At 56.4% G+C, this 57671-nt stretch carries 50 protein-coding genes and 1 other RNA gene (1 of these 51 running past the window's edge); 13 read left to right on the top strand and 38 right to left on the bottom strand.

Going from position 1 to position 57671, the window contains the following annotated elements; genetic code table 11:
• A protein-coding gene (locus WFL93_RS19945) for an Ig-like domain-containing protein (RefSeq protein WP_336778876.1) crosses the window boundary here: on the top strand, positions 1-2081 show its 3' portion. The gene continues 448 nt to the left of window position 1, outside the view; 2081 of the gene's 2529 nt are visible here — the last part of the coding sequence; its start codon lies off the left edge, out of view; it ends in the stop codon at positions 2079-2081.
• A 587-nt stretch (positions 2082-2668) separates the two neighbouring features.
• Here the strand turns inward: WFL93_RS19945 and WFL93_RS19940 are convergent.
• Both WFL93_RS19940 and WFL93_RS19935 read right to left on the bottom strand, forming a co-directional pair.
• On the bottom strand, positions 2669-4399 hold the full coding sequence (locus WFL93_RS19940; RefSeq protein ID WP_336778875.1) for a penicillin-binding transpeptidase domain-containing protein: 1731 nt from the start codon (positions 4397-4399) through the stop codon (positions 2669-2671).
• A 256-nt stretch (positions 4400-4655) separates the two neighbouring features.
• A complete protein-coding gene (locus WFL93_RS19935) occupies positions 4656-6929 on the bottom strand; it encodes a molybdopterin-dependent oxidoreductase (RefSeq protein ID WP_336778874.1) in 2274 nt (757 codons plus the stop codon).
• A 196-nt stretch (positions 6930-7125) separates the two neighbouring features.
• Between WFL93_RS19935 and galR the strand changes: the two genes are divergently transcribed.
• Complete coding sequence (gene galR / locus WFL93_RS19930; protein ID WP_036622264.1) at positions 7126-8127, top strand: HTH-type transcriptional regulator GalR; 1002 nt, start codon at positions 7126-7128, stop codon at positions 8125-8127.
• 83 nt (positions 8128-8210) lie between these two features.
• On the opposite strand, the gene WFL93_RS19925 is transcribed toward galR, so the two are convergent.
• Positions 8211-8660, bottom strand: a complete 450-nt coding sequence (locus WFL93_RS19925; RefSeq protein WP_336778873.1) for a GNAT family N-acetyltransferase — start codon at positions 8658-8660, stop codon at positions 8211-8213.
• A complete protein-coding gene (lysA, locus tag WFL93_RS19920) occupies positions 8660-9913 on the bottom strand; it encodes a diaminopimelate decarboxylase (RefSeq protein ID WP_336778872.1) in 1254 nt (417 codons plus the stop codon). Before lysA ends, WFL93_RS19925 begins: the two co-directional genes overlap by 1 nt.
• Positions 9914-10023: 110 nt before the next feature.
• Between lysA and WFL93_RS19915 the strand changes: the two genes are divergently transcribed.
• The gene (locus WFL93_RS19915; protein ID WP_336778871.1) at positions 10024-10944 is read left to right on the top strand and encodes a LysR family transcriptional regulator; all 921 of its coding nucleotides are present in this window, start codon (positions 10024-10026) and stop codon (positions 10942-10944) included.
• On the opposite strand, the gene WFL93_RS19910 is transcribed toward WFL93_RS19915, so the two are convergent.
• Complete coding sequence (locus tag WFL93_RS19910) at positions 10941-12104, bottom strand: MFS transporter (protein WP_049852609.1); 1164 nt, start codon at positions 12102-12104, stop codon at positions 10941-10943. The two genes, WFL93_RS19915 and WFL93_RS19910, sit on opposite strands and share 4 nt — an antisense overlap.
• A gap of 363 nt (positions 12105-12467) precedes the next feature.
• Here WFL93_RS19910 and WFL93_RS19905 point away from each other — a divergent pair, with 363 nt between their 5' ends.
• On the top strand, positions 12468-13094 hold the full coding sequence (locus tag WFL93_RS19905; RefSeq protein WP_007894153.1) for a hypothetical protein: 627 nt from the start codon (positions 12468-12470) through the stop codon (positions 13092-13094).
• Between the two features lie 191 nt (positions 13095-13285).
• Here WFL93_RS19905 and WFL93_RS19900 read toward each other — a convergent pair whose 3' ends face one another.
• The 9 genes from WFL93_RS19900 to prfB all read right to left on the bottom strand — a co-directional run bounded on the left by WFL93_RS19900 (position 13286) and on the right by prfB (position 21409).
• Entirely contained in the window at positions 13286-13957 is a 672-nt protein-coding gene (locus tag WFL93_RS19900) for a DUF1989 domain-containing protein (RefSeq protein WP_007890262.1), read from the bottom strand.
• Between the two features lie 13 nt (positions 13958-13970).
• Entirely contained in the window at positions 13971-14636 is a 666-nt protein-coding gene (locus WFL93_RS19895; protein WP_049852608.1) for an amino acid ABC transporter permease, read from the bottom strand.
• Positions 14636-15286, bottom strand: a complete 651-nt coding sequence (locus WFL93_RS19890; RefSeq protein WP_336778870.1) for an amino acid ABC transporter permease — start codon at positions 15284-15286, stop codon at positions 14636-14638. The genes WFL93_RS19895 and WFL93_RS19890 overlap by 1 nt, the downstream gene beginning before the upstream one ends.
• 3 nt (positions 15287-15289) lie before the next feature.
• On the bottom strand, positions 15290-15937 hold the full coding sequence (locus WFL93_RS19885; protein ID WP_336778869.1) for an urea carboxylase-associated family protein: 648 nt from the start codon (positions 15935-15937) through the stop codon (positions 15290-15292).
• Complete coding sequence (locus tag WFL93_RS19880; protein ID WP_007890266.1) at positions 15921-16553, bottom strand: DUF1989 domain-containing protein; 633 nt, start codon at positions 16551-16553, stop codon at positions 15921-15923. The genes WFL93_RS19885 and WFL93_RS19880 overlap by 17 nt, the downstream gene beginning before the upstream one ends.
• Before the next feature lie 2 nt (positions 16554-16555).
• Entirely contained in the window at positions 16556-17392 is an 837-nt protein-coding gene (locus WFL93_RS19875) for a transporter substrate-binding domain-containing protein (protein WP_336778868.1), read from the bottom strand.
• Between the two features lie 262 nt (positions 17393-17654).
• On the bottom strand, positions 17655-18506 hold the full coding sequence (locus tag WFL93_RS19870; RefSeq protein ID WP_007890268.1) for a MurR/RpiR family transcriptional regulator: 852 nt from the start codon (positions 18504-18506) through the stop codon (positions 17655-17657).
• A gap of 274 nt (positions 18507-18780) precedes the next feature.
• On the bottom strand, positions 18781-20301 hold the full coding sequence (lysS, locus tag WFL93_RS19865; RefSeq protein ID WP_007890269.1) for a lysine--tRNA ligase: 1521 nt from the start codon (positions 20299-20301) through the stop codon (positions 18781-18783).
• A 9-nt stretch (positions 20302-20310) separates the two neighbouring features.
• Positions 20311-21409, bottom strand: a protein-coding gene (gene prfB / locus WFL93_RS19860) for a peptide chain release factor 2 (RefSeq protein ID WP_152929142.1) whose coding sequence is annotated in 2 segments (ribosomal slippage) — positions 20311-21333 and positions 21335-21409 — 1098 coding nt in all. Because the reading frame shifts where the segments join, the coding sequence is not laid out codon by codon here.
• Positions 21410-21961: 552 nt separating this feature from the next.
• Between prfB and WFL93_RS19855 the strand changes: the two genes are divergently transcribed.
• Entirely contained in the window at positions 21962-24706 is a 2745-nt protein-coding gene (locus WFL93_RS19855) for an autotransporter domain-containing protein (protein WP_336778867.1), read from the top strand.
• A 101-nt stretch (positions 24707-24807) separates the two neighbouring features.
• Here WFL93_RS19855 and recJ read toward each other — a convergent pair whose 3' ends face one another.
• The 3 genes from recJ to xerD are packed head-to-tail and all read right to left on the bottom strand — an operon-like array spanning position 24808 to position 28171.
• Positions 24808-26532, bottom strand: coding sequence for a single-stranded-DNA-specific exonuclease RecJ (recJ, locus tag WFL93_RS19850; protein WP_336778904.1), 1725 nt, complete (start codon positions 26530-26532; stop codon positions 24808-24810).
• A 9-nt stretch (positions 26533-26541) separates the two neighbouring features.
• Positions 26542-27255: a bifunctional protein-disulfide isomerase/oxidoreductase DsbC gene (dsbC, locus tag WFL93_RS19845; protein WP_336778866.1), complete on the bottom strand. Its 714-nt coding sequence runs from the start codon at positions 27253-27255 to the stop codon at positions 26542-26544.
• Between the two features lie 22 nt (positions 27256-27277).
• Entirely contained in the window at positions 27278-28171 is an 894-nt protein-coding gene (gene xerD / locus WFL93_RS19840) for a site-specific tyrosine recombinase XerD (RefSeq protein WP_007890274.1), read from the bottom strand.
• Positions 28172-28270: 99 nt separating this feature from the next.
• Between xerD and fldB the strand changes: the two genes are divergently transcribed.
• Positions 28271-28789, top strand: a complete 519-nt coding sequence (fldB, locus tag WFL93_RS19835) for a flavodoxin FldB (RefSeq protein WP_007890275.1) — start codon at positions 28271-28273, stop codon at positions 28787-28789.
• Here fldB and WFL93_RS19830 read toward each other — a convergent pair.
• Together WFL93_RS19830 and sdhE are read right to left on the bottom strand one after the other, a co-directional pair.
• Positions 28786-29178 carry a protein YgfX gene (locus tag WFL93_RS19830; RefSeq protein WP_336778865.1) on the bottom strand — a complete coding sequence of 131 codons (393 nt, stop codon included), beginning with the start codon at positions 29176-29178 and terminating at the stop codon, positions 28786-28788. The genes fldB and WFL93_RS19830 overlap by 4 nt on opposite strands.
• Position 29179: 1 nt before the next feature.
• Positions 29180-29446, bottom strand: a complete 267-nt coding sequence (gene sdhE, locus WFL93_RS19825) for an FAD assembly factor SdhE (protein ID WP_007890277.1) — start codon at positions 29444-29446, stop codon at positions 29180-29182.
• Between the two features lie 218 nt (positions 29447-29664).
• Here sdhE and ygfZ point away from each other — a divergent pair, with 218 nt between their 5' ends.
• Positions 29665-30648: a tRNA-modifying protein YgfZ gene (gene ygfZ, locus WFL93_RS19820; RefSeq protein WP_180822406.1), complete on the top strand. Its 984-nt coding sequence runs from the start codon at positions 29665-29667 to the stop codon at positions 30646-30648.
• Positions 30649-30746: 98 nt separating this feature from the next.
• On the opposite strand, the gene trhA is transcribed toward ygfZ, so the two are convergent.
• From trhA to WFL93_RS19775, 9 genes are all read right to left on the bottom strand, one after another.
• A complete protein-coding gene (gene trhA, locus WFL93_RS19815; protein ID WP_007890279.1) occupies positions 30747-31400 on the bottom strand; it encodes a PAQR family membrane homeostasis protein TrhA in 654 nt (217 codons plus the stop codon).
• 255 nt (positions 31401-31655) lie between these two features.
• Positions 31656-32399 carry an SDR family oxidoreductase gene (locus WFL93_RS19810; protein WP_336778864.1) on the bottom strand — a complete coding sequence of 248 codons (744 nt, stop codon included), beginning with the start codon at positions 32397-32399 and terminating at the stop codon, positions 31656-31658.
• A gap of 186 nt (positions 32400-32585) precedes the next feature.
• Positions 32586-35459, bottom strand: a complete 2874-nt coding sequence (gene gcvP / locus WFL93_RS19805) for an aminomethyl-transferring glycine dehydrogenase (RefSeq protein WP_336778863.1) — start codon at positions 35457-35459, stop codon at positions 32586-32588.
• A 99-nt stretch (positions 35460-35558) separates the two neighbouring features.
• The gene (gcvH, locus tag WFL93_RS19800; protein WP_007890282.1) at positions 35559-35945 is read right to left on the bottom strand and encodes a glycine cleavage system protein GcvH; all 387 of its coding nucleotides are present in this window, start codon (positions 35943-35945) and stop codon (positions 35559-35561) included.
• A gap of 22 nt (positions 35946-35967) precedes the next feature.
• Entirely contained in the window at positions 35968-37065 is a 1098-nt protein-coding gene (gene gcvT / locus WFL93_RS19795; RefSeq protein ID WP_336778862.1) for a glycine cleavage system aminomethyltransferase GcvT, read from the bottom strand.
• Positions 37066-37487: 422 nt separating this feature from the next.
• Positions 37488-38690 (bottom strand): FAD-dependent 2-octaprenylphenol hydroxylase, encoded by a 1203-nt coding sequence (ubiI, locus tag WFL93_RS19790; RefSeq protein WP_336778861.1) that lies wholly within the window; start codon positions 38688-38690, stop codon positions 37488-37490.
• A gap of 20 nt (positions 38691-38710) precedes the next feature.
• On the bottom strand, positions 38711-39889 hold the full coding sequence (gene ubiH, locus WFL93_RS19785; protein ID WP_336778860.1) for a 2-octaprenyl-6-methoxyphenyl hydroxylase: 1179 nt from the start codon (positions 39887-39889) through the stop codon (positions 38711-38713).
• Positions 39886-41208 carry a Xaa-Pro aminopeptidase gene (gene pepP, locus WFL93_RS19780; RefSeq protein WP_007890286.1) on the bottom strand — a complete coding sequence of 441 codons (1323 nt, stop codon included), beginning with the start codon at positions 41206-41208 and terminating at the stop codon, positions 39886-39888. The genes ubiH and pepP overlap by 4 nt, the downstream gene beginning before the upstream one ends.
• A 50-nt stretch (positions 41209-41258) precedes the next feature.
• Positions 41259-41840 carry a YecA/YgfB family protein gene (locus WFL93_RS19775; protein ID WP_008108255.1) on the bottom strand — a complete coding sequence of 194 codons (582 nt, stop codon included), beginning with the start codon at positions 41838-41840 and terminating at the stop codon, positions 41259-41261.
• A 170-nt stretch (positions 41841-42010) separates the two neighbouring features.
• On the opposite strand from WFL93_RS19775, the gene zapA reads away from it, so the two are divergent.
• The 3 genes from zapA (at position 42011) to WFL93_RS19760 (ending at position 43350) form a co-directional block, all read left to right on the top strand.
• Positions 42011-42340 carry a cell division protein ZapA gene (gene zapA, locus WFL93_RS19770; protein WP_007890288.1) on the top strand — a complete coding sequence of 110 codons (330 nt, stop codon included), beginning with the start codon at positions 42011-42013 and terminating at the stop codon, positions 42338-42340.
• 39 nt (positions 42341-42379) lie between these two features.
• A non-coding RNA gene (ssrS, locus tag WFL93_RS19765) (6S RNA) lies at positions 42380-42563 on the top strand.
• A gap of 190 nt (positions 42564-42753) precedes the next feature.
• On the top strand, positions 42754-43350 hold the full coding sequence (locus WFL93_RS19760; RefSeq protein WP_336778859.1) for a 5-formyltetrahydrofolate cyclo-ligase: 597 nt from the start codon (positions 42754-42756) through the stop codon (positions 43348-43350).
• A gap of 34 nt (positions 43351-43384) precedes the next feature.
• On the opposite strand, the gene serA is transcribed toward WFL93_RS19760, so the two are convergent.
• Together serA and rpiA are read right to left on the bottom strand one after the other, a co-directional pair.
• Positions 43385-44623: a phosphoglycerate dehydrogenase gene (serA, locus tag WFL93_RS19755; RefSeq protein WP_007890290.1), complete on the bottom strand. Its 1239-nt coding sequence runs from the start codon at positions 44621-44623 to the stop codon at positions 43385-43387.
• 279 nt (positions 44624-44902) lie between these two features.
• Positions 44903-45562, bottom strand: a complete 660-nt coding sequence (gene rpiA, locus WFL93_RS19750) for a ribose-5-phosphate isomerase RpiA (protein WP_007890291.1) — start codon at positions 45560-45562, stop codon at positions 44903-44905.
• A gap of 181 nt (positions 45563-45743) precedes the next feature.
• Between rpiA and WFL93_RS19745 the strand changes: the two genes are divergently transcribed.
• A complete protein-coding gene (locus WFL93_RS19745) occupies positions 45744-46649 on the top strand; it encodes a LysR family transcriptional regulator ArgP (protein ID WP_007890292.1) in 906 nt (301 codons plus the stop codon).
• A gap of 38 nt (positions 46650-46687) precedes the next feature.
• On the opposite strand, the gene WFL93_RS19740 is transcribed toward WFL93_RS19745, so the two are convergent.
• The gene (locus WFL93_RS19740; RefSeq protein WP_007890293.1) at positions 46688-47416 is read right to left on the bottom strand and encodes an oxidative stress defense protein; all 729 of its coding nucleotides are present in this window, start codon (positions 47414-47416) and stop codon (positions 46688-46690) included.
• Between the two features lie 219 nt (positions 47417-47635).
• On the opposite strand from WFL93_RS19740, the gene WFL93_RS19735 reads away from it, so the two are divergent.
• Positions 47636-48943 (top strand): MFS transporter, encoded by a 1308-nt coding sequence (locus WFL93_RS19735; RefSeq protein WP_336778858.1) that lies wholly within the window; start codon positions 47636-47638, stop codon positions 48941-48943.
• Here the strand turns inward: WFL93_RS19735 and WFL93_RS19730 are convergent.
• Complete coding sequence (locus WFL93_RS19730) at positions 48930-49628, bottom strand: IclR family transcriptional regulator domain-containing protein (protein ID WP_007890295.1); 699 nt, start codon at positions 49626-49628, stop codon at positions 48930-48932. The two genes, WFL93_RS19735 and WFL93_RS19730, sit on opposite strands and share 14 nt — an antisense overlap.
• Positions 49629-49685: 57 nt before the next feature.
• On the opposite strand from WFL93_RS19730, the gene WFL93_RS19725 reads away from it, so the two are divergent.
• On the top strand, positions 49686-51944 hold the full coding sequence (locus tag WFL93_RS19725; protein WP_442955898.1) for an FAD-dependent oxidoreductase: 2259 nt from the start codon (positions 49686-49688) through the stop codon (positions 51942-51944).
• On the opposite strand, the gene argO is transcribed toward WFL93_RS19725, so the two are convergent.
• The 6 genes from argO to WFL93_RS19695 all read right to left on the bottom strand — a co-directional run.
• On the bottom strand, positions 51941-52564 hold the full coding sequence (argO, locus tag WFL93_RS19720; RefSeq protein ID WP_007890297.1) for an arginine exporter ArgO: 624 nt from the start codon (positions 52562-52564) through the stop codon (positions 51941-51943). The genes WFL93_RS19725 and argO overlap by 4 nt on opposite strands.
• A 128-nt stretch (positions 52565-52692) precedes the next feature.
• Positions 52693-53568 carry a small-conductance mechanosensitive channel MscS gene (gene mscS / locus WFL93_RS19715; protein WP_007890298.1) on the bottom strand — a complete coding sequence of 292 codons (876 nt, stop codon included), beginning with the start codon at positions 53566-53568 and terminating at the stop codon, positions 52693-52695.
• Positions 53569-53756: 188 nt separating this feature from the next.
• A complete protein-coding gene (gene fbaA, locus WFL93_RS19710; RefSeq protein ID WP_007890299.1) occupies positions 53757-54836 on the bottom strand; it encodes a class II fructose-bisphosphate aldolase in 1080 nt (359 codons plus the stop codon).
• 104 nt (positions 54837-54940) lie between these two features.
• Positions 54941-56104 (bottom strand): phosphoglycerate kinase, encoded by a 1164-nt coding sequence (gene pgk, locus WFL93_RS19705; RefSeq protein WP_007890300.1) that lies wholly within the window; start codon positions 56102-56104, stop codon positions 54941-54943.
• A 51-nt stretch (positions 56105-56155) separates the two neighbouring features.
• Complete coding sequence (gene epd / locus WFL93_RS19700; protein WP_007890301.1) at positions 56156-57175, bottom strand: erythrose-4-phosphate dehydrogenase; 1020 nt, start codon at positions 57173-57175, stop codon at positions 56156-56158.
• Positions 57176-57507: 332 nt separating this feature from the next.
• A partial coding sequence (locus tag WFL93_RS19695; protein ID WP_336778903.1) for a transketolase-like TK C-terminal-containing protein occupies positions 57508-57671 on the bottom strand: 164 nt, incomplete at its 5' end.

Here is a 57671-nt window from a genome sequence, read left to right as displayed (position 1 = left end):
AAACCATCGGCACGGCAAAAGCCGATGCGGTGACCGGTAAATGGACCATCGAGCCGTCAACCGACCTGAAAGAAGGCACCAACACGCTGCGCCTGCGCGCCGACGAAATCTTCGCCGGCGACCTGCGTGAAGGTGTGGTTTCTGATGCGTTTGTGATCAACGTCGAGGGCGGCACGCCACAACCGGTGACCGTTGAGATTACCGGCGCAGAGGACAACTTCGGCACCGCAACCGGTGACCTGAAAAACGGCGCCATCACCGATGACCAGACGCCAATTCTTAAAGGCACTGTTACCGGCGGCGATGCCGTCACGGTTTACTACCGCCTTACAGGCACGTCCGGCGCGTGGATCCCCGGCGGCGCGGCCACCGTGACTGGCTCAAGCTGGAGCTGGGAAGCGGGCAGCAATATTGCCGCCGGCAAGTACGATTTCGAGGCGCGCAACGGCGACGTCAGCTCGGCGCAGTTTGTGCTGGAGCTGGTCGAAACCAGCAATGTCGGCACTAAAACCACCATCGTTGACGCCTGGGATGACGTGGGCACCACCGGCAAGCTGACGAACGGCGCGATCACTGACGACTTTACACCGACCCTGCGCGGCCGCGGTGAAGCCAACAGCATTGTCTATATAGATGCGGCCCATCCACTGCTGGCAACCCCCAATAAATACTCGGCAAAGGTTGATGCATTCGGCAACTGGAACTTTACGCCAGATGCTAACCTGACCACCGGCAGCTGGTCATTCCAGGTTAAGAAAGATGCCAGCGCAACACCGGGCACTGCATTTAAGCTGATCCTGGAAGGCGCGGGGGCTGCGGGGCCAGAGATTGATTATGCCCGTGATAACTTCGGTATTGATAAAGGAAAGGTATATGACGGTGAGACTACCGACGATCTTACCCCAACGCTGAACGGTACCGGTACGGCGAACACCACCATTCAGATACGTGCAACGGGTGACAATTCAAAAACCTATGACGTGAACGTCAATGCGCAAGGTACATGGTTATGGACGCCGCCTAAAAAGCTGACAGAAGGTGACTGGACCTTTGAGGTTAAAAAAGAAGGCGGAACCCGCTGGGAAAGTGCGTTTGATTTGACGCTAAAAAGTGAAACTTCTGGGGGAAATTATTCGAAAATGATTGATTTTGAAACCCTCCATGAAGGTGGAAGTATTGACGGAACTCTTCACTTTGATAATCATAATGTTGAAATATGGGCTAACAAATATGGCTTCGAATATGTTGACGCAGCTAATGGACCAGCATCGTTTAATAGAACAGCATTGAGCGCAAAAGTTGATATAAACAGGCCGACTACTGCCATGATATTGCAATTTATCAAAACACCTCCGACTAATTTAAGTGTCGATTTGTACAATCCTAACAACGAGAAAATAACGATAAAGCTTGGCCTAACTTTTTATCTATCTAATGGTTCAGGTGAAACAACCGTATATAAAGATGTAACCTTAAATGCAAAAGCAGTGTTAACCGTTAATAACGGTAGCTTCACTGAGCTTGATGGAAATACATATATACACAAATTATCTTTTGTTGGTCCAGCACAACCTTTCTGGATGGATAACATTAAATATGGATATCCTGACTCTAAAACCTCAAGCATTATTTTTACAGACGACACCATCCACACAGTGGATGCCATCGACGATCTCACCTCGTCCGCCATTATCGGCCACGAAGGTCAGACCGATGAACTGTATCTGACCGGTCATGATCAGCTGCTCGATCTCAGCGCGCACAGCGCCGACATCCAGTCGATTGAAGTGTTCGATATCAGCGGCGACGGCGATAACACCCTGGTGGTGGATATCAACAGCCTGCTGCAGCACGGCGAGAAAAACCTGTTTATCGACGACGGCAAAACCCAGCTGCTGGTGCGCGGCGATGCAGGCGATACCGTGCAGCTGAAAGACATCCTGCCGGAAGGCTACGACGTCAGCGAGTGGGTGCATCAGGACGGCACCGTCACCGTTGCCGGTGTTGAGTACAACGTTTATAGCCACGGCGATGACGCCGAGCTCCTTATCCAGCAAGGCGTGAAAACCGAACTGGTGTAACAAAGCAGTACCCTTAACTTCGTCTATGTATTCAGACGCACACAGCAATAACCCAAAGCCACACTTCGGTGTGGCTTTTTTTGTTTTGAGATGTGTACTGGCTGTCCCCCCTCGATCCGTGCTCGCTGTCCCCCTCCTCGGTACGTGCTTGCTGTCCCCCTCCTCGGTCCTCCCCCGCGAGCGGGGGAGGAAGATGTGCCATATGTTAGTTCTGAAGCGGCATGTGGCAGCATCTCCTTCCCCCGCTTGCGGGGGAAGGCCGGGATGGGGGGCAGCAAGCACATTCTAACTACAGCGAGCAAACTGTTACCTATCAGCCCGGTTTATAACTGCATGGCGACCCACTCACATATCCCAACCCACAACACCCACCGAATTACAGGCAAAAAAAACCCACGCATCTGCGTGGGTTGGTGTAATAACAGGGGTGCTGCACGGCAGCGTTGTTTTCACACCCATCAATACCTCTGGGATGACCATATTGGCACCGATCAGCCGCTGAAAGACAGGTGCAAAAAGCAACGGTGTTCGGCGAAGTGAAACGAGGTGTGAATATTCTCCACAGCGCAATTACACTTTTGATTTAACTAAGATTTATCCGAGGTCGGTTTGCTGTAAATCGCATCCGGCGCCACGTTCATGTGTTTCAGCACCGGCCCCATAATATTGCCGAAAATCGGCGCCGCCACCGAACCACCGAAGTGATCGCCCGCCGTAGGATGGTTAATCATCACCACCAGCGCCACTTCCGGATGGCTGGCCGGTGCGATGCCGGCGGTGTAGTTGATATAGCCGCCATCGTACTTGCCGCTGCTGCCCATCTTCTCGGCGGTACCGGTTTTGGTCGCCAGTCGATAACCCGGCACCGCCGCGCGCACCCCGGTGCCGCCTGGCAGCACGTCGCTCTCCAGCATATGCACCACGGTTTGTACCACCTGCGGATTCGCCACCTGCTTGCCCAGCACCGGCGGCGTCACTTTGGTGATCGACAGCGGACGATACACGCCATAAGAACCGAGCGTGGCGTATTCACGCGCAATCTGCAGCGGCGTGACGCGCAGACCGTAGCCGAAGGCAAAGGTCGCGCGTTCAATATCCGCCCAGCGCTCGCGGTGCAGCGGGAAGTAGCCAACGCTTTCGCCGGTCAATCCCAGCCCGGTCGGTTTACCCAAGCCAAACGCCTGATAGGTATTCACCAGCGCTTCGGCGGGCATCGCCAGCGCAATGTGCGACACGCCGATATCACTCGATTTCTGCAGAATGCCGGTCATGGTGAGGCGCGGCCAGTGGCCGACGTCGCGGATCAGGTGGCCATTAACGCTGTACGGCGTGGTATCGATCACCGAATCGGCGCGCACCAGATGGCGCTCCAGCCCTTCCATCACCACCAGCGGTTTTACCGTGGAGCCGGGTTCGTAGCTGTCGTTGATCGCCGAGTTACGCATCTGCGCTGGCGTGGCGTTTTCATAGTTATTCGGGTTGAACGATGGATAAGAGGCCATCGCCAGAATCTCGCCGGTATCGATCTTCACCAGCACCGCTGCGCCCGAATCGGCTTTGTTCAGCAGCACGCCGTCGCGCAGTTTGCTGTAGAGCGTGAACTGGTCGAACTTATCGATGCTGAGCTGCACCGTTGGCGGCTGTTGTGGCGGCTGGTAATCGATCATCGCGATGATGTTGCCTTCACCATCCTGACGATAAACCTCTTTGCCCGGATCGCCCTGCAACACATGGTCGAAGCCTTTTTCGATGCCGTTCAGGCCGTTGCTGTCGGCGCCGACGATACCAATCAACGGCGCCGCCGCTTCACTCATCGGATAGAAACGGCTGTCGTTATACACCGAGCTGATGCCTTTCAGTTTCAGTTCGGCGATGTCTTTGGCGATGCCAAGTTCGATTTTACGGCCCAGATAGAGGAAGCGCTTTTTCGGGTTGGCGGTGATGGCCGCGCGCAGATCTTCCGGCCGCTGATTGAGCGCCGCCGCCAGATAGGCCCATTTGGCGCTGGTGAAATCAGGATTGGCCTCCAGCACGCGCATTGGATCGGCGATGATATCGCGCGCCGGTACGCTGAGCGCCAGCGCCTGGCCGTCACGATCCAATAAGGTGCCACGGTTAGTCGGCAGCGTCACGGTGCGCAGCGAGCGCTGATCGGCTTCGTGCTCCAGCATCGGATGCTTGATCAGCTGCAGGTCACCCACGCAGATCAGTAACAGGACCAGACAGCAGAAAACGCCAAGGCAGATCAGGCGAAAACGAAACGGGTTGAAGGGCGCTTTTATCTGGTCTTTTCCCAGAAGTTTTTTAATAGGGGCCATAAAGATCCACTGCGATAAAGTAAGGCTTAATGCCAGCAGTTATAAAGAAACGTAAACGCAGTTGACAGAGAAACTATGTATCAGTTCGTTAAGCAAAAAAAAACCTGCGCATCTGCGCAGGTCGGTGTAATCAAGAAAACTTTTTGATGTTCACCCATCAATACCTCTGGGACCCTGACTGTAGCAAGGCGGCACGATGAGAAACCATCGCCTAAACGCAACAGTTACCCGCAAAATGTAACCAGCGGTGAGATTGTTAACCGTTTGTGCAAATCCGATGTTTTTTGATTTCCACCAGGCAACTCATGGCGTTCGGCCCCTGAGTTAACGACGAGGTGCCGATATCCAGCGTCAGGACATTGGGGTTGCCGGCGCGATCCCACGGCTGCCACGCGCGACCAAATCCAGGATCAAACCAGGCACCGGTGGCGATAATCACCACGCCCGGCGTTAAACCGTCGGTGAGGCGCACGCCAGCCAGCATGCGGCCCCGCGCGTTGCTGACTTCAATCTCATCGCCGTCCTGAATATCGCGTGTTGCCGCATCCTGCGGATGCATATACAGCGTTTCATGGCCGGCAGTTTTATTGCCCTGCACCGTGGCGGTGGCGTCCATCTGGCTGTGCAGACGATCCGACGGCTGAATGGAGATCATATGCAGCGGGAACTGCGCGCTAAGCGGCGCACCGAGCCACTCCTGCGGCTCGCGCCACTCGGGATGTCCGGCGAAATCGTCCAGTTGATAATCGGCGATGGTCTGACAGAACAGCTCAATCTTGCCGCTGGCGGTTTGAATCGGGTGCGTTTCTGGATTGGCGCGGAAATCATCCATAAATACGAACGGCTTGCCGCCTGCGGGGATCTCGACAAAACCGCGCTGCCAAAATTCGCCAAACTCCGGGAAATGGATATCACGGCGCGCATGCGCGGTGGCGCACTGCTGATACAGATGCTCAATCCACTGCATCTCGTTGCGGCCTTCGGTAAACACATCGCGATAGCCGAGACGATCGGCGATATCGGCAAAGATATCGAAATCGTTGCGCGCCTGATGCTGCGGCTTGATCGCCTGATGCATCGCCAGCACGAAGCGATCGCGCGACGATCCGCCGATGTCGTTGCGCTCCAGCGTAGTGGTGGCGGGCAACACGATATCCGCCATCTGCGCCGCTGGCGTCCAGACAATATCCTGCACAATCACGGTATCCGGACGCTGCCAGCCCTCCACCAGACGATTGAGCTGCTGGTGATGATGGAACGGATTGCCGCCCGCCCAGTGCACTAAGTGAATATCCGGATAGTGTTGGGTTTCGCCCTGGAAGTGATACGGCTGGCCGGGATTGAGCAGCATGTCGCTGATGCGCGCCACCGGAATCGATAGATTGCCCGGATTCGGGCCGGTGCTCATCATCGGTGCCGGGCCATCCTGACGCGGATTGCCGACGCTGTTCATCGAACCGTGACCAAACGAGAAGCCGCCGCCCGGCAAACCCGGCTGGCCGAGCATCGACGACAGCGCAATCATCATCCAGTACGGCTGCTCGCCGCGATGCGCGCGCTGGACCGAATAGGAGCAGGTAATAAAGCTGCGTTTGCCCATTAACTGCTGCACCAGCAGAGCGATGCGCGCCGCCGGAATGCCGGTAATCGCGCTCGCCCACTCCGGCGTTTTGGCCATGCCATCGCTTTCGCCCAACAGATAGCCGCGCAGCTGCGGCCAGCCGGTGCAGTGGCTAGCAAGGAAGCCTTCATCAATGCCGTTGCGACGGGTGATTTCATAGCCCAGCGCCAGCATCAGCGCCACGTCGGTGTTCGGGCGAATGGCAATCCATTCGGCATTAACGAACGCCGGACAATCATCGCGCATCGGGCTGATATTGATGATCGGCGTGCCTTTGGCGCTAAGCTGCTCCAGCGCCGGTTTCAGGCTGTGCTGCCCTGCTCCGCCGGACGCCACTTGGGCATTTTTCAGCGCCAGACCGCCAAAGGCGATGAAGATCTCGGCGTGCTCCACCACTTCCGGCCAGTCGGTGACGCGACCGGTCAGCGGCATGTAGGTGCCAATCACATATGGCAGGAAGAACTGCGCCGCGCCCCAGCTGTAGTTGCCTTGCTGATCGACCCCGCCGCCGCCCTGAAAATAGAAGCGACGAATCAGCGTGCGCGCGTGATTGACGCGCCCCGCCGATGACCAGCCGTAAGAGCCGTTGAAAATGCCCGATGCGCCGTAGCGATCGCGCACGCGGCGATTCTCTTCCGCCACCAGATCCAGCGCGGTATCCCAATCCACCGCCACAAAATCTTCGCGGCCGCGCAAGGTGCGGTCGCTGTTCTCGCGTGACTTAAGCCAGGAACGACGCACCATCGGCTGACGAATACGTTTATCCGAATAGACCAGTTCAGGAATGGTGTTAAGCATTGGCGACGGATCGGCATCGGCGAAGAACGGTTCACAGCCAATCAGGCGATGGTTTTCGGTGACGGCGGTAAAAGCGCCCCAGTGCGCCAGATGTGGCACGCGAGTTTTCATGGTTTTGGGTCCAGCAGGCAGGTGTGATGATGTCTGGCAGCATAACATGAGCCTGTGACTGAGCTAAAGCGCGGCCGTGAGCGCCTGATTTTCCGTGCTTTTGCGACAGCGCTGGCATTCTGGCGGGTTGCTACAGGGTGGCTTTTCCGTAACACTGATGGCATGTGTAAACGTTTTCCCGGATGTCGATAATCGCATGGCTACCATTAAGGATGTTGCCCGCATGGCGGGGGTTTCGGTCGCGACCGTTTCCCGCGTCATCAATAATTCGCCCAAAGCCAGCGAGAGTTCGCGCCTCGCCGTAACCCAGGCAATGGAGCAGTTGCAGTATCACCCGAACGCCAATGCGCGCGCCCTGGCGCAGCAATCTACCGAAACCCTCGGTTTAGTGGTGGGCGATGTGTCCGATCCGTTTTTTGGCGCGATGGTCAAAGCGGTGGATGAGGTTGCGGGCCAGACCGGCAACTTTTTGCTGATTGGTAACGGTTACCACAATGAGCAAAAAGAGCGTCAGGCCATTGAGCAGCTGATGCGTCATCGCTGCGCCGCGCTGGTGGTGCACGCCAAGAAAATCCCCGACGACGATTTAGAGATGCTGATGAAGCAGGTGCCAGGCATGGTGCTGCTGAATCGCCTGTTGAAAGGCTTCGAAACGCGCTGCATCGCGCTGGATGACCGCTACGGCGCGTGGCTGGCAACCCGTCATCTGATTCAGCAAGGCCACACGCAGATCGCCTTTATCTGTTCTACGCACACTATTTCGGATGCTGAAGATCGCCTGCAGGGTTATTACGATGCGCTGAAAGAGCACGGTTTGCCGTGTAACGATCGTTTGGTGGCGTGGGGCGAACCGGACGAAGTCGGCGGCGAGCAGGCGATGACCGAGTTGATGGGACGCGGCAAGCAGTTTACGGCGGTGGCCTGTTACAACGATTCGATGGCGGCCGGTGCGCTGGCGGTGCTAAGCGATAACGGTATTCGCGTGCCGGAAGAGATGTCGCTGATTGGTTTTGATGATGTGCTGGTGTCGCGTTATGTGCGTCCAAGATTGACCACGGTGCGCTATCCGATTGTGACCATGGCGCAACAGGCCGCGCAGCTGGCGCTGGCGTTAGCCAATGGCGGCGAGATGCCGGAAGTGACGAATATGTTCAGCCCAACGCTGGTGAGACGGCATTCGGTGAGTGGGCCGGGTTAAGCAAGATTGCGCGCCGCACAATTTGTAGCGGCGCAATTTATTGCGCGATAAATCGCGCCGCTACGATTCAGTGCGTTGTGCAACTACAAATCCCGCGCGTACACCTTCACCCGCACATCCGGGAACTCCAGCGCCTCGCACTGATACTGCCAGCCGAAACGTTCGTAATAACCGCCAAACGTCGACCATAGCCACAACTTGTCATAACCGCGCTGTCGCGCGAACGCAATCACATGCTGCTGCAGCGCTTCGCTCAAACCCTTGCCGCGCGCCGACTCCTCAACGTACAGCGCCGCCACCCACGGCGTCAGATCCTGGCGGCTGATCAAATCGCAGCGCCAAAATCCCACCGTACCCAGCGGCGTATCGCCGTCGAGCGCCACAAAGGTCACCGGAAAATCGGCGTCGTTGAGGCTGCTGCGCACGATGCTGTCGTAAAACTCGCGCGAGGTACCATCGCCAAACGCCTGCCACAGCCAATCGGTGATCTGCGTGGCGTGGTGCGGCACCGCGCTGAGCGCAACGATCTTCATCAGTTCAGTTCCAGCGCCAGCAGCTCCTGAATGGTCTGCGCACGACGAATTTCCCGCGCCTCGCCATTCTCAAACAGCACTTCCGGAATCAGCGGACGGCTATTGTAGTTCGACGACATCGACGCGCCATACGCGCCGGTATCGTGGAACACCAGATAATCACCCACCTGCGCCGCAGGCAGCGCGCGGGTTTCCACTTTGCCGCCCTCCAGCTGCGTAAACACATCGCCGGATTCGCACAGCGGACCGGCCACCACGCTCTCAATCGTTGCATCACCCAGCGCGCGACCGTCAACCGGCAGCAGCGAAATGTGGTGATAGCTGCCGTACATCGACGGACGCATCAAATCGCTGAAACCGGCATCGACCAGCACAAAGTGACGGCTGCCCATCGCTTTCACCGCGCGCACCTGCGACACCAGCACGCCCGATTCAGCCACGAGGAAGCGGCCCGGCTCAATCTCCAGCTTCACGGGATGACCTAGATGCGCAGCAATACGATCACGCGCGCCGTTCCACAAGCCGTAATAGTGCTGGGTATCAATCGCTTCTTCATCATAACGATAGGGAATCGACAAACCGCCGCCTGCCGAGATCGCTGTCAGATCCTGACCAAACGCCACCACCTGATCGACCATCGCGTCGCACACCTGCTGCAGATGGCCGTAATCAACGCCAGAACCGATATGCATATGCAAACCAACCAGACGCAGGCCGTGCTGCTGAATCGCCGCCAGCGCCAGCGGCAGATCGCTGTGCCAGATGCCGTGCTTACTGTTCTCACCGCCGGTGTTGGTTTTCTGGCTGTGGCCGTGACCAAAACCGGGATTGATGCGCAGCCACACCGCGTGGCCTGGCGACGCGTCACCTAACTGATGCAGCATATCCACTGAACCGGCGTTAACCGGCACCTTCAGCTCGGCAATGCGCGCCAGCGTCGGCTGGTCGAACACGTCGGCGGTGAAAACAATATCTTCGCCGCCCGGCTGATAACCGGCGGCAATGGCGCGCTCGATCTCACCCAGCGAAACCGAATCGACTTTAACGCCGGCCGCGCGCATCAGGCGCAGGATGTGAATATTTGAGCAGGCCTTCTGCGCAAAACGCACCACGTCGAACGCGCTCAGCTGGGCAATGCGCTGCTGAATAATCGCCGCATCATAAGCCCAGAATGGACCGCTATAACGCTGTGCCAGCGGCAGTAAATGGGCGGCGGTTAACGCCGTTTCGGTGTTGTTCAGTGGACGTGGCATCTCAATTCTCCTGTGTCATTACCCCTATTTAGCCATAGCATAGCGATTCAGAAAAATATCTGTTTTAGCGACATCTATACAAATATGATATGGCTTTAGCGGAGGGCGCAATGGCAAAAATTAACTGGCGACATATCGAAATTTTTCACGCGGTGATGACCAGCGGCAACCTGACGCAGGCGGCGACGCTGCTGCACACCTCGCAGCCAACGGTAAGCCGCGAGCTGGCGCGGCTGGAGCAGCAGCTCGGCTTGCAGCTGTTCGAGCGGGTGCGCGGACGCTTGCAGCCGACGGTGCAAGGCCTGCGGCTGTATGAAGAGGTGCAGCGCTCGTGGTACGGGCTCGATCGCATTATGGATGCCGCCGAAGGGCTGCGGCAGTTTCGTCAGGGCGAACTGTCGATCGCCTGTTTGCCGGTGTTTTCCCAGTCGCTGCTGCCGCCGCTGCTGCAGCCCTTTATGCAGCGCTATCCGCAGGTCAGCCTGAATATCATTCCGCAGGAGTCGCCGCTGCTGGAAGAGTGGCTGTCGGCGCAGCGCTACGATCTGGGTCTGACCGAAACCCAGCATGCGCCCGCCGGCACCGAGCTTCTGCCGCTGCTGACCTGCGATGAAGTGTGCGTGCTGCCGCCACAGCATCCGCTGTGCCAGCGCGCGGTGCTGACGCCGCAGGATTTCCACGGCGAGAACTACGTCAGCCTGTCGCGCAGCGATAGCTATCGCCAGCTACTGGATTCGCTGTTTCATGAGCAGGAGGTGGAGCGACGGTTGGTGCTGGAGACGCACAGTGCGGCGTCGGTGTGCGCGATGGTGCGCGCGGGCGTGGGGATTTCGATTGTGAATCCGCTGACGGCGCTTGATTACGCCGCCAGCGGGGTGGTGATGCGTCGCTTCAGTATCGCCGTGCCGTTTACCGTCAGTCTGGTGCGGCCACAGCATCGACCGGCTTCAGCGCTGGTCGATCACTTCTGCGACCACCTGCAACAGCAAGTGGCCGCGTTTCCACAACGTATTGCCGATCAATTAGCTTAAGCGTTAACAGCCTCGCCCTGCCCACCCGATTTGCGGAAGGTAATCAGGCAGATCACCAAACCGATGACTGCCAGCGCGGCTGCAGCAACCGGCACCGACGTCAGGCCGTAACCTTTCTCGATCACCGCGCCGCCGACCCACGCACCGAGCGCGTTCCCGACGTTGAAGGCGGAGATGTTGAGCGTGGAAACCAGGTTTGGCGCATCTTTACCGTGGCGCACCACGTTAATCTGCAGGCCTGGCACGGTGGCAAAGGTCGCCATCGCCCACAAGAACAGGGTGATCTCCGCCAGCCACAGCGCATGGCTGGTCCAGCTGAACAGCAGCGAGAACAGCGCAATCAGCACAAAGCTGAGGATCAGGCTAAACGACACTTTCCAGTCGGCCAGCTTGCCGCCGAGGATATTGCCGACGGTTAAACCGGCACCGATCAGGAACAGCGTCCAGCTCACACCACGATCCGAGATGCCGGTCACCTGCAACAGCAGCGGAGCGATGTAGCTGAACAGCGCAAACATCGCGGCGGCAAAGAATACCGTCATCAGCAGCGACAGCCACAGTTTGCCATTCGCCAGCGCGCTGATTTCACTCGCAAGATGCACCGGCTTCTCTTCTTTGTTGTTCGGCAGGCTAACAATCAGCGCGATAAAGGCGAAGATGCCGATAATCGCCACGCCCCAGAAGGTGGCGCGCCAGCCAAACATCTGACCAAACCAGGTGCCGAGCGGCACGCCAAGCACGTTAGCCAGCGTCAGGCCGGTGAACATCAGCGCCACGGCAGAAGCCTGACGACTCGGTGCCACCAGACTCGCCGCGACCACCGCGCCAATGCCGAAGAATGCGCCGTGACACAGTGCGGTCACCACACGCGCCAGCATCAGCAGGTTGTAGGTGTAGGCCAACGCACAGAGCACGTTGCCGATGATGAAGATAATCATCAGCAGAATCAGCGTCTTTTTCCGCGGCAGTTTGGCGGTCAGCAGCGCCATGATCGGCGCGCCGATGGCCACGCCCAGCGCGTAACCGCTGATCAGCCATCCCGCCGAAGGAATGGTCACCTGCAGATCGCCCGCCACGTCCGGCAGTAATCCCATGATGACGAATTCCGTGGTGCCGATGGCGAACGCACTCAGCGCCAGCGCCAGTAATGCAACAGGCATAACACACTCTCCCAAATATTTTTTGCAGGCAGGCCGCACGGCGAACGCAGTGCGGTTACAACGGACGCTTATTAAAATTTGAACTGCGTCACATTGTTATTAAAGCATAGCCTTTTCACCGCAACCACCCCGCGCGCCGCAAGGCTATGTTGCGCCTGCAGCAATAATCGCAGCGTGGGAAAATGACGGCAGCGAACCATTGAGACAGATTGATGTTTCCGCGCTACGCTTGAAGCAGGTTGTGATCGCTGTCACAGCAGCACAGCTTTTGACGCTAAATCAATCAGTAAAGGATGGACGAGCACTGCCGATACCTCAATGGATTGCCCGGTTATGCGGTGTCAAAAATCGAGGGGAGAGCGTATGCGATGGCTCATCGCGCTAACGGTTGGCTGCCTGAGTGGCTGCTCTGTTGGGCACTACGAATACAGTAAAGAAGCAGCAAAACGCGTTGATATGACCGTGACCGGCATTCCCACCGTGCTGGGCATTGGTGCGCTCGGCACCACCATTCCTCTCACGCCCGAATACAGCCTGACGGCGGCGCACGTGGCGAAGTATTCGCTGTATCGGGTGAAAGCCTGGCATCCTGAGTGTGATATTGCGGTGGTGTACCACAAGAACAGTGAAGCCAATCTGCCGCCGCCGTTTCGTAATAGTCATATTGGCGACAACGTGAATTTATATGGCTACAGCTTTATTTCGGCGATGCCGGTGGCATCGAGCGGTAAGAATCTGATCAATACCACGCTGGCGAATGACTGGAATAAGGCCAGCTGTGTGGTGGTAGCGGCTAATGCTGGCGTGGTGAAAGGCATGTCCGGCGGTGCGGTGTATAACGCCAGCGACGATACGCTGGCGGGAGTGATTGTCGGTTATAGCAGCCAGATTGATGACAATAAGAGCGGTAAGACGCTGTTTAAGAATGTGGCGCTGTATGTGCCGTATGCGCGGTTCCAGGCGTGGCTGGATGGGGTGGTGAAGTCGTAGATTTGCTGCGGGCTGATTGAGATTGTGCTGGCTGTCCCCCATCCCGGTCGGTGCTGGCTGTCCCCCTCCTCGGTCCTCCCCCATAAATGGGGGAGGAAGATGCTGCAATATGATAGTTGGGGAGCTGCATGTGGCAGCGTCTCCTTCCCCCATTAATGGGGGAAGGCCGGGATGGGGGACAGCATGCACAGTCAAGCCGGAACCCACGCGCCCTGCAGCTGCACCTGCGGGAAGCCATCGGTCAGAATACGCAGTTCAGCATCGCGCGGCGTGTTGTCGCCCTGCCCCTGAATGCTGACGATATCCTGCGGGCAGGCGGAGAACGCCACCAAACAATCCATCTCGGCGCGCAGCACAATATAGTCGCCCGGCTTAGTCACCACCGGCAGCGTCTTCAGCGTGATGCCGTCCGGCTGCACCTGAATATTCATAAAAATATTAAACGATGCCAGATTGCCGTGCGGCAGCGTCACGCCCAGCTCGCTCATGCCTTCAAACAGGTTGTCATGGCAGTTGCGATGCGGTTCAGTGCAACCCAGCAACTCATAACGTCGCGCATCGCAGGCGGCCATAAAGGTGTCGTGCACGCCCGGCGAGGTATCCGCCACCAGCGTCAGAATCGGGTGGCGCTGGCTGGTAATAAAGCTGTCGCCCACTTTCGGATTGAGACGCTGATTCCACACCCGCGTCGCCTCCATACACATATATTCACTCACATCCTCAGCGTTATACGCCCAGCAATCCACCACCTGGGTGCCGTGCAGGTTGATCACCTGTACCGCTTCCCCCTTCTTCAGTCGCACCGCTTTACCAAAGCGCGCCGGAATAGTTATCACTTCACGATGCTGAAATTCCGCTGACATGTTGTTCTCCACATTAGTGCTGCATGGCGCGACGGTAGCGCGTCATGCGAGATTCAAGACCGCGCGCCAGCCAGTCGATCGCGCTGTTGAGCAGCCAGTAACAGAGCGCCACGGTGAGATAGATCTCCAGCGGCGCGTAGGTATCCGAAATCGCCTGTTTGGCGGCGTACATAAACTCTTGCACCGAGACAATCGACAGCAGCGCCGAGTCTTTAATCAAACCGATCATCAGCCCCACCAGCGGCGATAACATCTGCGGCAGGGTTTGCGGCAGCACCACATCGCGCAGCTGTTCGCTACGGCTTAAGCCGAGCACGCGGCACGCTTCCCACTGCCCTTTCGGCAGCGCATCAATAGCCGAGCGGATCACCTGCGCGATATAGGGCGCGTAGTAGAGCGTTAGCGCCAGCACGCCCACCACCGGTGACGACAGCGTGATGTCATATTCCGGCAGCACAAAGTAGAGCAGATAGATCACTACCAGCAGCGGCAGCGCGAGAGTTAAGCCGCTGTAAAGATTGAGCAAACGCAGCCAGAACGGCGAGGCGCGCATCAGCAGTACGGCCAGCAGCGCGCCCCATAGCAGCGAACAGAGCGCCGCCACCAGACAGAGCTGCAGGGTAGCGACCAGGCCGTCAGCCAGCGACGGCAACGAGGTGGTAATTGCCTGCCAATCCATTACGCCATCCTCCGTTTCGCTTCCAGACGTCGCGCCGCCGCAATCAACGGCATGGCGATTAGCAGGTAACCCGCCGCCACCAGCAGCAACACCTGAGTGGCTTCGTAGGTGCGGGCGATAACGATCTGTCCGGCATAGGTCAGTTCGGTCAGCGCCACCACCGAGGCCAGCGGCGTGGTTTTCAGCAGAATGGTGAATTCATTGACCAGCATCGGCAGGCTGGCGCGCATCACCTGGGGATTAATCACATACCACCAGCTGAGAAAACGGCTCAACCCCAGCGTGCGCGCGGCTTCAAGCTGGCCGCGCGTCACCAGGCTGCGATTAACGCGCAGGATTTCCGCCACGTATGCGCCGCTGTTGAGGCCGATGGCAATTACCGCCGCCAGCATCGGCTGCCCACCCAATCCCAGCCGTGGCAGCGTGAAAAACACCACAAACAGCTGCACGATCGCTGGCGTGCCGCGCATCACACTGACGTAGCTGCGGCCGATGGCGCGCCAGATCCAGGCTCGGCGCAGCTGCAGGTAGCAGCCGAGCTGCCCCATTACCACGCTGACTAACGACGCCAGCACGGTGAGCATCAGCGTCATTAGCAGTCCGCGTCCGAGTTCCGGCAGCGCGGCCACCACCTGTTGATCCAGCCCCATGCGTTACTCCGCGTTAAAGTCGTGCAGGTTTTCCGCCACCGACAGCAGCAGCGGCGCGGGCTTATCGTTACCCTCAATGCCGGTGTTGCAGGCGGAGACGATGAATTCCGTATCCATCACCACGCGGCAGGTAATGCTGTCGCCGGCTTTGGTCAGATTGGTTTCCGGCAGAATATCGCCCTCGCGCGTGAGCTTGACGTGCATAAACAAGTTGATCGGATCCGGCAGCTTCGGCACCACCCGACCAAGACGCGCCAGCTCGCCGCGCACACCCTCAACGCAACCTTCGCCCTGATAGCCGCGCTCGGCGAGAAACGCGGTGGTAGATGCCGGTAGCAGCAGGTCGTGACGCTTTACGCTGTCTTTGCCCAGCACCATCATCGGACGGCGACGGTTATTCACCAGACGCATACCGGAACCCAGCAGATAACTGTTGCTGAACACCCGCGTATGGTGCACCGACAACCATACGGCGGAATCGGCAAGGCTAAAGCCAAACAGCGACGCAACGGCACCTTCGCCCAGCGCGGTGATGCGCAGTAGCTGACCGCGCAGCACGCGAATCGAACCCACGCTGCCCGCCGCAACCTGCACCGGTTCAGCCAGCGTGCGCACGGCGGTTTCTTCATAACTTTCACGCATTAACAGCATGATTCATCTCCTGAGCGTGAAAATGGTCGCTGACCACGATGTCAATTGGCGTCACCTGCAGGCCGTTGCCGGGAATGATGTCCTGCGGGCAGGATGACACCGAGCAGATCAGGTCGCACAGCGCTTCAAAGGTGATGCTATCGCCCGCGACGCTGTTGGGATCGGTGACTTCCATGCGGCCATCGGCGGTGACCGGGCCGTTCTGGAACAGGTTGAACGGTTCCGGCAGCGAGAAGTAGGTCACGCCAAATGCCTTCATCCCCTCCAGCAGGTTATCAACGCAGTTGCGATGCCCTTCTACGCCGAAATCGACGCTGAAACGGGTGCGATCGCACGCCGGTACGTTGGCATCGTGAATGCCGATGCTGTCGGCAAGAATGCGCAGCATCGGGCGGTTTTCACTCGACCACAGCGCATCGCCGGGTTTGAAGAACAGCGAACGCAGCTGCTGGCGCGTATGGACCGGCGACAGCTTCTCGTTGAGATCGTCGGCGTTTACCGCGACGAAATCGGCCGCCTGCTGCCCTTCGCTATCAATCACGGTAATGAACTGGCCTTTACGCACGCGGAAGGTTTTGCCAAAGCCGGCGGGCACCGTCAGGTTGGACTGGCACATAATTACTCCTGCGGAATGAAGTCGCTGGCGGGTACGGTGAAGGTGGTGCCGAGATACTGCTGCTGCAGTTTGGTCAGCTCGCCATCTTTCTGCATCGCCAGGATATGCGCGCTAATCGCCTGGTTCAGGCTGCCATCTTCTTTACGCGTCGCCCAACCCATCCACTGCGATGGGCCGACTTCGCCCACCTGCGCCACTTTACCGGCGTATTTTTTCGCTACTGGCGCCAGTACCGAGATGTCGTCATAGACGAAATCGGCGCGTTTAGTCATCAGCGTGCTGACGGTTTGATCCAGCGAATCAACGTTAATAATGGCGATCGGTTTTTTGCCCTCTTTCTTCAGCTGCTCGTTAAAGCCTTTCAGCAACTGCTCCGGCACGCTGGCGGTTTTCACCGCGCCGCGCAGGCCTGACAAGCTTTCCGGGCTGAGGGTTTTGCCACTGAACGCTTTGGCTGTGTCTTCACGCACCAGCACGCCGTTAACGGTTTTGCTGTACGGCACAGTGAACAGCACTTTCTTCGCGCGTTCAGCAGTGATGTTGAGGGAAGAACCTTCGGCGTTGAACGAGCCAGAGATCAGCCCCGGCAGAATGCCGCTGAAGGCAGTTTTCTGAAACTCCAGTTTCACACCGAGATCTTTTGCAAAGGATTGCATGATCGCCACGCTGTAACCGGTGATCTCACCTTTGTCATCGGTGTATTCATAGGGAGGAAAGGTTGGATCGATACCGACGGTGATTTTGCCGCTGCTTTTGATGTCGGCCAGCGTATCGGCTTGCGCCTGCGCCATGGTGCCAACGGAAAGAAGTGCGGCGATCAGCAGTGCTGTTTTTTTCATTATGGTGTTTCCCTGGTGTTGGTGAAATGTCTTTTTCTACTGAGCATGTTTTGTGCCAGTTTTTTCACCACTGCGCAGAGCGCATAACGCCAGATCAATCTTTAGTGAATAAAATCAACTGGAAACAATTGTTTCTTAATTTTTATTTTTAATTTCTTAGGTTTCACTGACGGGCGGGACGGCGGCTATTGCTGGAGAGAGAGTTGGCAGGATTGCACTGTTTTGGAGCGACTTCTGGCGCAAAATGCGCCAGCACGGCGCACTATTCAAGCTCGTCGAGGGATTGGTGCAGCGCTTCAATTTGCGCGAGATGATCGTTGCTGGCTTTACCCATTTGTCGGGCCACCAATGAACAGAGCAGATTGCACACGCCAGAGAGCGCGGCGGTGCTGTCGAAGATCAGGCTGCTGTCGGTGTGGCAGCGGATCACCCATTGCGCGTGACGCACCGGTTTGCCGGAGAGCACATCGGCGATATACAGCATCGGGACATTGCGCTCGGCCAGCGCGTTCATTGCCGCTTCCAGCGCCGGCATGCGTCGCCGCAGACCGACGCAAATCACCACATCTTCCGCCGTCAGCGCCGCCATATGCTCCGCCAGCGAATCGCCGGGACGCGGCAGCAGACGGACATCGGAATGAATATGAATCAGGTCGCGGTAGATCAGATGGGCGATGGTTTGGCTGTGGCGCCAGCCCATCACCACCACGCGCCGCGCCGCGCTGATGGCGGTAACCGCTTGCTGCAGCTGTTCGCTATCCAGCGTGCGATAGCTGTTGACCAGGTTGGCGATCTCTTTTTCCAGGTGCTGCTGCATGATGCTGGCCAGCGGTGATGCGCTGGGCGCCGGTTGCAGGTAGAGTGGCGAACCGCTGCTCTGCATCTCACGCGCCTGGCGACGTGCGGCTTCATAGCTTTCATAACCAAGATGGCGGAAGAAACGCGTGGTGGTGGCTTTCGAGACGCCGGCGCTGTGCGCCAGTTCGGTGGCGGTGTTCATGGCTAACTGGCCAGGTGCGGCAAGAAGCACATCGGCTAAGCGCTGTTCATGGCTGGAGAGTTGATCCCAGTGCTGACGAATCCGGCCCTCTAACGTTGCCGCTTTTGCACTCATGGTGATTCCCTGAAAATGAAAAAAACCATCCTGCACAGAGCGTGCCGGGTTGTCATCAGGAATTTTGTGTTGGGGGGAGTGTGCTGGCTGTCTCACTACTCGGTCTGTGCTGGCTGTCTCACTACTCGGTCTGTGCTGGCTGTCCCCCATCCCGGCCTTCCCCCGCAAGCGGGGGAAGGAGACGCTGCCACATGCAACTCAGAACTAACATGTGGCAGCATCTTCCTCCCCCACTTGTGGGGGAGGACCGAGGAGGGGGACAGCAGGCACCGAATTACTTACCGGTCGGGCGCAGTGCCGGGAACAGGATTACGTCGCGGATGGTGTGGCTGTTGGTAAACAACATCACCATACGGTCAATACCAATACCCAAACCTGCGGTTGGCGGCAAACCGTGCTCCAGCGCGGTGACGTAGTCTTCGTCGTAGAACATCGCTTCGTCATCACCGGCATCTTTCGCATTCACCTGCTGCAGGAAACGCTCAGCCTGATCTTCTGCATCGTTCAGCTCCGAGAAGCCATTACCGATTTCACGGCCGCCGATGAAGAACTCGAAACGATCGGTGATTTCCGGGTTCTCGTCGTTACGACGCGCCAGCGGAGAAACCTCAGCCGGATATTCAGTGATGAAGGTTGGCTGAATCAGGTGTGCTTCGGCGGTCTCTTCGAAGATCTCCGTGACCACGCGGCCCAGGCCCCAGCTCTTCTCAACTTTGATATGCAGCGATTTGGCAATCGCCACCGCTTTATCGAAGTCTTCCAGATCGCTCAGGTCGGTTTCCGGACGGTATTTCTTGATCGCTTCACGCATGGTGAGCTTCTCGAACGGCTTACCGAAATCGAAGCTGTGATCGCCATACGGCACTTCGGTGGTGCCCAAAACATCCTGCGCCAGGGTACGGAACAGGCTTTCGGTCAGCTCGATCAGATCTTTGTAATCCGCATACGCCATATAGAGTTCCATCATGGTGAACTCTGGGTTATGACGTGGCGAAATACCTTCGTTACGGAAATTACGGTTGATCTCGAACACGCGATCAAAACCGCCTACCACCAGACGCTTCAGATACAGCTCTGGCGCAATACGCAGGTACATATCGATGTCGAGCGCATTGTGATGGGTGATGAATGGACGCGCAGAAGCACCGCCAGGAATCACCTGCATCATCGGGGTTTCCACTTCCATAAAGTCACGGTTAACCATGAACTGGCGAATGCCGGCCATGATTTTTGAGCGTACTTTGAAAGTGTTACGCGATTCGTCGTTGGAGATCAGATCAAGATAACGCTGACGATAACGGGTTTCCTGATCGGCCAGGCCGTGGAATTTATCCGGCAACGGACGCAGCGCTTTGGTCAGCAGACGCAGCTCAGAGATGTGGATCGACAGCTCACCGGTTTTGGTTTTGAACAGCTTGCCGCGCGCACCGAGGATATCGCCAAGGTCCCACTTCTTAAACTGCTCGTTGTAGACGCCTTCTGGCAGATCGTCGCGTGATACGTAGATCTGAATCTGGCCGCCAACATCCTGCAGGGTAGCGAAAGACGCTTTACCCATGATGCGGCGCGTCATCATACGACCGGCGACGCTCACTTCGACGCCGAGCGCTTCCAGCTCTTCGTTCTCTTTGGCGTCATAGCTGGCGTGCAGCAGATCTGACGTGGTATCACGGCGGAAATCGTTAGGAAACGCCACGCCTTTTTCACGCAGCGCGTTGAGTTTTTCGCGACGCGCTTTCAGTTCGTTATTTAACTCAAGGGCGGCATCAGCGCTCTGCGGTTGTTGTTCAGACATGTCGGTTCCTTATAGCCCTGCTTTTAAACTTGCTTCAATAAAACGATCGATATCGCCATCCAACACCGCCTGGGTGTTGCGGGTCTCTACGCCGGTGCGCAGATCCTTGATGCGTGAATCGTCGAGAACATAAGAACGGATCTGGCTGCCCCAGCCAATATCAGACTTGTTATCTTCCGCTGCCTGCTTGTCCGCGTTTTTCTTCTGCATCTCATATTCGTACAGCTTGGCGCGTAACTGCTTGAAGGCCTGATCTTTGTTCTTGTGCTGTGAACGGTCGTTCTGGCACTGCACCACAATGTTGGTCGGCAAGTGGGTAATACGCACCGCAGACTCGGTTTTGTTGACGTGCTGGCCGCCCGCACCGGAGGCACGGTAAACGTCGATACGCAGATCGGCGGGGTTGATATCGATATCGATGTTGTCATCCACTTCCGGGTAGATAAACACCGAACTGAATGAGGTATGACGACGGCCACCGGAATCGAACGGGCTCTTACGTACCAGGCGGTGCACGCCGGTTTCGGTACGCAGCCAGCCAAACGCGTAGTCGCCGATGATTTTAATAGTGGCGGATTTGGTACCGGCCACTTCACCGTCTGACTCTTCGATGATTTCGGTTTTGTAGCCTTTGGCTTCGGCCCAGCGCAGATACATACGCAGCAGCATGCTGGCCCAATCCTGCGCTTCGGTGCCGCCGGAACCGGCCTGAATATCCATGTAGCAATCAGCGCTGTCATATTCGCCGGAGAACATACGACGGAACTCCAGTTCGCCCAGCTTCACTTCCAGTGCATCCAGCTCGGCCACGGCTTCATTGAAAGTCTCTTCGTCGTCGGCTTCTACCGCCAGATCCAGCAAGCCCTGCACATCTTCCAGGCCCTGACGCATGTGATCTAAGGTTTCTACCACCGCTTCCAGGGAAGCGCGTTCTTTACCCAGCGCTTGTGCGCGCTCAGGTTCGTTCCAGACGTCAGGCTGTTCCAGCTCGGCGTTTACTTCTTCAAGGCGTTCTTTCTTGGCATCGTAGTCAAAGATACCCCCGAAGAACGTCGCTGCGTTCACTGAGGTCCTGAATACGATTTTTGACCGGATTAATTTCAAACATGGCTTTTCAGTCTTTTTTGACGATTCGGTGAAAGGAGATAAAAACTAACGCGCTAGTTTACCCGAAAGTGTGCGTACTTTGTAGCATTGCACGCGGCTGACGAAGGTATCTGTCAACGAAAAGAAAAAAAGTTCGCCTACTTCTGGAAAGCTCCCCGCACGACCCTTTCCAAAAATCCTCCGCTGGCCCAACAGCTTCAGGCACCGCTTAAGAAATTTCGTATAAATCCCGGATAGTTAATGCCGAATGCATTTATTAAAGATCATGATTTTTAAGGCAATTTCATCAAAAATACTGCGTGAGAAATTTCCTGCAATAAAGCAGAAGCGTCTCAAATAACGCCATTAAGCAGCTGATACTTCGACCATCAATTTATGCGTCCGCCTTTATCATTTTGCTCAGTGACTATCCCCTATCCAGCATCACTACCGTCCCGATCGTTTGTCACCACGCCCGCCAGGAACGCGCCGCCCCGACAAGGAACGACACCGTAATCAGCGCCCGTTAACGTGAGCGGGCACGACATGTCCTGAGAGACATGAAGGAGCATTGATGTATACCGGTTTGCGCACTTCACCACGCTTACTTGCCTGGTTAATTCCCTTGTTACTCACCGCCTGTGGCGGCGGTGGAGGCGGCGGCAGTTCGGCCCCCTCACCCACTACCGGCACGCCTAAACCGCCGGAGCAGCCCAGCAGCGCGGCTAATGCCAGCAAAGTGGGCATTATTGATTCGGGATTGTCGCCGGATCGCAGCGAAATCAACTACGCCAACGTGCATTTCGCCAGCTATGTCGGCGGTGGCTCCGGCTTAAATGATAATCAGGGGATTAACGGTCACGGCACGGTGGTGGCGCTGACGCTGCTGGGTTTGTCATCCAGCAGCGCGCTGTACGTGGCTCAGGGATCGCAGAATAATCTGTTTAACTATGATGACACTGAGCGCGCGGTTAACGGCCTGCTGAGTCAGGGCGTGCGCGTTTTCAATATGTCGTTTGCCTCAACCGAGCGCCTGACCACGGCGCAGGCGTTAACTGATGCACAGCCGCGCTATCAGGTGCTGGTGCAAAGCCTGCGCGCTATTGCCGCCGCTGACGGTCTGGCGGTAGTGATCACCGGCAACGGAGGTACCTCAACCCCTTCCCCTAATGCCCAGCTACCGCTGATTTATCAGGAGAGTACGCTGCAAAAAAACATGCTGGCCGTCACCGGCGTGATGGACAGCACTTCCTATGACACGGCAAATCGCGCTCCATTAACCGGCCCGTTTGATGCCTGCGGCAATGCTGCGGCCTGGTGTCTGAGTGCGCTCGGTTATACCGATTATCGCTTCCAAAATACCGATGGCAGCGGGTCAAACGTGCGTAGCTACGGCACCTCGTTTGCTGCACCACGTGCCGCAGCGGCGGCCTCGCAGGTGTTACAGCGCTTTCCGTGGATGAGCGGCTACAACCTGCAGCAAACCCTGCTGACGACCGCCAGTTACCGCAGCGATGCTTACGCGAACGGGGCGGATAGCGCCAACGGGCGACCTTACAACGACACCTTCGGCTGGGGCGATCTCAACCAGGCCAAAGCGCTGAACGGTCCGGCGATGTTCTGGGCCGATGATTTTCATGCCAGCCTCGATGGCGGTCGTTATCAGTTTTCCAATGCAATTAGCGGCGACCATGGATTAGTGCTGGACGGCACAGAGCGTGGCGGCGTACTGCAGTTAACTGCGAATAACAGCTATCTCGGCCAGACGCGCGTCGCAGCCAACACCTTGCTGATCGCGGGGGCTATCACCGGAAGTGCCAGCGTCAGCGGCAGCGGCACCCTGGGCGGCAGCGGCGTGATTGGCGGCAGCCTGCTGAATCAGGGCTCGGTTAACGGCGGCTTACAGGTACAAGGCGATTATCAGCAAGGCAGCAACGGCGCGCTGAATATCGCGCTGGATAGTCCGCTGCGCGTCGCAGGCCACTCGACGCTGGATGGCACGCTGAATCTTGCGCCGCCCTCATCGGCCTATGTGGTGAAACAGCAGGAGACGCTGCTGACCAGCGATGCGGGCGTCAGCGGGCAGTTCAGCCAGGTGAACACCGGCGTATTCCTTGAGGGTTCCGTCAGCTATAACGCCACTAGCGTTAGCGGCCAGCTTACTCGCAAAAATACCGCTGCTACTGCGGCGGCACTTGGCTTAAGCGCTGCCAGCACGCAGCAAACGGCGGCCAATCTGGAGCAGGCATTCAGCGTGGCGGATAACTGGCAGCAACAGGGTTCGCTCAGCCGCTCACAGCAGAGTGCGCTGGGTGCCGCTGGTGCATTCCAGACGCTGGCCGATGCCAGCAGCGCGCAATCCGCTCTCAATTCGCTTTCCGGCCAGGCGCACGCCTCCAGCAACGCGGTGCTGTTTAATGCGCTGGATAATCAAACGCGTCTGCTGAGCAACCGCATCGCCGATGCCAGCGCCGATAAGCGTTACGGATTCTGGCTGGAGAGCGGCCAACTACGCGGTTCGCTCAATCAGGATGGCTATCTCGGCAGCGATTATCGCAATACCTTGACGGCCTTAGGCGTAGACAGTGATTTGGGCATTTCCGGTCTGCGCGTAGGTGTGGCCTGGACGCAGAATCAGATCGATTCAACATACGATCAAACCGGCGGCACCAGCCGCAACCGCCTGCAGGGCGCCATGCTTTATGGTCGTTACGACCTGACGCCGGCATGGTATCTGCAGGGCAATCTTAGCTACCAACACGGCCGCGATGAGTTAAAGCGTCTGGTGCTGCTGGATGAGGCCGCACCGGTCTCCTCCACCACCAGCAGCAACAGCTGGCAGGCGGCGCTGCAAAGCGGCTATCGCTGGATGATTGAGGATAATTATCGCCTGGAACCGTATCTCGGCTGGCGTGAAACCGGGCTGGAAACCGGCGCGTTTACCGATAAAGGCAGCGCGTTCGGCTTGAGCGGCGACGGCGATAGCTATCATCGCAGCGTCGGTTACAGCGGCTTGAATCTCAGCGCACGACAGGATTGGTCGGCGAATTGGTGGAGCATGTTGAGTCTGTATGGCGAATATCAGTACGCGCTGAACAATCCGTCAATGGATGTCAGCGCGCGCTGGAGCGGTTTTGGCGCTGAACAGAATAGCTTCCAGATTCCCGGCATGCAGCTCGATCGCCGTTCGCAGTGGTTAGGCGTACGGTTGGACGTGGTGCAAGCGGCGCGCGCGCGGCTGTTCTTGCGTGCCGATCAGCACTTCGCCGATCGCGGTGACGAGAAAGTGCTGCGCGGCGGCGTGGATGTGAGTTTCTGAAAAGCGTTATGAAGGTCAAAAGAGCGCGATAAAACGCGCCGCTACAAATACGTGCAAATTTTGTAGCGGCGCAATTCATTGCGCGATGCAACTGATGCAACCTACATCGGCCAGATGTGATCGATGATCAACTGTACTGAACGGTTGCCGCGGTACTCGTTAATATCCAGCTTATAGGCCAGCTGCACCTGACGCACGCTGCTGTCCGGCCACAGCGTGGTATCCACGTTGAAGGCAATGCCATCTAATAGCGGGCCGCCACCGAGCGGCTCGACCATCACTTTTAAATGGCGCTCGCCCACCAGCCGCTGTTGCAATAGCTTGAACTTGCCATCAAACACCGGTTCCGGGAACGCCTGGCCCCACGGACCGGCTTCGCGCAGCATTTCAGCGGTGTGCAGCGTAAACTCCTGCGCGTGCAGCTCGCCATCAGACCAAATCACGCCCTGCAACGCTTCACCATCCAGCCACTCATCAATCAGTGCGGCAAAACGCTCACGAAATTGCTCATACTTTTCGCTTTGCAGTGACAAACCGGCCGCCATGGCGTGGCCACCAAACTTGATCATCATGCCGGGGTACAGCGTATCGAGACGCTCCAGCGCATCGCGCAGATGCAAACCGGCGATCGAGCGACCGGAGCCCTTCAGCGTGCCGTCACCGGCGGGTGCGAAGGCGATCACCGGACGATGGAAACGCTCTTTGAGACGCGACGCGAGGATGCCCACCACGCCCTGATGCCACTCCGGATGGTAGAACGCCAGGCCCAGCGGCAGATCGGTGTGCTGACGCTCCAGTTCATCACACAGCGCCAGCGCTTCGCTCTTCATGCCCTGCTCAATCTCTTTACGCGTCTGATTGAGCGCATCAAGTTCATTAGCCAGCATGCGTGCCTGAGAAATATCCTCGGTGAGCAGCAGCGCCACGCCGACCGACATATCATCCAGGCGACCGGCGGCGTTGAGGCGCGGACCGACGGCAAAGCCAAGATCACTGGCGGCGAGCTGACGGGCATCGCGGTTGGCGATCTCCAGCAGCGCGCGGATACCGGCGCGGCATTTGCCCGCGCGGATGCGACTTAAGCCTTGCCACACCAGAATGCGATTATTGGCATCCAGCGGCACCACATCCGCCACCGTACCCAGCGCCACCAGATCGAGCAGTTCCGCCAGGTTCGGCTCCGCGCGGCCATCGCTAAACCAGTTTTGCTGACGCAGATGCGCACGCAGCGCCAGCATCAGATAGAAGGCAACGCCGACACCCGCCAGCGAGCGCGAAGGAAATGCGCTGTCATGAAGATTGGGGTTCACAATCGCTTCGGCGGCAGGCAAGGTTTCGCCCGGCAGATGGTGATCGGTAACCAGCACCGGAATACCATGCTGATGTGCGGTATCAACACCGGCATGCGAAGAGATGCCGTTATCGACGGTGAGGATCATCTCCGCACCGCGCGCTTTGGCCTGCTCGACCACTTCCGGACTTAATCCGTAGCCATCTTCGAAGCGGTTCGGCACCAGGTAATCAACGTTGCCGCCCAGGCTGCGCAACGCCAGCACGGTTAACGCCGTACTGGTGGCGCCATCGGCATCGAAATCGCCCACCACCACAATGCGCTTGCCCGCTTGCAGCATCTGATGCAGCAGCGTTACTGCGGCTTCAATCCCCCCCAGCGTTTGCCACGGTAGCAAGTGTTTGGCGCCGCGCTCCAGCTCCTGCGCGTCTTTAACGCCGCGCTGCAGATATAAGCGACGCAGCAAAGGCGGTAAATTAGCAGGTAAGCTGGCGTCGGCCTCGGCTTCACGCCGACGCAGTTCAACAGAGTGCATCACTGTGCGTTAACCGCCACGCTTCTGACCGTCGAGCACTTGCTTCAGCTCTTGCGGTCCCTGATAGCCGGGAATCATCATGCCGCTATCGGTAAGAATGGCTGGCGTGCCCTGAATCCCAAACAGGATGCCGAGTTTGTACTGCTGCTCAATATTGATTTTGCAGGTAGCCGGCGCATCCATCTGCGGCGCATCGCCTTTCATCGCGGCATCAAAGGCTTTTTTACGATCGGCGCTGCACCAGATGGCGCGCATGGCTTTTTCCACCTGGCCATTCAGACCTTCACGCGGGAAGGCGAGATAGCGCACGGTGATGCCAAGCGCGTTGTAGTCCGCCATCTGCTCATGCAGCTTGCGGCAGTAACCGCAGGTGATGTCGGTGAACACGGTGATTACGTGCTGCTCTTTCGGTGCTTTGTAGACAATCATGTCTGGCGCCAGCGCGCTGACTTTTTTGTCCAGCAGCTGGTTGGTGACGTTGACCGGCTGGCTGCCGCTGACATCATACAGCGGGCCCTGAATCATATGCTTGCCGTCTTCGGAAACGTACAGCACGCCGCTCTCGGTCAGCACGGTTTTCATGCCTGGCAGCGGTGACGGCAGGATTTCCGCCTGCTGCAGCCCAATTTTCTTCAGGGTTTGCTGAATGGCATTGTCATCGGCGTGTGCCAATCCAGTGAATGCACTGACCAGCAGAGCCAGCATCGTAAGCTGCTTTTTCATCTTAAATCCTTGTTACCGCAACTCAAGCGCGCGGATGATGCTGTTGATGTAACAGACGCAGACGCTCGGTAGCGACGTGCGTATAAATTTGCGTAGTCGAGAGGTCGCTGTGGCCCAGCAACATCTGTACGACGCGTAAATCGGCGCCGTGGTTCAGTAAATGTGTGGCAAATGCGTGGCGCAGCACGTGCGGCGACAGTTTTTCGCTATCGATACCGGCAAGGGTCGCATAGTGTTTAATGCGATGCCAGAAGGTCTGCCGCGTCATTTGCTGCGCGCGCTGGCTGGGGAACATGACGTCCAGCGTTTGCCCATTCAGCAACCACGGCCGGCCATGTTCCATATAGTATTCAATCCAGTAAACCGCTTCTTCACCTAACGGCACAAGGCGCTCTTTGTTGCCTTTACCGATTACGCGCACCACGCCCTGGCGCAGGCTAATATCGCTGATGGTTAACCCGACCAGTTCCGTGACGCGCAATCCGGTGGCGTACAGCAGCTCCAGCATCGCTTTGTCACGCAGTTCGAGTGGTACATCAATACTCGGCGCCTGCAGCAGGCGCTCGACCTGATTCTCGCTGAGATCTTTCGGCAGACGCTGCGGCAGCTTTGGCGCGGCAAGCAGCGCGCTGGGATCGTCGCTGCGCACTTTTTCCCGATAGAGATATTGGCAAAGGCGGCGGATGGCGCTGAGGGTGCGCGCCGAGCTGGTGGCCTTATAGCCGCCCTCAACGCGCTCGGCGAGAAACTGCTGCAAATCAAGCGCTTCCAGCGTTAGCAGCGTGCGATCGTGATGATGCAGCCAGCCGGTGAGCGTCTGGAGATCTTGCCGGTAGGAGGCGAGCGTGTTCTGCGCCAGATTACGTTCAATCCAAAGCGCATCGAGAAACTGTTCGATCAGATCGCTGTCCTGCACTGTTATCTCCGCCGTGTGAAATCGTGCTCATTATGCCTGAATGTAGCCTGCTTCTGGTACAATTGCCCCCGAGTCAGTTTCAGTCAGAGCATTAATTGCATGAATATTGGTCTATTTTACGGTTCCAGTACCTGTTACACCGAGATGACGGCGGAGAAGATTCGCGACTTTATCGGCGAAGAGTTAGTCACGCTGCACAATCTGAAAGATGACGATCCGTCGCTGATGGAGCAGTACGATCTGCTGATCCTCGGGATTCCAACGTGGGATTTTGGTGAGCTGCAGGAAGATTGGGAAGCGATTTGGCCGCAAATCCCGGCACTGAATCTGCGCGGTAAAATCGTGGCGCTATATGGCATGGGCGATCAGGGCGAGTACGCCGAATGGTTCCTTGATGCGCTAGGCATGTTGCACGAATTGCTGCAGCCGATGGGCGTGCAGTTTGTCGGCTACTGGCCGCTGGAAGGCTACGAGTTCACCAGTAAAAAACCGCTGACCGCTGACGGCTCGCAGTTCGTTGGTTTAGCGCTTGATGATGTGAACCAGTTCGACCTGAGCGATGAGCGCGTCGAACAGTGGTGCGAACAGATTCTGACCGAAACCGCAGCGCTGCTTTAAGGCAGCGTTTGCCCATCACGCAGAAAACAGCAGGCGCGCAGCGTGCGCCATTCCCCGGGCGGCAGGCTATCGTGCATCAACCACAGCCGCCAGCGTTTCCCCTGCTGATTACGCAATACCAGCAACACGCCATACGGCAGCCAATCCGCTTTACGTTGGGCTTGCCAGCGTACGCCGCGCCACAGCCAATCGCCCTTTACGTCCAGCGTCAGGAAACCCACGCGCTGCACTAAGCGCCGTTCATTACGCCAGCACTCCGCCAGCAGTAACAATAAGATGGCCGCTTTGCCCCACGCCCATTCGTCAGGCCAGCTTAGGCTCAGCAGCAAACCGGCACACAGCAGCGACAGCGTCACATTCAGCGCGCGCGCACTGGGTGACGCCCGCAAATTACATTGCCACCGGACCGCGTTCACGGTTGCGCTGCTGAATCAGTTTCACCATACGTTTGAACTCGGGATCCACCGGTTCGCCGTGATTCATCAACCAGTTGAACAGGTCCGGATCGTCACTCTTCAGCAGGGCAATAAACACCTGCTTATCGGTATCGTTCAGCGAATCATATTCGTATTTGAAAAACGGCATGATAGCGATATCCAGCTCCAGCATGCCGCGACGGCACGCCCACTGGACGCGGGCTTTGTCATTAATTTCCATGTCTCTCATTCCATGGCTAAAAACAGTGGGGCTCAGTGTACCTGCTTTTTTTTCTCGCTGCAGGCGCTGTGCTTATCCCTGTGCAATGTCACGGCGTTACGGCCCCTGATTTGCAAAGGACATCACGCGATTTGTGCGCCAGATTCAGTAAACAGGTTGCAAAGCCGCACTGCTCTTTTACCATTGCTACCTATTACCTCATTAATCAGGAAAGACATATGTCGATTTTTACCCTTCCACCCCGCCAGCCCGCTGCTTCGTCACGCCTGCCTTTAACCCTGATTTCGCTCGACGAATGGGCGTTGGTTAAGGTGCAGGGCAATGACAGCACGTCTTATCTGCAAGGTCAGTTAACGTTGGACGTCGCCGCCATGGGCGCAACGCAACATCGCCCGGCCGCGCACTGCGACGCCAAAGGCAAAATGTGGAGCAATATTCGCCTGTTCCATCGCGGCGAAGGTTACGCTTACACGGTGCGTCGTAATCTGCGTGAGCAGCAGCTTACCGAACTGAAGAAATACGCGGTGTTCGCCAAAGTGACCATCGTGGCCGATGATGATGCGGTACTGCTGGGCGTCGCCGGTTTTCAGGCGCGCGCCGCGCTGGCGAATCTTTTCAGCACCCTGCCCGATGCAGAAACACCGGTTGTACAGCACGGCGAGAGTACGCTGCTGTGGTTTGCACATCCTGCTGAGCGTTTCATGCTGGTGACGACGCCAGAGCAAGCGAATGTGTTGAAAGAGAAGCTGGCGGGGGAAGCGCAGTTCAACGACAGCCTGCAATGGCTGGCGCTGGATATCGAAGCTGGCATTCCAGTGATTGAAAGCACCACCAGCGCGCAACTGATTCCACAAGCCACTAACCTGCAGGCGCTGGATGCCATCAGCTTTAAAAAAGGCTGTTACACCGGCCAGGAGATGGTGGCGCGTGCCAAATTCCGCGGTGCGAACAAACGTGCGCTTTACTGGCTGGCAGGCAAAGCCAGCAAAGTGCCGGAAGTGGGTGGTTCACTTGAGCTGCAGATGGGCGATAAGTGGCGCCGCACCGGCACAGTCTTGAGCGGCGTGCAGTTGGATGATGGCAATGTGTGGGTGCAGGTGGTGATGAACAACGATCTGGAACCGGATAGCGTACTGCGCGTGGAAGGTGACGAAAGTGGCCAACTGACGATTCAGCCACTGCCGTATTCATTGGCTGATTGATTGCCGCTGTTTTAATCCGGGTGCGCCTGAATGCGCACCCGACGAAATCCGCGCGGTTCTGTTATAGGGGCGCCATTCAGGGCGACCGGGACCACAAGCTACATCACATAAAAATAGATAGCGCAGAAGTGCAGCACGCTGCCGCCCAGCACGAAGCCATGCCAGATGGCGTGACTGTATGGAATACGGCGCGAGACGTAAAAAATCACGCCGAGCGAGTAGACAACCCCTCCGGCTGCCAGCAGCCAAATCCCGCCCGGCGACAGCTTAATCGCCAGTTGATAAATCACCACCAATGACAGCCATCCCATACCGAGATAGGTCACCAGCGACAGCGCTTCAAAGCGATGGGCAAAGGCGATTTTGAACAGGATGCCCATCAGCGCCAGGCCCCAGATCACCGCCATCAATCCCTGTGCCAGCGGCGAATTGAGCCCGACCAGCAAAAATGGCGTGTAGGTGCCCGCAATCAACACGTAGATGGCGCAATGGTCAAATTTCTTCAGCCAATATTTGGCTTTCTGATGTGGAATAGCGTGATAAAGAGTTGAAGCGAGATACAGCAAAATGATGCTACCGCCGTACAAACTGTAACTGGTAATTGCGGTAAGGTTAGCTTGAGATTCAACGGCTTGGGTTAGCATTAACACCAGTCCGATGATGCCGAAAATGCAGCCAATTCCGTGACTAATACTATTGGCGATCTCTTCAGCCAATGAATAGCCCTGGGCCATAATTCGGTTTTGTGCCATGAAGGGGATTCCTGAACAACGGAAAAAGCGAGTGTGCTATTTCTGAGCAATCAGAGTAACGAAGATAAATTTCAGTGTACACATGTACGCTAAAATAAATCTGTCAGCGGGTGTGAACGGCTTGAACTCAATTTTGGCTGCATTAACGGGCATCGGTCGCCATGAATGGCGACCCTACGATATTCAGATATGGTTTTGTCGATACAGTAATATTGGGCTGTTTTTTTGGATCGGCATTTGTGCCGAGCAGGTTAATTATCTGCCGCCAGCGGCGTCAATAAAGGTGCCCGTCACGTACGACGCAGCATCGCTCGCCAGCCAGACAATCGCTTCGGCTATCTCTTCAGCCTGGCCGCCACGCCCCATCGGCAACGCGCTGGCAAGACGATCCACTCGGCCCGCTTCGCCGCCATCGGCGTGCATTTCGGTATAAATCAGGCCCGGTCGCACGCTGTTAACGCGGATTCCGTGCGCCGCCACTTCCAGCGATAAGCCTTTGGTTAGCGTATCCATCGCCCCTTTTGACGCGGCGTAATCCACATACTCACCCGGCGCACCGAGACGTGACGCGGCGGATGATACATTGACGATGGCGCCACCTTTGCCGCCATGATGCGTACCCATGCGTTTTACCGCCTCGCGGCAGCAAATAAAGGTGCCGGTGACGTTGGTGGCGAACACGCGCTGAATTCGCTCGGCATCTAACTCTTCTACCCGACATTGAGTAAACAAAATGCCGGCATTATTCACCAGCACCCGCAGCGCGCCGTCTTGCTCATCCAGTTGGGCAAACATGCGCATCACCTGCGCCTCATCAGCGATATCGGCCTGCAGCGCAAAGGCGCTTCCGCCCTGTGCTTCAATTTCTGTCACTACCGCAGCCGCTTCAGCTGCACGCTGACGATAGTTAATCGCTACACGATAACCAGCCTGCGCCAGCAATAAGGCGGTTGCACGTCCAATCCCGCGACTGCCGCCCGTTACCAAAGCCAGATCCATTTTTGCCTCCAAAAAAAAGGGCCGAATAATCGGCCCTTTTCATAAATACTCCCCATAACTTTAGCCTAAATAATTTGCGCTGCAGCAAGGCGGTGAACTCGTTCATCCCCGGAAGCTTACTTCGGTAAGTGACCGGGGTGAATGAGCGCAGCCAACGCCGCTAAGGCTCAAAGTATGACGGCTAAATTACTGGTATTCGCTCATGGGTACACACGAACAGAACACGTTGCGGTCACCAAATACATCGTCCAGACGTTTAACGGTCGGCCAGTATTTGTTAGCGCTGCCTGCCGGGAACACCGCCAGCTCGCGGGTGTAAGGATGTGCCCAGTCGCCGACGATTTCCGTCTGCGTGTGCGGCGCGTTAACCAGCGGGTTATCTTCCAACGGCCATTCGCCATCGGCTACGCGGTCGATCTCCATGCGGATTGCCAGCATCGCATCGATAAAGCGATCCAGCTCGATTTTGCTTTCCGATTCCGTTGGCTCAACCATCAGCGTGCCCGCTACCGGGAATGACATGGTTGGGGCGTGGAAACCGTAATCGATCAGACGCTTGGCGATATCCAGTTCGCTAATGCCGGTTTGCTCTTTCAGCGGACGAATATCCAGAATACATTCGTGCGCCACGCGACCATCGCGGCCCGCATAGAGAATGGGATAAGCCGATTGCAGACGGCTGGCGATGTAGTTGGCGTTCAAAATCGCTACTGAACTCGCTTGCTTCAGGCCTTCCGCGCCCATCATGCGGATATACATCCAGCTGATTGGCAGAATCGATGCGCTGCCGAAAGGTGCCGCAGAAACCGCGCCCTGCTGCGTCAGCACGCCATCAATTTGTACCACGCTGTGGCCCGGAACAAACGGCGCCATGTGCGCTTTCACGCCGATTGGCCCCATGCCTGGACCGCCACCGCCGTGCGGGATACAGAAGGTTTTATGCAGGTTGAGGTGCGAGACATCCGCGCCGATGTAACCTGGCGTGGTGATTCCCACCTGCGCATTCATGTTAGCGCCGTCAAGATACACCTGGCCGCCGTGCTGATGCACAATCTGGCACACTTCGCGAATGGTCTCTTCGTAAACGCCGTGTGTTGACGGGTAAGTCACCATGATGCACGACAGCTGCTCGCCGACCTGTGCGGCTTTCTCACGCAGATCGCCGAGGTCGATGTTGCCTTGTTTATCGCATGCCACCACCACAACGGACATACCGGCCATTTGTGCAGACGCCGGGTTGGTACCGTGTGCCGAGCTTGGAATCAGGCAAACATTGCGGCCGCCTTCATTGCGGCTTTCGTGGTAACGACGAATCGCCAACAGACCCGCATATTCACCCTGCGCGCCGGAGTTTGGCTGCATGCACAGCGCGTCATAGCCGGTTAGCTGTACCAGCCATTGCGACAGCTGAGCAATCATCTGCAGGTAACCCGACGCCTGCTCAGCCGGGCAGAACGGATGCAGCTCAGCAAATTCTGGCCAGGTGATCGGAATCATTTCCGCCGCGGCGTTGAGTTTCATGGTGCACGAGCCGAGTGGGATCATCGCCTGGTTCAGCGCCAGATCCTTTTTCTCCAGGCTGTGCATATAACGCATCATCTCAGTTTCGCTGTGATGACGATTGAACACCGGATGCGTCAGGAAGGCGCTCTCACGCACCTGACCGGCTGGGATGGCGCTGTTTTCCGCCGCAACTGCCGTATCCAGTGCATCAATATCCTGGCCATGCGCATCGCCCAGCAGAATGGCGAACAGCGCCAGCACGTCTTCACGCGTGGTGGTTTCATCCAGCGTAATGCCCACGGCATTATGGATGTCACTGCGCAGATTGACGCCAAAGCTCAGTGCACGGTTCAGCACCGCTGCTTTATCAGCGACTTCTACCGTCAGCGTATCGAACCAGCTGTTGTGGCGCAGTTTCAGACCGCCATTTTGCAGGCCAGCGGCCAGAATGCTGGTCAGACGGTGAATGCGGGAAGCAATGCGCTTCAGGCCAACCGGGCCGTGATACACCGCATAGAGACCGGCGATATTCGCCAGCAGCACCTGCGATGTACAGATGTTGGAGTTGGCTTTTTCACGACGAATATGCTGCTCGCGGGTTTGCATCGCCATGCGCAGCGCGGTGTTACCGGCGGCATCGCGTGATACGCCAATGATACGTCCAGGCATTGAGCGCTTGTGTTCGTCGCGGCTGGCGAAGAACGCAGCGTGTGGTCCGCCGTAACCCATTGGCACGCCGAAACGCTGGGCCGAACCAAAGACGATATCTGCGCCCTGCTTGCCTGGCGCTTCTAACTGCACCAGCGCCATAAAGTCTGCCGCGACGCTCACCACCACTTTGCGGTTTTTCAGCTCGGCAATCAGTGAACGGTAATCGTGCACTTCACCGTGCGTACCAACCTGCTGCAGCAATACGCCGAACAGATCGTCGTGATCTAATGCTTTATCAACGCTATCGATAATCAGTTCAAAACCAAAGGTTTCGGCACGCGTGCGCACCACATCCAACGTCTGGGGATGGATGTCATTGGCGATAAAGAATTTAGTGGCGTTTTTCAGTTTGCTAACACGTTTGGCCATCGCCATGGCTTCTGCAGCGGCGGTGGCTTCGTCCAGCAGTGATGCGGAAGCGATGTCCAGACCGGTCAGATCCAGCGTCAGGGTTTGGAAGTTCAGCAGCGCTTCAAGACGCCCCTGCGACACTTCTGGCTGATACGGCGTATACGCGGTGTACCAGCCCGGATTTTCCAGCATGTTACGTAGGATAACCGGCGGCGTAATTACCGCGCTGTAGCCCATGCCGATCCAGGATTTGTAGCGTTGATTCTGACTGGCAATGGCCTTCAGCTCTGCCAGCGCTTGCTGCTCGGTCGCGGCGTCGCCAACCGCAGGCGGGCCTGGCAGCTGGATGTCGGCCGGGACGATAGAGCTAATCAATGATGAGAGCGAACTGGCACCAATCGCTTTCAGCATTAAGGCCTGTTGTTCCGGCGTAGGACCGATGTGGCGCTCAATGAAAGCACCGTTATGTTCGAGCTGGCTGAGAGTCTGGGTCATTTGCAGTAAATCCTGAATCGGGCTGGGTTACAAAAATGGCGTTAAGTCAGGCAGATAAAAAAGAAGGTGCCGATGTGCGCCACCTTCTGCAACTACCGGTTACTCGTCGATCGCGGCTTTGTAGGCATCGGCATCCAGCATGGAATCGAGCTCTGACTCGTCGCTGGCTTTGATGCGGAACAACCAACCATCGGCATACGGCGCGCTGTTAACCAGCTCCGGTGAATCGCCTAGCTGATCGTTCACCTCGACGATTTCACCGCTCAAGGGTGCATAGATGTCAGAAGCGGCTTTCACCGATTCCGCTACCGCGCAATCATCACCGGCCGCGAAGGAGGCGCCGACGTCTGGCAGATCGACAAATACCATGTCGCCCAGCAGTTCCTGCGCATGTTCGGTGATACCTACCGTGAAGGTGCCGTCGGCTTCTTTACGGACCCACTCGTGGCTATCGCGGTATTTCAATTCACTTGGCACATTGCTCATTGGCCATTTCTCCTGAAAAAAATTACTGGGCGACCGGCTTACCGGCGCGAACAAAAATCGGTTTTGTCACTTTCACTGGCATTTCACGGTTGCGGATTTCCACAATCGCCTGCTCGCCAATCCCCGCTGGCACACGTGCCAGCGCGATGCTGTAACCCAGCGTTGGCGAGAAGGAGCCACTGGTAATAATACCTTGCTGCGGCTGACCTTGTTCATCGGTGAAACGCACAGTCAAACCGTTACGCAGCACCCCTTTTTCGGTCATCACCAGACCAACCAGCTTCTCGGTGCCCTTTTCGCGCTGCGCTTGCAGTGCGTCACGACCGATGAAATCGCGGTCGGCAGGTTCCCAACTGATGGTCCAGCCCATGTTGGCAGCCAGCGGCGACACGCCTTCATCCATCTCCTGGCCGTACAGGTTCATGCCCGCTTCCAGACGCAGCGTGTCACGCGCACCCAGACCCGCCGGCTTAACGCCTGCAGCTAACAGCTGCTGCCAGAAAGCGGCAGCTTCAGTGGCAGGCATAGCAATCTCGTAGCCCGCTTCGCCGGTGTAGCCGGTAGTAGCAATGAACAGGTTTTCTGCCTGCACGCCAAAGAACGGCTTCATGCCAGCAACGGCGTCACGCTGAGCGGCACTGAACAGCGTTTGCGCTTTTTGCTGCGCGTTCGAGCCCTGCACCGCAATCAGCGCCAGATCGTCACGCTCGGTCAGCTCGACGCCAAACGGTTGTGCATGCTGTTTAATCCACGCCAAATCTTTCTCACGCGTGGCGGAGTTCACCACCAGGCGGAAGAAATCTTCGCTCATAAAGTAAACAATCAAATCATCGATGACGCCAGCGGAGGCATTCAACATGCCGGTGTAAAGTGCTTTGCCCGGCTGGGTCAATTTAGCGACATCGTTGGCTAACAGATAACGCAGGAATTCGCGGGTACGTGCGCCGCGTAGATCGACGATGGTCATGTGGGAAACATCAAACATGCCGGCATCGTTACGCACCGCGTGATGCTCATCCATTTGCGAGCCGTAATGCAGCGGCATCATCCAACCGTGGAAATCCACCATGCGTGCACCACATGCCTGATGCTGTTCGAATAGAGGCGTTTGCTGAGTCATAACCATCCTGTGAAAACAAGTGAGTGTGACGCGCCTGCGTCGCCTTTGCTGGCTGACGCAAACGTTCTCTTTGTGCTGAAGTTATCACCTAATGCGGCAATTAACCATGAGGAAAACGAGGGTGAAACACTACCATCTTTCAACGAAGCACCGAACAGCGACCAGCATAAATCACTGCATTATTGTGATTAGCCTCGCACAAAATACGACTAAATTACTTTCATGCAGCAAAATGAAGGAATAGACACCGCAGGATTAAGAAATGGTCCGGTGTTCGCATTGCCATAACATGAATTAATCTAATGCGAATTAAGGGGTGAAATTAGAATAAATCAAACGAGGCGCGATTGCGGTGCAGTGCTGCATCATGGCGGTGCAGCAAAGAAAAACGGCGCCCAGTTGGGCGCCGTCAGCGGAAAAAATTAACGTATCCAGCTGGGTAGATCGTTGAGCCCCATAGCCTGCTTCAGCATCAGCGGTTTAACGCCCGGTAAAGTATCGGCTAGCTTGAGGCCGACATCACGCAACAGCTTTTTCGCCGGATGCGTGCCGGCAAATAGCTCGCGAAACCCCTGCATCCCCGCCAGCATCATCGCCGCGCGGTGCTTGCGGCTACGTTCATAGCGACGCAGATAGAGATGCTGACCAATGTCTTTGCCTTCCTGGTGCAGACGGCGAATTTCACCAATCAGTTCGGCCGCATCCATAAAGCCAAGATTGACGCCCTGCCCGGCCAGCGGATGAATGGTGTGTGCGGCATCGCCAACCAGCGCCAAACGGTGCGCGGCGAAGTTACGCGCATAACGCGCCGTCAGCGGGAAGGTTTTGCGCTCGCTCTCGACCTGACACAGGCCAAGACGCATATCAAACGCTACCGACAGCTGCTGGTTGAACAGCGCTTCCGGCATTGAATGCATGCGCGTCGCTTCCTGCGGCGAGAGCGACCAAACGATCGAGCAGAGATGAGGATCCTGCATCGGCAGAAATGCCAGAATGCCATCGCCGTGGAATACCTGACGCGCGATGGCATCATGCGGCATATCGGTGCGGATATTTGCCACTAATGCATGATGCTCGTAATCCCAGAAGGTCAGCGGGATATCGGCTTTGTCACGCAGCCACGAATTAGCGCCGTCAGCAGCAACTAGCAAACGCGCGCTCATCATGCTGCCATCCTGCAAGGTAATGAAGGCTTCGTTGTCGCCAAATGCCACCTGCTGCAACTGCGCCGGAGCGAACAGCGTGATGTCGCTGCTGTTGCTGGCTCGTTGCCACAAGGCACTATGAATCACTTCGTTTTCAATAATATGACCGAGATGCGACAGGCCCTGCTGCTCATCATCAAAACTGATGGAGCCGAAGCTGTCCTGATCCCACACTTCCATGCCGTGATAGGCGCTGGCGCGCAGGGCCAGAATGCTCGACCAGACATCGAGCTTTTGCAGCAGACGTTCACTGGCAGCGTTGATGGCGGAGACGCGAATCGACGCGTTAGCCGCCGGATCAAATTGTGGCTCGGGTGCTTTTTCCAGCACGGCAACGCGTAAGCCGCTGCCCTGTAATCCGCAGGCGACGGCCAAGCCCACCATGCCGCCACCGGCGATTGCCACATCGAATGTTTGCATTGCTGCCCCTTAATTGGTGCTTAACGCTTAACCCAGCCGAGCGTTCGCGCGGCAAGTGGGTTTCGCAGCCATGGCAGATGGTCCATTGCCACCAGCCCAAGATTTCGTCCCGCCACTAATGGCGCATAACGGTTAGCAAACAGTTTGACTAAACCGTCGGTGACGCCAATGGTGGCGGCACGATCGGGTTGACGCCGCGCGGCAAAATGCTGCAACACCGCGTAGCTGCCTGGGTCCTGCTGCTGACGCCATGCGCCCGCCAGCGTTTCTGCCAGCGACATCACATCGCGCAGGCCAAGGTTAAAGCCTTGTCCGGCAATCGGATGCAGCGTTTGCGCCGCATTGCCTACCAGCGCCAGCCGATGTGTGACCTGACGTTCGGCGGTTTGCAGCGCCAGCGGATAAAGCTCGCGTTGCCCCGCGTGCGTAAAGCGCCCAAGGCGCCAGCCAAATGCCTGCTGCAGTTCTTGCAGGAAGGTCGCGTCATCCCACTGTTTAATCGTTGCTTGCGCGTCAAGCGGATGGCACCACACCAATGACATGCGGTTACCGGACATCGGCAACAGCGCCAGCGGGCCATGCTCGGTAAAACGCTCAAATGCGCGTCCCTGATGCGGCAGCTGGGTCGACACATTGGCGATAACCGCTACCTGATGATAGTCGTCACGCTGCCAGGTCATACCGCAGGATGCGCCTAAAGGCGATCGCGATCCATCGGCGGCCACCAGTAAATCACCGGTTAATTGCTCACCGCTGTTGAGTGTAACCTGCACGCTATCGGCGCTACGTGACACCGCCGTGGCGTGATCCGGGCAGCGCACGCTGATGCCCGGTGCCTGTTGCAAACGCTGGAACAAACGCTGGCCGACATCGAAAAGTTCCACGACCTGACCCAGTGCGGGCAACTGGTGATCTTGCGCTTTGAGCGAGACGAAACCGGTATGGCTGCGATCGGAGACGTGGATATCAGTAATAGGCGTGGCGCAATCCGCCAGCGAGCGCCACACATCGATATCGGCTAACTGCTGGCAGGTGCCCGCCGCCAGGGCAATCGCGCGTCCATCGAAGCCGGGATGTGCACGGCTATCGGGCTGGCTACGCTCAATCAGCGTTACCGGCAGCTGACCTTGCGTCAGGTGCGAAATCGCCAGCGCCAGGGTGGCGCCGGTCATACCGCCGCCAGCAATTAAAATGCTCATGCCTGACGTGCCGCCGCCATCAGGGCTTCAATCGCATCGGCGTCTTTCACCACGCTGTCGGTGAGATTTTCGTTGCCGTCCGCCGTGATGACGATGTCATCTTCAATGCGAATACCAATGCCACGATATTGCGGCGGCACGTTGGCATCTGGCGCGATATACAAGCCAGGCTCAACGGTTAGCACCATGCCCGGCTCAAGAGTGCGATCGCGGCTCGGCGTGCCGTAATGTCCCACGTCATGCACATCAAGCCCCAGCCAGTGGCTTAAACCGTGCATAAAGAACGGGCGGTGTGCCTGCTCTTCAAACAGCGTATCGATATTGCCATCCAGAATGCCGAGGTCGACCAGGCCGGTAATCATGATGCGCACCACTTCGTCGTTAACATCATGGATGCTGATACCCGGACGGAACATCGACAGCGCTTTGTAGAGCGAGGCCAGCACGATGTCGTAGATGGCACGTTGCGGCTCGCTGAACTTACCGTTGACCGGGAAGGTGCGGGTGATATCGCCCGCGTAGCCGTGGAATTCACAGCCAGCGTCAATCAGCACCAGATCGCCATCGCGCATTTCACATTCGTTTTCGGTGTAGTGCAGAATGCAGCCGTTTTCGCCAGCACCGACAATGGTGTTGTAAGAGGGGAAACGCGCGCCGTGGCGATTGAATTCGTGGTGAATTTCGCCTTCCAGCTGATATTCGAACATGCCCGGACGGCAGGTTTGCATCGCTCGGGTATGCGCCAGTGCGCTGATTTTTCCGGCACGGCGCAGAATCTCAATCTCTTCCGCGCTTTTGAACAGGCGCATCTCATGCACCCACGGACGCCAGTCAGTAACCGTATTCGGTGCGCTAAGATTTTGGCGGAAGCCGCGACGCAGTTTTTCCAGCGCGCTAAACACCCGTTGATCGGCTTCGGCGTATTCGCCCTGCGCGTGATAAACCACATCAAGGCCGTTAAGCAGTTGGTGCAGCTGCTCATCAATGTCATCCCACGGCAAAGCACGATCGACACCCAGCCTGGCCGGAGCGGCATCCTGGCCAAGGCGGCGACCAAACCAGATTTCCGCGGTCAGATCGCGCACACGATTGAACAACACGCTGTGATTGTGCTTGTCATCGCTTTTGATTAAAACCAGCAGCGCCTGCGGTTCGTTAAAACCGGTGAAGTACCAGAAATCACTGTTTTGCCGAAAGTTATATTCAGTATCGTTGCTGCGCGTCACTTCAGGTGCAGCAAAAATCAAAGCGGCACTGCCTGGCGCCATGCGGGCAATCAGCGCCTGACGACGTTGCTGGAACGTTTCCAGAGTAATCATGTTTGCACTCCCTGTTGAAGACGGGCCACAACGTACCCGCATTGACGCGCTTAGTGTAACGTAGGTTTCTGTACTTCAGGTGCCGTTGGCTGATGCTGGCGCGTGAAGGTGTCGTGGCACAGTAAGGCGGCAACACGCACGTACTCGATCACCTCTTCCAGCGACTGCTCCAGCTCTTCCTGGTCTTCATCTTCGTCATAGCCGAGCTGCGCGATGGTGCGCAGATCGTCAATCGCTTCACCGGTTTCGCCGGTTACTTTCTCAAGCTTAGGCTGCGTAACGCCCAAACCTAGCAGGAAGTGATTGACCCAGCCGGCCAGCGCATCGGCGCGATCGAACACCGTGATGTCATCATCTTCCGGCAACATCAGCTGGAACATAAAGCCTTCGTCTTCCAGCGTGGTCGCCAGGCTCTCGTGCAGCGCCTGTAACGGCTGAGACAGGCTCTGCGAAAACGCCATGCCTTCGTTGGTGAGATCGTGAACCATGGTTTTCCAGCTGGTATCCTGATTGCCACCGCACAGAATTCCGGAAAGGAGTCCGTGCATTTCGGCCGGCGTCATGCCCACGCCCTGCTGAGAAAGGGCCGCGGCCAGCGCGTTGTAACTAGGCGTTGCGTTCTGTAAAGACATAAGCTTTGGTCGTCGTTGGCGGAATAAGTTCGTGTTATGCTACCACCAGGTGCCTCTGGGTTTCCAGAAAAGGGGTTGTAACTTATAACTCGGGTATATATAGTTTCGCACCTCCCAACCCATTGACCGGTAAGGGAGATGCGATCGAAGTAATCAGTCAGGATGGTGGCATGTCTGCACAACCAGTAGATATTCAAATTTTTGGTCGTTCATTGAGAGTGAATTGTCCGCCTGAACAGCAAGATGCGCTGAATCTGGCCGCAGAGGATCTCAATCAACGGTTGCAAGATTTAAAAGTTCGCACTAGAGTCACCAATACAGAGCAACTGGTGTTCATCGCCGCGTTAAACATCTGCCACGAGCTGGCACAAGAGAAAGGTAAGACGCGCGACTATGCAGCAAACATGGAACAACGTATCCGCATGCTGCAGCAGACCATTGAACAAGCGTTAGTTGAGCAAGGTCGCATAACTGACCGCCAGGGCCCTAATTTTGAATAACACTTCATGGTCCTCATGCTAGAGTGACGGTGAAGTAAATTTTCTCTGAGATGTTTGCAAGCGGGCCAGTCCCCTGAGCCGATATTTCATACCAACAGAATGTGACGCTCCACAATTTGTGCGCATGCTCGGTCCGTCCGAGAAGCCTAATAGTTGTGACGGCATGTTCACCTTGAACCAAGGGTTCAAGGGTTACAGCCTGCGGCGGCATCTCGGAGATCTCCACTTAGTTTTACTCGCTAAATAATTCAGTCTGCAGCAAGGCGGCAATCGAGAGAATCCCAGTGAGCTTACTTAAGTAAGTGATTCGGGTGAACGAGAGCAGCCAACGCGGCTGCAGATTGAAGTATGACGCGAATCCCCCGGTTCGCATGATATAGTGGCTTGCAACAGCCCACTCTGCCGGGGATATCATGTCAGCACCCTCCTTTCTCGACCGTCAAGACATCCGTCAGCATGTGCGCCATTTGCGCCGTAATCTCACGGCTGAGCAGCAAGAACAGGCCGCCGATCAGCTGGCTGAACACGCCATCAATATCGCACCGATCGCCAATGCCCAACGCATCGCGCTGTTTTTGTCTGTCGATGGTGAAATCAACACCCGCCCGCTGATCGCCAAACTGTGGCAGCAAAAAAAGCAGGTTTATCTACCCGTGCTGCACCCCTTCTCGCCAGGCAATCTGCTGTTTATCCGCTATACGCCCGCGAGCGCGCTCACGCCAAATAAACTGCGTATTCCCGAGCCGCCGTTAGATATCACGCAGCTGTCCCCGCTGGACCAATTAGATGTGATGCTGGTGCCGCTGGTAGCGTTTGACCACCAGGGCCAACGTTTGGGGATGGGCGGCGGATTCTACGATCGCACGCTGCAAAACTGGCAGCAGCACGGTTTTCTTCCGGTGGGCATTGCGCATGATTGCCAGCGCGTGGATACACTTCCCGTCGCCGCATGGGACGTCCCGCTGCCGGCGATACTGACGCCATCAAAACTGTGGCAATGGGAAACGTAAGCAGAAAAAAGGGCGCCAGTGGCGCCCTGATTGATTAGTACAGCAGACGGGCGCGAATGGTGCCCGGAATGGCTTTCATTGCCTGAAGCGCTTTATCCGCCACCTCTTCTGTCGCGTCAATATCGATCACCACGTAGCCCATAATTGGCGTGGTTTGCAGATACTGCGCGGCAATGTTAATGCCCTGCTCAGCAAAGATCTGGTTGATAGCCGTCAGCACACCTGGACGGTTCTCATGGATATGCAGCAGACGACTGGCGCTCGCTGCATGCATTGGCAGCGAAACTTCCGGGAAGTTGACCGCAGACAGCGTAGAACCGTTGTCTGAGTATTTCGCCAGTTTGCCAGACACTTCCAGACCGATGTTTTCCTGCGCTTCCTGGGTTGAACCACCAATGTGCGGAGTCAAAATCACGTTGTCAAATTCGCACAGCGGAGAGTTGAACGGATCGCTGTTAGTCGCCGGCTCGACCGGGAACACGTCGATAGCGGCACCAGCCAGATGTTTGTTCGCCAGTGCTTCACACAGCGCCGGGATATCAATCACGGTACCGCGCGCGGCATTAATCAGTAGCGAGCCCGGCTTCATTAATGCTAGCTCCTCAGCACCGATCATATTCTGCGTGGATTGGGTTTCAGGCACATGCAGGCTAACCACATCGCTCATATTGAGCAAATCGGAAAGGTGGCGAACCTGCGTGGCGTTACCCAGCGGCAGTTTGCTTTCGATATCGTAGAAGAACACGTGCATACCCAAGCTTTCTGCCAACACACCCAGCTGCATGCCGATGTGGCCGTAACCAATGATGCCCAGTTTCTTGCCACGCGCTTCGAATGAGCCGTTGGCAACTTTATTCCAGATGCCTCGGTGCGCTTTGGCGTTCGCTTCCGGAATACCGCGCAGCATCAGCAGCATTTCGCCAATCACCAGCTCAGCAACGGAGCGGGTGTTGGAGAACGGTGCGTTAAACACCGGCACACCGCGTTTCGCCGCAGCAGCAAGATCAACCTGGTTAGTACCGATACAGAAGCAGCCAACTGCAACCAACTTTTCAGCGGCAGCAAAGATCTCTTCAGTCAGTTGGGTACGGGAACGGATACCAATGAAGTGCGCATCGCGGATGGAGGATTTCAGCGACTCCGCATCCAGCGCCCCTTTGTGAAACTCGATGTTGGTGTAGCCTGCTGCCCGCAGGTTTTCCAGCGCACTCTGGTGAACGCCTTCCACCAGCAGGAACTTAATCTTGTCTTTTTCCAGTGATACCTTTGCCATTTCCCGACCCTATTCAGAATTCAATGAGGACTACCATAAGGTAGCCTTCTGTCAAAATATCAAAAATTTCGTGCGCAGCAATACAAACGATTGCCTGCGTGCCAGCACGCGCCCACGCGGAGGCAGCACAATGCCGTACAAAATCGTGGCATCTATGTTGGACGGAGTACGAACCCACTGCTGATGAATCTTTTGTGACATAAGTCACCAAATTTCAGCCTGGCGAGAAAAGATGTTTTGCGGATGGAAATAACCGGCGCATGTCGGGCGCCGGACAGATCATTTTACGATGGTTTTTACGCCGTCAGCGGTGCCAATCAGCGCGACGTCAGCACCTCGTCCGGCAAACAGACCCACGGTCACCACGCCCGGCAGCGCGTTAATGGTTTTTTCCAGCTCGATAGGATCAAGAATCCGCAGATTATGCACGTCGAGAATAATGTTGCCGTTATCGGTGATGACGTTCTGGCGATACTCCGGCAAGCCGCCCAGCTTCACCAGTTCACGAGCCACAAAGGAACGCGCCATGGGAATGACTTCAACCGGCAGCGGGAAGTGCCCCAGCACATCAACTTCTTTCGATGCATCAGCAATACAGACGAATTTTTTTGCGACCGCCGCAACGATTTTCTCACGCGTTAGCGCTGCACCACCGCCTTTGATCATCTGCATCTGCGGATTGATTTCATCTGCGCCATCCACATAAACCGACAGTTCGTCAATTTCATTGAGATCGAAGACGTGGATACCTAAAGCTTTCAGTTTTTCTGTCGATGCTTCCGAACTGGAAACCGCGCCTTCAATCTGATTCTTCATGGTGCCGAGCGCATCAATGAAATGCGCGGCAGTGGATCCCGTTCCCACGCCAACCACCGTGCCGGGCTCTACGTACTGCAGCGCTGCCCAACCTACCGCTTTTTTCAGTTCATCCTGGGTCATGGTATGTTTAAAACCTGTGCGACATCGAAGTGCGCGTAGTATAAAACAAGGCGTCGTAAAAAAGCGCGACTGTTGAACAGCCGATTTACGTCTTTGGAAGCCAGCCCGCAAAAAAGCGCCACAGCACAATTTGAGCGTTTTATGGCATAGTAACGTCCACCCTGAACGAGAGAGAACAACAATGAAACGCCCGGATTATCGAACGCTTCAGGCGCTGGATGCTGTGATTCGCGAGCGCGGCTTCGAGCGCGCCGCGCAAAAACTCTGTATTACGCAATCTGCGGTTTCGCAGCGTATTAAACAGCTGGAAAATTTATTCGGTCAGCCGCTGCTGGTGCGCACCGTGCCGCCGCGCCCCACCGAACAGGGACAAAAACTGCTGGCGTTATTGCATCAGGTTGAGCTGCTGGAAGAGGAGTGGCTGGGTGACGATAACGGCGGTACCACGCCGCTGCTGCTGTCGCTGGCGGTTAACGCCGACAGTCTGGCAACCTGGCTGCTGCCCGCCCTGAAAGATGTGCTGGCCGATTCGCCGGTGCGCCTGAATTTGCAGGTAGAAGATGAAACCCGCACCCAGGAACGTCTGCGTCGCGGTGAAGTGGTTGGCGCGGTGAGTATTCAGCCACAACCCCTGCCAAGCTGTTTGGTTGATCAGCTGGGTGCGCTCGACTATCTGTTCTGCGCTTCGCCTGATTTCGCCGCACGTTATTTCCCCAACGGCGTGACCCGCTCCGCATTGCTGAAAGCACCGGCGGTAGCATTTGATCATTTAGATGATATGCATCAGGCGTTTTTGCAGCAGAACTTTGACCTGTCGCCAGGCAGCGTGCCCTGCCACATCGTTAACTCGTCAGAAGCCTTTGTGCAGTTGGCGCGCCAAGGTTCGGTGTGCTGTATGATTCCGCATCTGCAGATTGAGCGCGAGCTGGCGCAAGGTGAGCTGGTAGATTTGACGCCAGGTTTGTATCAGCGACGCATGCTGTACTGGCACCGTTTTGCCCCAGAAAGCCGTTTGATGCGCAGCGTTACGGATGCGCTGATTGCGCACGGACATCGCGTGCTGCGCCAGGATGTTTTGCCTGCATAATGATCAGGTCGCCATAAACGGCGACCTGACTCAAAGCCTTACGGCGTATTCGGTTTAATCTCGAACACCACATCCACCTGATCGTCAAAGTGAATGCTCTGCTGCTCGTAAGTTTGCTGTGCGGTGGTGTCAGCCGGCGCTGCCGCGGCTTTGTACATCCGCGCCATCGGCATTGGTTGGTAGTTAGCAACGTGGTAACGAATGCTGTAGACCGAACCCAGTTTAGCGTTGAAGCCTTCAGCCAGCGCATTGGCCTGCTGCGTGGCGTTAGCAATCGCCACTTTACGCGCCTTCTCTTTATAGCTGTCAGGATTGGCCACACCCAACTCTACCGACCGAATTTCATTCAGGCCGGATTTTAGCGCGCCATCCAGCAGCTCGTTCAGCTTATCCAGCTGACGCAGCGTCACCTGTACCTGACGCTCCGCACGATAACCTTTCAGCACCGATTTGCCTTCTTTGGTGTAGTCATACTCCGGCTGGGTGCTGAGGTTTGCCGCATCAATATCTTTTTTCTCGATGCCATTCTTTTGCAGGAAATCGAAATATTGCGCCACGCGGTCATCAGCCTGTTTCTTCGCTTCCGCCGCGTCTTTCGACGAAACATTCACCACAATAGCGAGCGTGGCGATATCGGGCGTGGCATCAACGCTTGCCTGTCCTGACGTCACCACATGCGGTCCATTTGGTAATTCACCCGCGTGGACTAAACCGGACAGTGCGCCGGTGCTCATTACGGCGGCCAGCGCCAGTGCTTTCAGTTTCACGAAAGTCCTCCTTGAGGGATTCAATTTACAGGTCGCCACTATGGCTAAACCTAAAACACATTAACATGTGTGCTTATCTGATTTTTAAACTGACTAAAAGTTCGGGCATGCTGCGGTTTAAACCTGGCCGCGATCGCAAATTTTAATGAACAGATTGGCCGAAACCTCACTTAAACGTTTCTATTAAAGAAACACCCCTGCATTCGGGAGAGTTGCATTATGACAGAACAGCCGCTGAGCCAAACCGCTGCCAGCCTTCCCGCCGGACGTACGCGCTTTCTGATGCTCGGCCTGGTGTTTATCAACATCATCATCAACTATATGGATCGCACTAACCTGTCGGTTGCCGCCACGGAAATGGCCGGAGAGCTGCGCTTCACGCCGCTGGAAATGGGGTTGATCTTCTCAGCGTTCGGCTGGATTTACGCCGCCCTGCAGATCCCCGGCGGCTTCCTGATTGATCGCCTTGGCGCGCGCGTGGTGTATGGCGTTGGTCTGTTCGTCTGGTCTTTAATCACCGCGCTGCATGCGCTTGCCAACAGTTTTACTGCGCTATTTGGCCTGCGGCTCGGCGTGGGCGCGTTTGAAGCGCCAGTGATGCCCGCCAACAATCGGGTGATCTCCAGCTGGTTCCCGGAACGGGAGCGCGCCAGCGCCATTGGTATCTACTCTTCAGCGCAGTTTGTTGGCCTGGCCTGCATGACACCGCTGCTGTTTCATGTGCAGGCTGCGTTTGGCTGGCGCGGACTCTTTTTGATTACCGGTTTGGCGGGCATGATTTGGTCGCTGGTGTGGTATTGGCTCTACCGCGAACCAAACCACCATAAAGGTGTGTCCGACGCTGAACTGAACTACCTGCGCAGTAACGGTGCGCTCCTGGAGAGTCAGCATAAGAATCAATCACCGCAAGCGCGCTGGAGCGATTTGGCGCAGATGTTCAGCAGCCGCAAATTGGTCGGCATCTATATTGGTCAGTTCACCATCTCTGCCACCTTCTGGTTCTTTCTCACCTGGTTCCCGACCTATCTGGTGGAATATCGCCATATGGGATTCATCAAAAGCGGCTATGTCGCCTCAGTGCCCTACTTCGCCGCCTTCTGCGGAGTTTTGCTGGCCGGCTTTGCCTCAGATCGTATGATACGACGCGGCGTGTCCGCCAGCGTGGCGCGTAAGCTGCCGGTGATTCTTGGCCTGTTCCTGACGCTGTTTATCCTGGGTGCCAATTACACCGATGATTCCGCGCTGATCATTCTGTTTATGTCGCTGGCGTTCTTCGGTAACGGTCTGGCAACGATCACCTGGGTGTTTGTGACGGCGCTGGCGCCGCGTCATTTGATTGGACTGGCGGGTGGGGTGTTTAACTTTACCGGCGCGCTGTCATCGATCGTCGTGCCGATTGCCATCGGCGCGCTGATTGATGGCAACAACTTCGCGCCAGCACTGGCATTTATTGCGGTTCTGGCCGCGATTGGCATCTGCAGCTATCTGCTTATCGTCGGGAAAATCGACCATGTTAGCGCGGGCTGACAACTATCTGCGCCAGCGATTGCAGCTGTTGCAAGCGCTGCGCGAGATGCGCCTCATCGTGCTGCCAGATTTTGGCAAAGGCCAGCGCCGCGCGATTGTGATTAATCGGCTGCGCCATGCTGATTTCACCGTCATCACGATGCCAAATCAGATGATCTGCCGCACGCTTGCGTGCCAGCAGCGGCGCAATGTGCTGCCACTGTTCATCGCTAAAACGCGGGCGCAGCACCTCATCACTTTCGGCGGCCAGCAACGACACGCCAATCACCGACTGCCACGCAGGCAGCATGCGGAAACCCGCCAGCGCCTGGCTGGCGTTGGTGCGCTCACCCGGCTCGGAGTGCCAGATATAGATCACCTGATCTTCCCACAGCACGCCCAGCGCCACCACAATGTCGCGCGGCGCGTGCATTTCCAGCTGCGGCAGCGCCTGAGCAAACAGCGAGGAGCCGCGAATCGCCTGCGCAGCCAGCGCGTGAATGCCGGGACCGGGCAGATAGCGCCGGTGCTCATCCTGCGTCGTCAATCCGATGGAAGCCATGGTCATCAGCAGGCGATTAACGCGCGTACTGTTCATCCCCATCTGACGCGCCAGTTCGCGACAGCCCACGGCTTTATCGCTGGAGACCAGATATTGCAGGCAGCGAATACCGTCGATCAGGCTTTGGTTGGGTTGAGAAGACATAGATCACCTGCGGCGGGGAAAACTCAATCTTAGCCTTAGAGTTAGAGGAATGAAATGATGCAAACTTTCTCTTCGCAAAATGCGCGTCACTTTCCGCAGCAGCGATTACATGCGGACTTACTGATTGCTGGCGGTGGATTAGCGGGCGTGTGTGCGGCATTGGCCGCCGCGCGTGATGGCCTTAGCGTAATATTGATACAGGATCGCCCGGTATTAGGCGGCAACGCCTCCAGCGAAGTGCGTTTGTGGGCCAATGGCGCCACCTCGCACATGGGTAATAATAATCGCTGGGCGCGCGAAGGCGGTATCATGGGCGACATCATGGAGGAGAACCTGTGGCGCAATAAAGAAGGAAATCCGGTGCTGTTCGATATGGTGCTGCTGGATATCGTGCAGTCGCAGACCGGTCTAACGTTACTGCTTAACACCGTGGTTACCGACATCGAAAAATCCGGCCGCAGCCTGCATGCGGTGCGGGCTTTTAACGCCATTAATCAAACGCAGTATCACGTCTCGGCGGCGCAGTTTATCGATGCCAGCGGCGATGGCGTGTTAGGTTATCTGGCTGGCGCGGCGCATCGCGTGGGAGCAGAATCCATTGAAGAGTTCGGCGAGAAGATGGCACCGGGCGAAAATTTCGGTCACAAGCTCGGACACTCGATCTACTTCTACACCAAGCGCACTTCACAGCCGGTGCGCTTCGTGCCGCCCTCTTTCGCGCTAAAAGAGATCACCGCGATTCCGCGTTATAAACGCCTAAACTCAGCACTGAACGGCTGCGACTTATGGTGGCTGGAATGGGGCGGACGGCTTGATACCGTGCATGAAAGTGAAACCATCAAATGGGAGCTGTGGAAAATCGTTTGGGGCGTGTGGGATTACATCAAAAACTCCGGCGAATTCCCCGATGCCGACAACCTCACCCTCGAATGGGTTGGCCTGATTCCCGGCAAGCGCGAAAGTCGGCGTTTTCTCGGCGATACCCTGCTCTGCCAGCAGGATATTATCGAGCAGCGCGATCATTACGATGCGGTCGCGTATGGCGGCTGGTCGATTGATCTGCATCCAGCCGATGGCGTATACAGCGAGCACGATGGCTGCCGCCAGTTTCACAGCAAAGGCACCTACACCATTCCATTCCGCGCGTTGTACAGCCAATCACTGGATAATCTGTTGTTAACTGGCCGGCTCATCTCCGCCACTCACGTCGCTTTTGGCAGCGCACGCGTGATGTGCACCTGCGGCGTGCTGGGTGAAGCCGTGGGTCGCGCGGCGGCGCTCTGCCAGCAACAGCAGATCGCCCCCGCCGAACTGGCACAGCCGGAGCGCGTGGGGCAGTTGCAGCAGCATCTGCTGCGCGCCGGCGCGTTTATCCCGCGACATCGGCTAGAGAATCCGGCGCGCAATGCGCACGTCACGGTCAGCAGTACTTTTGAACTCCGCGCCCTGCCCGCCGATGCTGGCTGGCAACCCCTGCAATCACGCTGTGCGCTACTGCTGCCGTTGAAAGCCGGTGAGCGCTTGCCAACGATCAGTGTGCAACTGCGTGCCGCACAGACGCAGAAACTGCAGGTATCGCTGCTTACCAGCGAGAATCCTGCCAATACCTGCGGCGACCGCCCGATCGCCACGCAGCATATTGAGGTCAACGATCAGGGCGCTTATCGTCTGAGCTTTGATTACCTCGCTGATTGCGATCGCTATCTGTTTATCACTTTCGCAGAAAATCCAGCGATTGAGATAGCGCTCACCAGCCAGCGCTTGCCGGGTGTCATGATGGTGTTCAATAGCCTTAACCCGCGCGTGGCGAAACGCACGCGTCAAATTAACGATGGCGCTTACGGCGTCGACGAGTTTGATTTTTGGCTGCCGCGCCGAGCGCCACAGCAAATCCTGCTGGCCTTTGCGCTGGAAACGCCGCTGCAGTTGTGGCACCGCGACTATCTGCTCAACGGCAAGTTACGTCCGGAACAGCACACCAACTGCTGGGTACCCGCACCGGATGACCCGCATCCCAGCGTCAGCTGGCAATGGCCGCAGCCGCAGCAGGCCCGCCAGATCACCCTGCTGTTTGATAACGATTTTGATCATGCAATGGAAACGGTGCAGATGGGCCATGCGCAGGCGGTTACGCCGCACTGCACCACGCATTATCGCCTGTGGCTGGATGAGAAGTTGCTGGCCGAGGTGACGGAGAATCACCACTCGCTTTGCCATCACCGGGTTCCGCAGGATGTGACCTTCCAGCAGATTCGGCTCGAGCTGCTGGCCAGTGCAGGCGCGCTGCCTGCACTGTATGGCCTGCATCTGGATTAAAAGGCAGCCATGCCTTGACGCGCCAGCTGAATGGCGATAAACCACATCACGCCGCCGACTAACAGATTGATAATCCGCTGCGCCCGTACGGTACGCAGGCGCGGTGATAGCCATGCCGCCAGCAAAGCCAGGCCGAAGAACCAGATGATCGATGCACTTACGGTGCCCAGAGCAAACCAGCGGCGTGCATCCGCAGAGGGCAGCTGGCTGCCGAGGCTGCCGAGCACCACAAAGGTATCGAGGTAGACATGCGGATTAAGCCAGGTGACCGCAAGGATAGTGGCGATGATGCGCCAGCGCCCCTGCTTCAACTCCGCGTCAGATGTTAGCGACACATCACCTTGCCAGGCACTGCGCAGCGCACCCCAGCCATACCACAGCAGAAACGCTACGCCCGCCCAGGTAATCAGCATCAGCAACATCGGTGATTGATTGAGCAACGCGCTACCGCCAAAAATGCCGCCGCAGATCAGCGCAATATCACTAAGGGTACAGAGCGAAGCGGTCATCAGATGGTAGTGGCGCTTAATGCCTTGATTCATTACGAAAGCGTTTTGCGGACCTAGCGGCAGAATCAGCGCAGCACCTAAAGCAAGCCCTTGTAAATAAACAGATAACACAGCGATATTCCTGAATATTGGGGAGATGCTGTGCAGTATAGTGACGCGAGGTTATTAGAGGAAATTGAAAAAATTAATTGGGTATTAGCTTAATTAATAAGAAAGGCACCCGCAGGTGCCTTGCTCAGTTACTCGGTGCGGGCGGGCAGCTGTTGCTCGCTCTTCACCTGATGCAGATGCACATCCATCTGCGGGTAAGGAATACCGATGCCGTTCGCGTCCAGCGTACGTTTGAAGTTCTTCATCAGATCCCAGTAGACGTTCTGCAGATCGCTACTTTTGCTCCAGCAGCGCACCACGAAATTGAGCGACGATGCAGCCAGTTCATTCAGGCCAATCTGGATGCCCAGATCTTTTAATACGCGCTCATCCGCTTCAACCACTTCCTTGAACAGCGCAATCACTTGATCGACATCCGCATCGTAGGCCACGCCAATAATGAATTCATTACGGCGGATCGGCTCACGCGAATAGTTAATGATATTGCCGGCGATGATTTTACCGTTTGGCACCACCACGATTTTGCCATCGGCGCTTTTCAGCGTGGTAGAGAAAATCTGCACATTCTGTACGGTGCCCATCACGCCGCCGAGATCAACAAACTCACCGGTTTTGAACGGACGGAAGGTAACCAACAGTACGCCCGCCGCGAGATTCGACAGCGAACCTTGCAATGCCAAACCGACGGCCAAACCGGCGGCACCCAGCACGGCGATCACCGACGCGGTTTGCACCCCGACGCGGCCCAGTGCGGCAATAATGGTGAAGGCGATAATGCCGTAACGCACCATGGCAGAGAGAAAATCGGCCACTGTGGCATCAATATGACGCGCCAGCAGCACGCGGTTAATCGCATTAGAGATGATGCGGGCGATGAACATACCGATAATGATGGTAATGATTGCCGCCACAATATTTACCGCATAGCTCAGGATCAGTTCCTGATTGCGTACCAGCCATCCACCGGCACTGTTAATGCCATTAACGACATCTAAGTCTTCCATTTGTTAGCCCTGTTAGTGAGTTTCCCGCAGGAAAATGCAAAAAACTGCCAGATTGACTCCGACACTCCGACTACAAGGGTAAACAATAATGGAGCGAAGCGCCAAAAATGGCCTGAATTTACGGGCTTTTCCAGATGAGACGCATAAAAAAAGGCCCTTTCGGGCCTTTTTTGTACTGTAAGGAAAAATTACAGTACGTCGACAGCGTTAAGCTCTTTGAAAGCTTGCTCGAGGCGAACAACCATTGATGCCTGAGCAGAACGCAGCCATACGCGTGGATCGTAGTATTTTTTGTTCGGGCTATCTACGCCGTTAGGGTTACCCAACTGCGCTTGCAGATAGTCTTCGTTCTTTTTGTAGTACTGCAGAATACCGTCCCATGTTGCCCATTGGGTATCGGTATCGATGTTCATCTTGATCACGCCGTAGCCGATAGACTCTTCGATCTCTGCAGCAGAAGAACCTGAACCACCGTGGAACACGAAGTCCAGCGCGTTATGCGGCAGATTGTGTTTCTTGGTTACGTATTCCTGAGAATCACGCAGGATGGTTGGGGTCAGTTTCACGTTGCCTGGCTTGTACACACCGTGCACGTTACCGAAGGAAGCAGCGATGGTGAAACGTGGGCTGATTTTGCTCAGCTCGGTGTAAGCGTAATCAACGTCTTCTGGCTGGGTGTACAGTGCAGAAGCGTCCATGTGGCTGTTGTCCACGCCGTCTTCTTCGCCACCGGTGCAACCCAGTTCGATTTCCAGCGTCATATCCAGCTTGGCCATGCGCGCCAGATACTTAGAAGAGATCTCAATGTTCTCTTCCAGTGACTCTTCAGACAGGTCGATCATGTGTGAGGAGAACAGCGGCTTACCGGTTTTCTTGAAGTGCTCTTCACCCGCATCCAGCAGACCATCGATCCACGGCAGCAGTTTCTTCGCGCAGTGGTCGGTGTGCAGGATAACTGGCACGCCGTATTGTTCCGCCATCAGATGCACATGGTAAGCACCCGCGATAGCGCCGAAAATTGCCGCGCCCTGTGGTTTATCGGTTTTGAAACCTTTACCGGCGATGAAGGCAGCACCACCATTGGAGAACTGAACGATGACCGGCGCTTTCACTTTGGCCGCAGCTTCCAATACTGCATTGATGGAGTCCGTGCCGACGCAGTTAACTGCTGGCAGAGCGAATTTGTTCTCTTTCGCTACCTGGAAAATTTTCTGAACGTCGTCACCAGTGACAACGCCGGGTTTTACGAAATCAAAAATTTTAGACATGGTTGTGTCCCGTTTCGTTACCGTTCATCCCCGAAGGGATTGCGATTTGATTGCCCAAGAAAGGGCTAGCCTTCAGGCGACGCCAAAGCGCCGCCCCCAAAGAATTACTGCTTCGCGCGCTCTTCCAGCATAGCAACAGCTGGCAGTTTTTTGCCTTCCACGAACTCGAGGAATGCGCCGCCGCCGGTAGAGATATAAGAGATCTTATCTTCGATACCGAACAGGTCGATAGCGGCCAGCGTATCGCCGCCACCTGCAACAGAGAACGCTTCGCTATCAGCGATGGCGTTTGCCACGATCTCGGTGCCTTTACGGAAGTTCGGGAATTCGAACACGCCAACCGGGCCGTTCCACAGGATGGTTTTCGCGCCTTTCAGGATCGCTGCCATTGCCTGAGCGGTTTCGTCGCCGAAGTCCATAATCTCTTCGTTATCCGCCACTTCAGAAACCTTTTTCACGGTTGCCGGTGCAGTTTCAGAGAATTCCGTGCCTACGCGGGAATCGGTAGGAACCGGAATGCCGTGTTCGTCACGCAGCTTTTTCGCCGCTTCGACGAAGTCTGGCTCGTACAGAGATTTACCGACGTTATTGTCGATGGCCACGAAGGTGTTGGCGATGCCGCCGCCCACAATCACGGTGTCGGCGATCTTAACCAGCGACTGCAGCACATCAAATTTGGTAGAAACTTTAGAACCGCCAACCACAGCAACCAACGGACGCTCTGGATTGCTCATCACTTTACCCAGCGCTTCCAGCTCAGCTGACAGCAGCGGACCCGCACAGGCGATTGGTGCGAACTTGCCCACACCGTGAGTCGACGCCTGCGCGCGGTGCGCGGTACCGAACGCATCCATGACGAAGACGTCGCATAGGGCGGCATATTTCTTCGACAGGGTTTCTTCGTCTTTTTTCTCGCCTTTGTTGAAGCGTACGTTCTCCAGCACCACCAGTTCACCCGCGCCCACTTCTACGCCTTCGAGATAGTCTTTCGCCAGGGTGACATTGGTGCCGTTCAGTTTGTCTTTCAGGTAGTTAACAACCGGCAGCAGGGAGAACTCTTCGTTGTATTCACCTTCGGTCGGACGACCCAGGTGAGAGGTAACCATCACTTTCGCGCCCTGTTTCAACGCCGCTTCGATGGTAGGCAGAGAAGCACGAATACGTGCATCTGACGTCACTTTCCCTTCTTTCACTGGCACGTTGAGATCGGCACGGATCAGAACGCGTTTACCAGCAAGATCCAGATCGGTCATCTTAATTACAGACATGGTGAACCCTCTCGTTGATTCTCATAAGTTTTGCCAGACGCAGTCCGCGTCTTACCTGAAACCGCTTGCGGCCATTGCTAACGTGGTGTCGATCATGCGGTTAGCAAAGCCCCATTCGTTGTCACACCAAACCAGCGTTTTGATAAGGTGATGACCACTAACCCGCGTTTGCGTGCCATCGACTATGGCACTGTGCGGATCATGGTTAAAATCTACTGAGACTAACGGTAATTCCGTATAGTCAACTATACCACGAAACGCCCCTTCTGACGCGTTTTGCAGCAACGCATTGACCTCACACGCCTTCACCGCTTCGCGCACCGACACGCTCAAATCAATGGCTGTCACGTTGATGGTGGGCACGCGCACCGCAATTGCTTCAAAGCGATCGTTAAATTTCGGAAAAATACGGGTAATGCCAGCAGCAAGACGCGTATCTACCGGGATGATCGATTGGCTGGCGGCGCGGGTACGGCGCAGGTCGCTGTGATAGGCGTCAATCACCTGCTGGTCGTGCATCGCCGAGTGAATCGTGGTCACAGTGCCCGACTCAATGCCAAAGGCGTCATCCAGCAACTTGATCACCGGAATAATGCAATTGGTGGTGCAGGATGCGTTGGAGACAATGCGGTCAGTTTGTTTAAGAGCCTGTTCGTTTACGCCGAACACGACGGTGGCATCGAGATCGTTGCCGCCCGGATGTGAGAACAACACCTTCTTCGCGCCCGCCTGCAGATGCGCTTCACCATCGGCGCGGCTACCGTAAACACCGGTACAATCCAGCACGATATCCACATTCAGTTCGCGCCACGGCAGCACATCAATTTCGGCCTGATGCAGGATGCGGATGGTGTCATCGCCAACAAACAGCTGATCGCGCTCCTGGCGCACATCAAAGGCAAACCGGCCGTGGCTGGTGTCGTACTTCAGCAGATGCGCCATACCGGCAGCGTCTGCCAGTTCGTTAATCGCCACGACGGTGATCTCGGCGCGGCGGCCGGTTTCATACAGGGCTCGCAACACGTTGCGCCCGATACGGCCAAAACCATTTATTGCTACGCGAACGGTCATCTCTACCTTCAACCACACCCGAAAAAACGTGCCGATTAGCCTGAGCGTTTCACACCGTTTTGTACAGGGAATTATTGTCCGTCAGCACTGGCCAGATGCAATCTTTCACTCACAACTGAAACGGTTCAGCTAGAGTAATGCATGCGCGGAATAACGGGAATGATTGCGATCAATTGAGTGGCGGAATATTGGATCTGCGTCACAAATTTTGCGCTGAGGGATTATTACTGCAGGAATAATTGAACCGTTTCACCCTTAAGTTACAAAGCGGATAAAACGAGGGCAGCTCAATTGAGCTGCCCTGTAAGGTCGCCATTCATGGCGACCGCCTATTACAGAATGGATTTCGCCGTTTTAACCACGTTCTCAACGGTGAAGCCAAACTCTTTAAACAGCTGATCCGCTGGCGCTGACTCACCGAAGGTGGTCATGCCGACGATCGCGCCGTTCAGGCCGGTGTATTTGAACCAGTAGTCCGCGATACCCGCTTCGATCG

This window comes from Pantoea sp. USHLN256, from assembly GCF_037149875.1.
GTDB lineage: Bacteria > Pseudomonadota > Gammaproteobacteria > Enterobacterales > Enterobacteriaceae > Pantoea > Pantoea nemavictus.
This window is presented reverse-complemented; position numbering and strand designations above follow the sequence as displayed.

Coding starts and splice junctions, on each gene's coding strand:
- WFL93_RS19810 (WP_336778864.1), bottom strand. CDS start 32,399: ATGGATCTGGCTTTGGTAACGGGCGGCAGTCGCGGGATTGGACGTGCA.
- WFL93_RS19875 (WP_336778868.1), bottom strand. CDS start 17,392: ATGAAAAAAACAGCACTGCTGATCGCCGCACTTCTTTCCGTTGGCACC.
- trhA (WP_007890279.1), bottom strand. CDS start 31,400: ATGGCACAAAACCGAATTATGGCCCAGGGCTATTCATTGGCTGAAGAG.
- WFL93_RS19855 (WP_336778867.1), top strand. CDS start 21,962: ATGTATACCGGTTTGCGCACTTCACCACGCTTACTTGCCTGGTTAATT.
- gcvT (WP_336778862.1), bottom strand. CDS start 37,065: ATGACTCAGCAAACGCCTCTATTCGAACAGCATCAGGCATGTGGTGCA.
- fldB (WP_007890275.1), top strand. CDS start 28,271: ATGAATATTGGTCTATTTTACGGTTCCAGTACCTGTTACACCGAGATG.
- WFL93_RS19880 (WP_007890266.1), bottom strand. CDS start 16,553: ATGTGCCAGTCCAACCTGACGGTGCCCGCCGGCTTTGGCAAAACCTTC.
- ygfZ (WP_180822406.1), top strand. CDS start 29,665: ATGTCGATTTTTACCCTTCCACCCCGCCAGCCCGCTGCTTCGTCACGC.
- WFL93_RS19745 (WP_007890292.1), top strand. CDS start 45,744: ATGAAACGCCCGGATTATCGAACGCTTCAGGCGCTGGATGCTGTGATT.
- serA (WP_007890290.1), bottom strand. CDS start 44,623: ATGGCAAAGGTATCACTGGAAAAAGACAAGATTAAGTTCCTGCTGGTG.
- WFL93_RS19870 (WP_007890268.1), bottom strand. CDS start 18,506: ATGAGTGCAAAAGCGGCAACGTTAGAGGGCCGGATTCGTCAGCACTGG.
- WFL93_RS19735 (WP_336778858.1), top strand. CDS start 47,636: ATGACAGAACAGCCGCTGAGCCAAACCGCTGCCAGCCTTCCCGCCGGA.
- WFL93_RS19905 (WP_007894153.1), top strand. CDS start 12,468: ATGCGATGGCTCATCGCGCTAACGGTTGGCTGCCTGAGTGGCTGCTCT.
- WFL93_RS19910 (WP_049852609.1), bottom strand. CDS start 12,104: ATGCCTGTTGCATTACTGGCGCTGGCGCTGAGTGCGTTCGCCATCGGC.
- sdhE (WP_007890277.1), bottom strand. CDS start 29,446: ATGGAAATTAATGACAAAGCCCGCGTCCAGTGGGCGTGCCGTCGCGGC.
- WFL93_RS19925 (WP_336778873.1), bottom strand. CDS start 8,660: ATGAAGATCGTTGCGCTCAGCGCGGTGCCGCACCACGCCACGCAGATC.
- epd (WP_007890301.1), bottom strand. CDS start 57,175: ATGACCGTTCGCGTAGCAATAAATGGTTTTGGCCGTATCGGGCGCAAC.
- mscS (WP_007890298.1), bottom strand. CDS start 53,568: ATGGAAGACTTAGATGTCGTTAATGGCATTAACAGTGCCGGTGGATGG.
- WFL93_RS19900 (WP_007890262.1), bottom strand. CDS start 13,957: ATGTCAGCGGAATTTCAGCATCGTGAAGTGATAACTATTCCGGCGCGC.
- rpiA (WP_007890291.1), bottom strand. CDS start 45,562: ATGACCCAGGATGAACTGAAAAAAGCGGTAGGTTGGGCAGCGCTGCAG.
- recJ (WP_336778904.1), bottom strand. CDS start 26,532: ATGCACTCTGTTGAACTGCGTCGGCGTGAAGCCGAGGCCGACGCCAGC.
- pgk (WP_007890300.1), bottom strand. CDS start 56,104: ATGTCTGTAATTAAGATGACCGATCTGGATCTTGCTGGTAAACGCGTT.
- WFL93_RS19775 (WP_008108255.1), bottom strand. CDS start 41,840: ATGTCTTTACAGAACGCAACGCCTAGTTACAACGCGCTGGCCGCGGCC.
- gcvH (WP_007890282.1), bottom strand. CDS start 35,945: ATGAGCAATGTGCCAAGTGAATTGAAATACCGCGATAGCCACGAGTGG.
- WFL93_RS19885 (WP_336778869.1), bottom strand. CDS start 15,937: ATGCTGTTAATGCGTGAAAGTTATGAAGAAACCGCCGTGCGCACGCTG.
- zapA (WP_007890288.1), top strand. CDS start 42,011: ATGTCTGCACAACCAGTAGATATTCAAATTTTTGGTCGTTCATTGAGA.
- WFL93_RS19940 (WP_336778875.1), bottom strand. CDS start 4,399: ATGGCCCCTATTAAAAAACTTCTGGGAAAAGACCAGATAAAAGCGCCC.
- gcvP (WP_336778863.1), bottom strand. CDS start 35,459: ATGACCCAGACTCTCAGCCAGCTCGAACATAACGGTGCTTTCATTGAG.
- galR (WP_036622264.1), top strand. CDS start 7,126: ATGGCTACCATTAAGGATGTTGCCCGCATGGCGGGGGTTTCGGTCGCG.
- ubiH (WP_336778860.1), bottom strand. CDS start 39,889: ATGAGCATTTTAATTGCTGGCGGCGGTATGACCGGCGCCACCCTGGCG.
- WFL93_RS19935 (WP_336778874.1), bottom strand. CDS start 6,929: ATGAAAACTCGCGTGCCACATCTGGCGCACTGGGGCGCTTTTACCGCC.
- dsbC (WP_336778866.1), bottom strand. CDS start 27,255: ATGAAAAAGCAGCTTACGATGCTGGCTCTGCTGGTCAGTGCATTCACT.
- WFL93_RS19915 (WP_336778871.1), top strand. CDS start 10,024: ATGGCAAAAATTAACTGGCGACATATCGAAATTTTTCACGCGGTGATG.
- pepP (WP_007890286.1), bottom strand. CDS start 41,208: ATGATTACTCTGGAAACGTTCCAGCAACGTCGTCAGGCGCTGATTGCC.
- WFL93_RS19725 (WP_442955898.1), top strand. CDS start 49,686: ATGCAAACTTTCTCTTCGCAAAATGCGCGTCACTTTCCGCAGCAGCGA.
- WFL93_RS19730 (WP_007890295.1), bottom strand. CDS start 49,628: ATGTCTTCTCAACCCAACCAAAGCCTGATCGACGGTATTCGCTGCCTG.
- lysA (WP_336778872.1), bottom strand. CDS start 9,913: ATGCCACGTCCACTGAACAACACCGAAACGGCGTTAACCGCCGCCCAT.
- ubiI (WP_336778861.1), bottom strand. CDS start 38,690: ATGCAAACATTCGATGTGGCAATCGCCGGTGGCGGCATGGTGGGCTTG.
- WFL93_RS19895 (WP_049852608.1), bottom strand. CDS start 14,636: ATGGATTGGCAGGCAATTACCACCTCGTTGCCGTCGCTGGCTGACGGC.
- fbaA (WP_007890299.1), bottom strand. CDS start 54,836: ATGTCTAAAATTTTTGATTTCGTAAAACCCGGCGTTGTCACTGGTGAC.
- WFL93_RS19760 (WP_336778859.1), top strand. CDS start 42,754: ATGTCAGCACCCTCCTTTCTCGACCGTCAAGACATCCGTCAGCATGTG.
- lysS (WP_007890269.1), bottom strand. CDS start 20,301: ATGTCTGAACAACAACCGCAGAGCGCTGATGCCGCCCTTGAGTTAAAT.
- WFL93_RS19890 (WP_336778870.1), bottom strand. CDS start 15,286: ATGGGGCTGGATCAACAGGTGGTGGCCGCGCTGCCGGAACTCGGACGC.